Below are 57671 nucleotides of genomic sequence, written 5' to 3' on the forward strand. Positions count from 1 at the left end.
AACCCCTAATTTTGGACCTATAGGAATAGTAGATAATAATAGAGTAATGTTTTATAGGGATAATATAAGACATAAACCAATGAAAAATAATAAATTTTTAAAGTTTTTATTTCGATATAAAATAGCAATAATTATAGCGATAGTATTGAGCATAATAAGTTATTTTAATCCTGTAGATTATTCTGATAAATATGATATGGCAACTAATGAAATAAATACTTTAGCTAATAAAATAGATGAATTACAATCAAAACATGAAATAGATGATATAAGTTCTGAAATAACAAAATTAGAAGAAGTAAATGACAACTTAAATAATGGAATAGATGAAAAAAGTGTTGAATTAGAGAAGCTTAGTGAAGAAAGGGAGGCTAAACTTAAAGCAGAGAATGAGGCCAAGCTTAAAGAAGAACAAGAGGCTAAGATTAAGGCAGAAGAAGCTAAGATTAAAGCTAGTGAGGAAGCTAAGATTAAGGAAGAGGAAGAAGCTAAAGCAAAGGAAAAAGCTAAAGCTGAGGAAAAAAATAAATCAGAACAACAAGTTGAGGAAAATAGACAATCTAAATCTAATAACTCTTATAATGTAAACAATTATAGATATAATAATAAACAAAATAATGTTAACCACAATAATTATCAATCAACAACTGTGTATATTACTCCAACAGGACAAAAGTATCATAGAATACCTAAGTGTGGAAACACTAAATCTAGTACACCCATTTCAGTAGAAGAAGCTCAACAAAGAGGATATAATCCTTGCAAAAAATGTTTTTAACAATATTAATTATTAATAAAATTATATTTTAGAATTAGTATTTCTTTATTTTATATATATAATATTATTAAAAATTTTCCAATGTAAAATGGACAAGTTAAATTAATTTGTCCATTTTTTATTTAAATAAAATTAAGAAAATTAATCAATTTTAATATTTATAAATTTAGTTGAAAAAATTTAATCTCATAACATTTACCATGTGTGTCTTTCTTTTAAATTCCATATTAGTTTCTTTAATTTTTTTATATCCTAAGCTAGACCAAAATCCAAGTCCTTTATAATTTTCATCAATTACATCTATTCTAAAAGACTTTGCTCCCAAACTAATTGCCTATTTACTTAATGATCTATGTACAATTTTTCCTATTCCAATGCTTCTCTTATCTGGATCAATAAGCATTAATCCAAGCATCCATTCTCCTACTGCTGGAAAGTCCCTTATAAAGTCCACTATACCAATTAATTTATTATAAGATGTAAATACTCCTAAAAGTAATTTATCTTCATAACCTTTATTTGTAGGTAGAGCTTTAAATATTTCCCTTAGATTTTTTATAGCTGGTAATATTCCATAGTGAAGAATATAATAATCAGAATATTTTTCACATAACTTAAAAACAGTTTTTCAATCATTTATACAAAGAGACTTAATTTTATAACCATTTGTTAATTTAAAATTAATAGTTTTCATTAAAGATTTTAACCTCCCTAACTAATTTTTAAGTAAATTTATTATATATATAATATTAGTTAAAAAAACAATTATATAAACTAAATAGTAAATTGAGTAAATTATTAAGTTATATTATGTTTAAACATAAGTATTATTTTAAAAATAAAAAGTATAATAAAAATTAAAGTAAATTTATTATATTTAGTATTTTACATAGGTAAATATTAAAAATATAAAGTATTGATATTTATATATAATTATATTTTAAAATTACTATAATAATTTAATGTTAAAAGTTAAATTATATAATTAGTGTAGATTGATGTTAGTCTTTTTATTTATAAGTATTTATGATTTTGCAAGTAATTTGAAGGTCAAAGTATAGATATAAATTATTAGAGATTAATATTTACTATAAAAATAGAACTTTAAATTAATAAAGTTCTTAAAATATAACAAAATAGAATTTATATAATTTATTTTAATGTTATAAAAACTTAATAGTATGGTTTTTAACATATTAAATCAAATAATATTTAGGTATTTTATTTTTTATTTTAAGCTATAATAAATTTTTAATTATAAGATCAATAGCTTTTTTACAGTCTTTATCCTCATTATTCATAGCCCAAGCTATATTAAAATATCTTAAAGCTTTTTTATTATCATCTTTCATAGAATAGCAATAAGCCAAATTAAAAAAATATTTAGAATCTAAATTTAGTAATAAGGTATTTTCTATCATTTTTATAGCTTTATCATATTCTTTTAACTTTATATAACATACTGCAGAATTATATAAAGCATGAGGTTCATTTTCTTTATGCTCTATAGCCTTTTTATAGAAAGAAAGAGCTTTCTCATAATTTTTATTAATATATAAAGAATTACCTTCTAAAAAATAACTCATATTTACCTCCTAAAATAAATACAAATGATATATTGTAATTATTTCCAAAAGATATAATTATATTCAAATAATCTTAGATTCTATATAAATATATTCTTGACATATGTATTGTTGGTATTATAATATAAGATATATTTTAAATTAAAAAGGAAAATGCTAAGAAAAAGAGGAGTAAAAATATTAAAAGCTTTAAGAGAGGAAAATTCATAGGCTGTAAGATTTTCTATGTTTTGTATTTTGAAGGTAGCTTTGGAGCAGCTTTGCTGAAATATTAGTAGGTAAAGACGGCAAAATGTCGTTAATGTTTTTAAGAGTATATAAATTTAGTTATCTTAGCTATTTTATATAAAAAAAGGTGGTACCGCGAGTCTTCGTCCTTTATAGGATGAAGACCTTTTTTATTTTATAAAGATTTTTAATTTAAAATCAATAATATTTTAAGTGTAAAACTTATACATAAATTTTTATTAATATCTAAAATAATAAGAATTACATAAAGAGCCTTAATATGTTTATTATTATTTTATTTTAATAAGGAAACTTTTAAATAAGAAAATATAAAGGAGGATTTTTATATGATAGAAAATAAAAACATTTCTACAACTTATAGTCCGAAGGAATTTGAAGAAAGAATATATAAAACATGGGAAGAAAAAAAATATTTCACACCAGAAGTAGATAAAAGTAAAAAACCTTACACAATAATTATGCCACCTCCAAATATAACTGGAAAATTACATTTAGGTCATGCATTAGATAATACTTTACAAGATATGCTTATAAGATTTAAAAGAATGCAAGGATACTGTACTTTATGGGTACCTGGAGAAGACCATGCAAGTATTGCAACAGAGGTTAAGGTTGAAAATGAACTTTTAAAAGAAGGCTTAAAGAAAAAAGAAATGGGTAGAGAAGCTTTCCTTGAAAAAGTATGGGAATGGACAGATGAATATAGAGAAAGAATAAGAACTCAGCTTAAGAAAATGGGAGTTTCAGCAGACTTTACAAGAGAAAGATTTACAATGGATGAAAACTTAAATAAAGCTGTTAAACATGTTTTTGTTAAGTTATATAATGAGGGATTAATATACCAAGGAAATAGAATAACTAACTGGTGTCCTAAATGTCAAACTGCTTTATCAGATGCTGAAATAGAGTATGAAGAAAAAGAAGGAAACTTCTGGCATATAAAATATCCAGTTAAGGATTCAGATGAATTTTTAGAAATTGCAACAACTAGACCAGAAACATTACTTGGAGATACTGCAGTAGCTGTAAATCCTAATGATGGTAGATATAAACACTTAGTTGGAAAAACTTTAATATTACCTTTAGTAGGAAGAGAAATCCCAGTAGTTGCAGATGATTATGTTGATTTAGAGTTTGGTACAGGTGCTGTTAAAATAACACCAGCTCATGATCCTAATGACTATGAAGTAGGAAAGAGACATAATCTTCCTCAAATAAGAGTTATGGATGATAAGGGAATAATAAATGAACTAGGTGGAAAATACCAAGGCTTAGAAAGATATGAAGCTAGAAAAGCTATGGTTAAGGATTTAGAAGAGCAAGGACTACTTGTTAAAATAAAACCTCATGTTCATAATGTTGGAGTTCATGATAGATGCGGTACTGTAGTAGAGCCAATAATATCAAAGCAATGGTATGTAAAAATGGATTCTTTAGCAAAACCAGCTATTGAAGTAGTTAAGGAAAAGAAAACTAAATTTGTACCAGAAAGATTTGAAAAAACATATTTTAACTGGATGGAAAACATACAAGATTGGTGTATTTCAAGACAGTTATGGTGGGGACATAGAATACCAGTATGGTATTGTAAAGACTGTGGAGAAATAATAGTTAGGGAAGATGCACCTAGTTGCTGTCCTAAGTGTAATTCGGAAAGATTAGAGCAAGAAACTGATGTGTTAGATACATGGTTCTCATCAGCATTATGGCCTTTTTCAACTCTTGGATGGCCAGATAAAACAGAGGATTTAGAATACTTCTATCCAACAAGTACTTTAGTTACTGGATATGATATAATCTTCTTCTGGGTTGCAAGAATGATATTCTCAGGAATTCATAATATGGGAGAAACTCCATTTGAAAATGTATTAATACATGGAATTATAAGAGACTCTGAAGGAAGAAAAATGAGTAAGTCTTTAGGAAATGGTGTTGACCCACTTGAAGTTATAGATACTTATGGAGCAGATGCTTTAAGATTTATGTTAGTTACAGGTAATGCACCAGGAAATGATATAAGATATTATCCAGAAAGAGTTGAAGCAGCTAGAAACTTTGCAAATAAGATTTGGAATGCTTCAAGATTTGTTATGATGAATCTTGATAAAGATCTTATGGAAAAATATAAAGATAATAAAGATTATAGCTTAGCTGATAAATGGATACTATCAAAACTTAACACATTAGTTTTAGATGTTACAGAGAATATGGATAAATTTGAACTTGGAATAGCTCTTCAAAAAGTTTATGATTTTATGTGGACTGAATTCTGTGACTGGTATATTGAGCTTGTAAAACCAATTTTATATGGAGAAGACGAAAAGGCTAAAGGAGTAGTTTATAATGTATTATACACAGTATTAACTACAGGATTAAAGCTTCTTCATCCAGTAATGCCATTTATAACAGAAGAAATATACACTCATATTTCAGAAGAAACTGAATCAATAACAATTGCAAAATGGCCTGAATTTAACAAAGAATTATGTAGTGAATCAGCAGAAAAAGATATGGCATATATAATAGAAGGTATTAAATCTTTAAGAAATGTAAGAGCAGAGATGAATGTACCACCTTCAAGAAAGGCTAAAGTTATAGCTCTTATATCAGAAGAGGCTAAAAATGCTTTCAATGAAGGAGCAACTTACTTTGAAAAATTAGCATCAGCAAGTGATGTTGAATTTATAAATTCAAAAGATCAAGTTCCTGAAAATGCAGTTTCTGTAGTTTGCCAAGGTGGGGAGTTATTTATGCCACTTTTAGACCTTGTTGATAAGGAAAAAGAACTTGGAAGATTAGCTAAAGAAAAAGAAAAATTAGAAAAAGAAATAGATAGAGTAGAAAAGAAACTTTCAAATGAAAGATTCGTAAGTAAAGCTCCAAAGGACGTTGTTGATGGAGAGAAAGCTAAAGGCGAAAAGTATAAAGAAATGCTTAAAGCTGTTTTAGAAAGAATAGAAAAATTAAAGTAACTATATAAATTAGGCAAAAGACCACTTACTTTTTAAAGTAGGTGGTCTTTTATTTAATTTATTTTTATATTATTTAAGTAAAGCATATTATTAGGAGAGATACTTAGTGTTAGGTATTAAAGGATATGAAGCACAAGGAAGAAAAACAACTGAACTTTTTAGTGAATCAAGTTTAGATTTAAATAGTTTTGAAAGAATTTTTGATTCAACTACTAATAGTTATAAGATTTATTGGTTTTTAGGATTATTTAAAGAAATTACTTTAAAAAATAATATTATTTCATTTAGAAGAGTTATTCTAAGAATGGTTACAGAAGCTTGGTATTCTGTAACACAATATAACTTATTATTAGGCTTTTCTGATAATTTATATAATTTAGTAAAGCTTATACATAAAAAATATGATGTTGATGTAAATATGACGGAAACAAATTTAATTAATTTTTTAGAAAATATAAATGATATAGAAGTTGAAAAATATATTAAAGATTTAATGAAATATGTTCCATATAGACTTTTAACACCTTTTTATTTATTGGAGTTATCAAAAATAAAAAAAGATTATTTAATTAATAAAGCTGTTGTTGAATTAACACAAATAGATAATAGATCTATTTATAAAATAGATGATGAAAATAAAATAATAATTATAAATAAACAATGGTTTGATTTTATATATAATAATCAAAATTTAGTTTATGGGTGGATTAATTATAAACTTATATGTTATCTACAAAAAAGAAATCCTAATGTTCCAGCAATACCATTTAAAATTAAGGCACCTCTTAAAAGAAATCTCAATATTGCAAAAAAATTATGGAATTCTATAAAAAAAGAGATATTATTATTAGATATTTATACAGAAAAGGAGTTATGTGATTATAATTTTAAGTTATATGGTAATTTAAGTATAGATCATTTTATTCCTTGGAGTTTTGTTTTGCATGATGAATTATGGAATTTAGTACCTACATTTAGTAAATTTAATAGTTCGAAAAATAATAAGCTGCCAAACTTAACTTTATATTTAAATAAATTCTGTGATATTCAATTCAAATTTTTTAATGTTATGCAAAAAAACTATAAAAAGTATAAATCAAATTTAGAAGAATATACTTCTATAAATATATGTGTAAATAATAAAAATTTTATTACAAGGGATGAGTTTACTAATAAGTTAAAGGCAAATATTGAGCCACTATATCAAATTGCATATAATAAAGGTTATGATATATGGAGTAAGGAATAAAATGATATATTTAATTTTTTTATATAAGTTAGATTATTTAAAAAAATTAAATATGAATGGGATTTTTATATGAAAACTTATTATATAATTGTTTTATATTATAAATAAAATAAGAATTAATAAAGATAAATAAAAGGCTAAGTATATATAGTACTTAGCTTTTAGATTAAAAGGTCTTTTGTAAATATTTTAATTTAAAACTAAAATATATATTTAAGAATCACAAGAAAAAATTTTTAGTAGTTCTTTTTAAAGACTTTAAAATTGACAAACTTTAAATAAAAAATATAAAATATTTAGTATTACTTAATATAAATATTAAATTTTTAATTAGTAGGTGATTTATTTAAATGAATAAAAAAAATAATATAATGAGTTACGAAGAAACTATGAGATATATTACAGAAACAGCTAAGTTTGGCTCAAATTATGGTCTTCAAAGGACTGAAAAGATTTTAGAATTTTTAGGGAATCCTCATAAGAAGTTAAAATTAATACATATAGCAGGAACTAATGGTAAAGGTTCAACTACATCTTTAATAACATCTGTTTTAATGGATTGTGGATATAAAGTTGGAATGTATACATCTCCTTTTATAGAAGAATTTGAGGAAAGAATTCAGATTAATAGAAAAAATATTTCTAAAAAGAATTTATCAGAGACTTTAACTGAAGTTCGTAAGGCTGTAAATAAGGTAATAAAACTTGGATATGATAATCCAACAGAGTTTGAGATTATTACGTGTTTAATGTTTTTATATTTTTATAAGGAAAAAGTAGATTTGGGAGTTATAGAAGTAGGACTTGGTGGAAGATTAGATTCTACTAATGTTATAACACCTATCTTATCAGTTATAACTTCTATAAGCTATGATCATATTAATATACTTGGAAATTCTTTAGAGAAGATAGCTTATGAAAAAGGTGGGGTAATAAAAGAAAATATTCCTGTTGTAAGTTATAAGCAAGATAAAAAGGTAAGGGTAGTTATAGAAAAAATATGTAAAGAGAAAAATTCTATCCTTTATGAAGTAGATAATTCCATGATAAAACATATAAATCCTAGGGGTAAAAATTTTACTCAAGAATTAGAAATTAGAACAGAAAATGAAAAGTATAATTTAAATTTAAGTCTTTTAGGAAGTCATCAAACCTTAAATTGCCTTTTAGCAGTTAAAGCTTGTGAGATACTAAATAAAATAGGTGTTAATATAGGTAAAGATAATATAATAAATGGTATTAAACATGCTAAATGGATAGGGAGAATGGAAGTTTTAAAGGATAAACCCTTAGTAGTTATTGATGGAGCTCATAATATAGACGGAATAGAAAAGTTAACTAAATCTATAAAAGAATATTTTGCTTATAAAAAGATTAATCTTATAATAGGTGTTTTAGGAGATAAAGAAGTTCATAAAATGATAAATGAAGTTAGTAAGATTATAGATAAAGCAATAATTTTATCTCCTCATAGTGATAGAGCGGAGAAGAAAGAAATTATGGCTAAGTATTTTCATGAAAATAATATAAAATGTTTTTTATATGATGATTATAAAGAAGGATTTTTAAAGGCTTTAGATTTTTCAGATGAAGAGGATTTAGTTCTTGTTTGTGGTTCTTTGTATATGATAGGAGATATGAGAAAGATAATAAATAATTATATTAAAGAAAGAAAATAGTAGGATATTAAATGTAAAATTATATTAAGAAAATTTAATAAATGTATTTTACTTTAAATAAAAAGTATTATTAATATTCAAAGTATCTATATTTTTTATTTTATAAATTTAAATTAAATTCATTGTAATTATATTTCTATAGAATTAATTATGATATTAATAGACTTTATAAGAAGATAAATTAATAAAAAATACACTTAAAGATATTTATCTTTAAGTGTATTTTTTTTATTAATTGCTTTTTAAATATTCTTCAAGAGCCTTAGAAAGTTGATCTGGACAAGAACTTTCCTTATCTCCACAAGTAAGTCCTTTTAATCTGGTAATAGCCTCATCAATTTTCATTCCTTCTACTAAAGCACTAATTCCTTTAAGATTACCTGGACAACCACCTGTAAAAGAAACTTTAGAAACCTTACCATCTACAATATCAAAGTTAATTTCTTTTGAACATACACCGCTAGTTTTGTATGAATACATAAAATCTCCCCTTTTTACTTATATAATAATTATTATATCCTTATGTATTTTATAAATGTTATTTAAGCTTTATAAAAAATATAGCTCTTAAAATTACTATTTACTATATTTATTCGCTAATTAAAGCAGTAATAATTTTATTATAGATTTCAGAAGGGTTATCCTTCCATTTTGAGCATAATGCATTAGCTTGTTTTTTAGAGGCTACATTTACCTTTAAGTCCATAAGCAATGTTGAGCCTTCCACTACTTTAAGTTTTACTAAGAATGTATCATCATTATCAGGAACATAATCGGCAGTAGTAGTAAGCTCCTTTTTTATTTTATCTATTTTAGATTCTATATAATCATCTATTATCTTTATTTTTGCAGGAGAAATTCTGTCATAAAATAAAGATAATACCTTATCTCCTGTTTCAGTTAATTTTAAAAGCTTTTTATCATCTTCACCTTTTTCGTATTGTAAAAATCCAGAAGAAATTAGCTCGCCAATATACTGCTGTAAAGTAAAATAGTTTATAAAACTATTTTCTAAAACTATTTCTGTTAGTTGGGTATTAGAAATAGGGTATTTTACATCTTTTAATATATATAGTAATAATAATTTTAATTCAGCTAGTTCTAATGTATTTTCATACATTGACCCACCCTCCAAACTTATAAATATAGTTAATTATATCATAAATTATTAATTAATGCTTTAAAATTAGTATTTATTTAATTACTCTTGAATATGATTATTTAGAAGGGGGAAAAACTTTATGAAGAAAAATGGAAAGATTTTATATAGTTTTTTATTTGTTTTGCTTGGTTTTGTCTTTTATTTTAATAATTTTTTAAAAGATAATAATACTAATAATCCTATATTTTCTGTTAATAAAGAAGAAAAAGTATTATCTTTAACTTTTGACATAAATTGGGCAGAAACAGAATATCTTTATAACATATTAGATGTATTAGATAAATATAATGTTAAGGGAACTTTTTTTCTTATGGGGAGGTGGATAAACTATAGTGATGAAAACATAGAAAAATTAAAAGAAATAAAAAATAGAGGTCATGAATTAGGAAATCATAGTTATATACATCCTATGTTTACTAATATAAGTAAAGAAAGGATGATATCTGAAATAAAAAAAACAGAAGATGTTATTATGGAGCATACAGGAATAAAAACTAATTTATTTAGGTGTCCAAGTGGTGACTATAATGAAGAAGTAATAAAAACTGTAAATAGTATAGGATATTTTCCAATACAATGGGATGTGGATAGTTTAGACTGGAAACAATTAGGGCTTGATAAAGAATATAATAGGGTTATAAAAAATGTAAAGCCTGGATCTATAGTATTATTCCATAATAATGGTAAATTTACGCCTGAAAATTTAGACAAGATTATAAGTAATCTTAAAGAGCAAAATTATTCATTTTTGACAGTAGGAGAAATGATATATAAAGAAGACTATATAGTAGATAACAACGGTATACAGCATAAGAACAGCTTAAATAATTAAAATATGTATTAAAAAATTGGTATTAAATGTATTATAATGGAAATAAGTTATTTAACTTTTACATTATAATAAACATCTAATATACAAATATATAAATTAGTGTAAAATACAATGGGAGAGAGGGGTTAACATGGAGAATTTAATGTTAAACAATAAAATTTATCTTGAGGGAGTTGTAGCTTCTGATCTTGAATTTAGTCATGAAATGTATGGAGAAGGATTTTATACTTTTGGGTTAGAAGTAGTAAGACTTAGTGACTCAAAAGATATTCTAAATGTAACTGTTTCCGAGAGATTAATAACTAATATGAATTTAAAAATTGGGGATGAAATAATTGTTGATGGTCAATTAAGATCATATAATAAGTTTATAGATGGAGCAAATAAACTTATATTAACAGTATTTGCAAGAAATATTGAGTTTTGTACTGAGAGAAGCAAAAATCCAAATGAAATATTCTTAGACGGATATATATGTAAGTCTCCAGTATATAGAACAACACCTTTTGGAAGAGAAATTGCAGATGTGCTTTTAGCCGTTAATAGAGCCTATAATAAATCAGATTATATACCAACTATAGCTTGGGGAAGAAATTCAAGATTTTGTCAATCTTTAAAAGTTGGAGATAATATAAGAATTTGGGGTAGACTTCAAAGCAGGGAATATCAAAAGAAAATTTCTGAAAATGAAACTGTAAAGAAGGTAGCTTATGAGGTATCAATTTCTAAAATGGAATTGGTTGAAAAGGATTCCCTTGAAGAGGACAAAGAAAATATTGTAATTTAAAGGTATAATCTAATATAAAAACCTAGCAATTTTTGCTAGGTTTTTATTACTTATTTAGATGAAAATAATAAAAAGCTTATTTATTATTTTCTTAAATCATCTAAAAGTTGAGTCTTATCTTTTGTTTGATTATCTACATGTTTTATTATTTTTGCAGGTGTACCAGCAACAACAACTCCGGCAGGAACATCTTCTACAACAACAGAACCTGCAGCAACAACGGAACCTTTACCTATTTTTACTCCTTCTAGGATAACTGCATTAGCACCTATTAAAACATCATCTTCTATTGTACAAGGAGATTTTGAAGGTGGTTCTAAAACTCCAGCAACAACAGCACCAGCACCTAAGTGAACTCTCTTACCAAGTTTTCCACGAGCACCAACAACTGCATTCATATCTACCATAGTACCTTCACCTATTTCAGCACCGATGTTTATAACAGCTCCCATCATTATTACTGCATTTTTACCAATAGAAACTCTATCTCTTATTATAGCACCGGGCTCTATACGAGCTTCTATATCTAATAAGTTAAGCATTGGAATAGCAGAATTTCTTCTATCATTTTCTAATCTGTAATGATTTATTTTATTTTTATTTTCTTCAATTAATTTTAATATAGAGTCTTTTTCTCCTACTAAAATATAAAAATTACCATTACCATACCATTCAATATTAGTTTTATCTACCTCACATAAATCTCCATTTATGTATGCTTTAATTGGTGTTGATTTTTTAGATTCCTTTATAAATCTAGCAATTTCATAAGGATCTGTAAAATTGTAATCCATTTTATCATCCTTTCTTACTGTTTTTAAACTTTCATTACAAAATTTATTATAATCAAAATTTATCAAATATTAAAGGGTATTGTTAAATTTTATATTAGAATAGCCTTTATTTATTTTTATATTGGAGTAAAATAATATTAGAATTATAAGGTGAGGTGATTTTAGTTGGGTAAATTGAATAAAGGATATGTTCAGATATATACAGGAAATGGAAAGGGTAAAACTACTGCAGCGGTTGGATTAGCTTTTAGAGCTGTAGGAGATGGAATGAAAGTTTTTATGATTCAATTTTTAAAAACAGGAAAAACAGGAGAATTAGTTTCTGCTAAAAAGTTTTATCCAGACCTTCAAATTTTTAGATTTGAGAAAAAAAGAGGCTTTGTTTGGACTTTAAAGGATGAGGAAATAGAAGAGTTAAAAAAAGAAATAAAAATAGCCTATGAATTTGCTTTAAAGGTTTTAGAAGAAAATCAATGTGATATATTAATTTTAGATGAGATAATGGGGGTTTTAGGCAATAAATTTCTTACTATAGAAGATGTTATAAGATTAATAGAGTCAAAGCCAGAAAATATGGAGCTTATAATGACTGGAAGAAATGTACCTAAGGAAATAATAGATAAAGCAGATTTAGTTTCAGAAATGAAGGATATAAAACATTACTTTAATGAAGGAGTACCAGCTAGAGAGGGGATAGAATTTTAATGAATCACAATCTAAATGCAATAGAGATATCTGGTATTAGAAAATTCTATAATAAGGTAAGAGAAGTAAATGGAGCTATTTCCCTTACCTTAGGTCAACCGGATTGCCCAGTTCCTAAGGGAATAAAAGAAGAAATAGTAAGAGCTTTAGAAGAAAATAAAACTGTATATACGCCTAATGCTGGAATTGATTCTTTAAGGAGAGAAATATCATTATACTTAAAAGAAAGAGGTATAAAATATAAAGAAGAGGATATTTGTATAACTGTAGGTGGTAGTGAAGGATTATACTCAGTAATATCTGCTTTAATAAATCCTAAGGATAAAGTTTTAATTCCTAATCCTTCTTATCCAGCTTATGAAAATATAGTTAAAATTTTAGGTGGAGAAGTTATAAATTATTCCTTAAAAGAAAATTTCACTTTAGATATAAAGGAAATAGAAAAAGCTTTAGAGGAAAATAACATTAAGGTTTTAGTTTTATCTTTTCCAACTAATCCAACTGGTGCTATTTTATCTAAAAAAGATAGGGAAGATTTATTTAATCTTTTAAAGGATAAGGATATAGCTATTATTACAGATGAAATATATGAGGCATTGTGTTTTGAAGAATATTATTCAATAGCACAAAAAGAAGAAGTTTTGGATAAAGTTATATATGTAAGCGGATTTTCTAAGATGTTTTCAATGACTGGATTAAGAGTTGGATATTTTTGTGCTAAAGAACCATATATGAAAAATATTATGAAAGTACATCAATATAATGTATCTTGTGCACCATCTATAGCTCAATATGGAGTATTATATGGATTAAAGCATTGTAAAGAAGATGTGAAAATTATGAAAGAAGAATTTATAAGAAGAAAAGATTACGTAGTAAATAAGCTTAGAGAAATAGGAATAGAATCTGTTGATCCTAAAGGAGCTTTTTATATTTTTGCAGATATAAGAAAATTTAATCTTTCATCAGAAGATTTTTGTAGTAAACTCTTATATAAAGGAAAGGTTGCTTGTGTTCCTGGAACAGCTTTTGGAAGTCGTGGAGAGGGATTCATTAGAATATCTTATTGTTATAGTATTGAAGAGCTTAAAAAAGCGTTAAATAGAATAGAAATCTTTATAAATAGCTTTAAATAAATATTTATTAATTTTAGAATATAAATTTATCTTTAGTATAATAATATTATTAAAATAAAGTTAGAAATAAAAAAGACATGTAAAGTTTAAATTTTATATGTCTTTTCTTTTAACTTTGTTATTTTTTAAAAATTCATATTTACAAATAATAATTATTGTTTATAATATATGTATAAAGAGAAATAAATATTATTTAATATATAGAGAGGAGAATTTAATTATGAAGGTTAAATTTCAAGGAGCGCCAGTAACATTATTAGGAAATCAAGTTAAAGTAGGAGATACTTTAAAGGACTTTACTGTTATAGATAATGAACTTAAACCAAGATCATTAAAAGATACTAAAGGAGTAAGAATATTCTTATCAGTACCTTCTATAGATACTCCAGTTTGTGATATGGAAGTTAAAAAGTTTAATGAAGAAATAGAAAAATTAAAAGATATTAGTTGCTATACAATTTCTATGGATTTACCTTTTGCTCAAGCTAGATGGTGTGGTGCAGAAGGAGTTAAAAATGTAGAAACTTTTTCAGATTATAAAGATAGGGAATTTGGTAAGGTTACAGGAACATATATAGAGGAGCTAGGTTTATTAACTAGAGCATCTTTTATAGTAGATGAAAATAATAAGTTAATATTTGTTGAATATTTAGAAGAAATAACATCAGAACCAAGTTATGATGTTATATTAAAAGAAGCAAAAAATGCAATGAAATAAGACTATGCTTTATAGTGTTTATGTTGTATTAAATTAAAAAAGAGCAATTAATTGCTCTTTTTTAATTTTATGTAGAAATATTTTATTCACTTATGGTGTTTAATTTATAAGCCATAATGTTACTTACACCTATTAAAAGACCACATGATACAGAATATATTAATGGCTCTATATCAATTACATATATTCCTAAAATTCCTATAGCTAATAAGCTTATCATTGCAAAGCAAACACAAAAAAATCCTTGCCACCTTTGTTTAATGCTTAATTTTATTTTTATTTTCTTTGTAATTTGACATTTTTTATCAAGTAGTAGATAAATACTTTGACCTATTCCTAGTGCTAATATCATAGGTATTAATTGATATAATGTATTATTCACAGTATTTCTCCTTTTTTAGATAAATAAATTTATATTATGTAAATTATATATATTTCTAATACAAATTATAACATAATTTTTTTAAAAGTTTTGTAATTAAGATTATATTTTCTAGTATTTTATTAAGGTGTTATTGCCTATAGGAAAAATAATATTTACTTTAGTACCTATATTATATTTAGAGGTTAGGCTTAAACCTAATCCTAAATTTTCACAAAGTTTTTTGCATAAATAAAGACCAATACCAGTAGATTTACCATAAGTTCTTCCATTTTCACCGGTAAACCCTTTTAAAAATACTCTATTAACATCTTTATCTATAATACCTACTCCATTATCTTCAATAGTTAAGATAGTATTATTTTTATTTTCCTTAGAATATATTTTTATTATAGCATTTTCTGATTTAGAGTATTTTATGGAGTTCCCTATTATTTGATTTAATATAAATTCAATCCATTTTGAATCGCTATATACAAATCCATTTAGCTTATGAATATCAAGAATTATTTTTTTTCTTATAAAATCTCTAGAGTTTTTTTTCACCGTATTAGTAACTACGGTTTTTAATGAGAATTTCTTTACAATATAATCTTTATTAACTTCATTGCTCCTGGAATAATAAAGAACTTGATCAATAAATCCTTCTATTTTTTTTATTTCATATCCTATACTATTTGTTATGGAATTTTCATTATTTTCTATAATTAATCTAGTAGAGGCTATAGGAGTTTTAATTTCATGAACCCAGGTTTCTATATATTCTCTATAATCTTTTTGAATATCTCTATATTTATTTACATGTTCATGCATATTTTTATTAACATCTTTTAATACGTCATATATAATTTTCCCTTCAATAAAGTTCGGTTTTTTTATAACTTCTGGTAATAAATATTTTTTATCTAAGTTATTTAAAACTCCAGATATTTCATCATAATATATTTTATATTTAATCAATTCTATTAGAATATAGGAAAGAAGAGGTAAAAACCATATTAAAAAAATTAAAAATATAATTATTATTGACATATTTCCAATTATCATAATAATTGAAATAAATAAAAATAACATTAAATTTATAAATAAAAATAAAAATTTATCTTTAAAATAATCTAATATTCTCATGGCATTATGTATCCTAACCCTCTTCTAGTTTCAATAATATTCTTTAAACCTAGTTCTTCTAATTTTTTTCTAAGCCTTGTAATATTTACAGATAAGGTGTTATCATCTACAAATATGTCTGAATTCCATAAATAATCCATTAAATCTTCTCTGGATACTATATTACCTTTATTCTTTATTAAATATGAAATAATTCTAATTTCGTTTTTAGTTAAGTCTATAGAATTATTTTTATAATTTATAGTTCCATTAGATAAATTAAGATTTAAGCCTTTATAAGATAATATATGGGAGGTAAAATCTTTTCCATATATTCTTTTTAATATAGCAGAAATTCTAGCTAATAATATTTGTGTATTATAAGGTTTTGCTATAAAATCATCTGCACCTAAATTCATGCTCATAAGTTCATCTACATCATTATCTCTACTAGTAACTATAATTATAGGCACACTAGACTTTTTCCTCAATTCTTTGCATATATAATATCCATCGAATACAGGTAAATTTATATCTAAAAGTATTAAGTCTGGTTTTATACTTTCTATATAATTAAATATATTTTCAAAATTTGTAGGAGTAAAAACTTCATAACCATATTTAGTAAGATAAGTCTTTAATTCATTCCTTATTATTTCAGCATCTTCTATAATAGCTATTTTATACATTTTAACTATTCCTTTCATTATAAAGTTTTATATAAAATTTTATGTTTTTTTATATTTAATTTATTAATCTTAATATTAGTATAAATAAAAAATTGAATTATAACAATTTTACTATTATAAATTACAAGTAAATTTTTATGAATGAAGTTTTTTAAAAGTAAAAAATATGAATATAGTTTCATCTTTTGGTAATAATAACATGTATAGATTTTATTCAGAGGTGAAATGCGTTGAGAATACCTAAGCATATAGGAATAATTCCAGATGGAAATAGAAGATGGGCAAAGAATAATGGTATGGGAAAGGAAGAGGGATATGATAAGGGAATAGATCCAGGGCTAGAGCTTTTTAAGTTGTGTGAAAAAACAGGAATAAATGAGATAACCTATTATGGTTTTACAGTAGATAATACTAAAAGACCTAAAGAGCAAAGAATAGCCTTTACTAAAGCTTGTATTGATGCAGTTGAATTACTTTCAAAGGAAAATGCAGAGCTTTTAGTGATTGGAAATATAGAATCTAAAATGTTCCCTAAAGAATTACTTCCTTATACTAAAAGAAGAACTTTTGGAAAGGGGGGAATAAAAGTTAATTTTTTAGTTAATTATGGTTGGGAGTGGGACTTAAATAATCTAAAAAAATCAGATTCTTCAAAGAAAAACATAATAAATAATATAAATTCTAATGATATATCTAGAGTAGATTTAATAATAAGATGGGGCGGAAGAAGAAGATTAAGTGGATTTTTACCAGTTCAATCTATATATGCAGACTTTTATGTTATAGAAGACTTTTGGCCAGAATTTAAAACAGAGCATTTTTATAATGCTTTAAATTGGTATGATAAACAAGATATAACTTTAGGAGGATAATTTATTATATTCCTTTATATAAAATGTTAAGTTAATGAAAGTATTTTTAATTTATGTTAAGTTTTAATAGTTATATTTTAAAGTTAGAATATAAATATATTGAAAATAACCTTTAAAAATACTATAAAAGATAGTTCTTTTTTAAATAACTATAGAAAACACTTACTTTCGCATAAAAAAATGAGTTACTAAATATAAAAATTTAATTTTTATATTTAGTAACTCTTAAAATTTTAATTAGTAAATTAAATAATATTTTAAGTTTTAATATCTATTTAAAAATCTAGTCCTAAAACATCCTCCATATTATAAAGACCTGGAGTAGTTATAGGAGCCATAAATCTACAAGATTTTAAAGCACCAACTGCAAAAACATCTCTTGAAATAGCTTTATGAGATAATTCTATAACTTCACCTTCACCAGCAAAGATTATATCATGATCTCCAACTATACTACCACCTCTTATAGCATGAATACCAATTTCATTTTTTTCTCTTTTCATTATTCCTTCTCTACCAAATTTATAATGAGTTTCATCTTTTAAAGAATTCTTAATTGAGTCAGCTAATAAAAGAGCAGTTCCACTTGGAGCATCTACTTTTTGATTATGATGCTTTTCTATTATTTCAATATCAAAGTTTTCATAAAGAATAGGAGCTACCTTTCTTGCAATAATGTTTAAAAGATTAATACCAACACTCATATTAGCAGATTTAAATACAGGTATTACTTTAGATGTTTCATTAATTAAATTTAAATCTTCTGCTGAATAACCGGTGGTACATAATACTATTGGCTTATTTTTATCTTTACATAAGTCAACAAGACCTTTTAACGCTTCAGCTCTTGAAAAATCTAATAAGACATCAAAATCTATATTACAATCTTTTGGAGATGAAAAAATAGGATAATCTTTATTTGAAGAATTTTTATCAATTCCTCCAACTATTTTTAAATCTTCATATTTATTTATTAAATTAGAGATAACTGTACCCATTTTGCCACAGCAACCACTTAATAATATTTTAACCATAAAATCATTCCTTTATTTTATTAAATTATGTTTTTTCAATTGCTCTTTTACTTTATCCAAATTTTCTTCTTCCATATCACATAGAGGTAATCTTAAATTGCCAACTTCTTTTCCCATTAAGTTAAGAGCGCATTTAACTGGAATAGGATTAGTTTCAATAAATAAAGAATTAGCTAAATCTAAAGTATCAAGTTGTATTTTTAAAGCATCATTAACTTTTCCTTTTAAATAAAGATCACACATATCATGAGTTTCTTTTGGAATAACATTAGCTAAAACAGATATTACACCAATTCCACCAAGAGATAATATAGGGATTATTTGATCATCATTTCCTGAATAAATATCTATTTTATCTTTGCATAGAGCCTTTATTTTAGCCACTTGACTTATATCTCCACTAGCTTCTTTTACAGCTACTACATTTTTTAAATCTGAAAGTTTTAAAATTTCATTAGCTGTCATGTTCATTCCAGTTCTTCCAGGAACGTTATATAGTATTATTGGAGTATTTACCGCATTGTTTATAGCTTCAAAATGTTTAAATAATCCTTTTTTTGATGTTTTATTATAATAAGGAGTTATTACAAGTAAACCATCAACACCAATAGATTCAGCCCATTTACTCATTTCTATTGAATTTTTTGTGTTGTTTGAGCCTGTTCCTGCAATAACAGGAATTCTTTTATTTATAACTTTAACTGTAAACTCTATAGTATCTTTTCTTTCTTTTTCAGTCATAGTTGAAGCTTCACCGGTAGTTCCACAGATTATTATAGCATCAGTATTGTTTTCTACGTGCCATTCTAATAATTCTTTAAGTTTTTCAAAATCTACACCATCATTATTAAATGGAGTTACTAAAGCTACTCCTGAACCTTTGAATATTGCCATAAAGACACCTCCTAAAATATAATTTTATTAATTATTTTTTATTAATAATTCAGCTATTTGAATAGCGTTTAAAGCAGCACCTTTTCTTAAATTATCAGCAACAACCCAAAGGTTTAAACCATTATCTAAAGAAAAGTCTCTTCTTATTCTACCAACATAAACGTCATCTTTATCAGAACAATAAAGAGGTGTTGGATATTTTAGATTATTAATATCATCATAAAGAGTTATGCCTTTAAAATTATTATATAAATTAAATATATCCTTTATATCAAAATTTGATTTTAATTCTACATTTATACTTTCACTATGAGAGTTTAAAACTGGAACTCTTACAGTAGTTGCAGTAATTTTTAAAGAATCATCATGAAGAATTTTTTTTGTTTCTTCAATCATTTTCATTTCTTCTTTTGTATAGCCATTATCCATAAAAATATCTATATGAGCTAATACATTTCCTGCTATTGGGTAAGGAAATTTCTTAGGGGGTACTCCTTTTAATCCCTCTTCTAAATCAAGAATAGCTTGAAGTCCTGCGCCAGAAACAGCTTGATAAGTTGAATAAATAATTCTTTTTATTCCATACTTATCATATAAAGGCTTTAGAGCTACAACAGCTTGAATAGTAGAGCAGTTAGGGTTTGCTATAATCCCTTTATTCCATTTAACATCCTCAGGATTTACTTCAGGAACTACAAGAGGAACTTCCTTATTCATTCTCCAAGCACTACTATTATCTATAACTACAGCACCTATTTTAGAAAATTTAGGGGCGTAATCTAAGCTTATATTTCCACCAGCGGAAAATAATGCAAAATCTATATTTTTATTATTTATATTATCATCACACAATTCTTCAACTATAAAATCTTTACCTTTAAAAGTTAATTTTTTATTTGCAGATTTTTTTGAAGCAAATAAATATAATTCTCCTATAGGAAAGTTTCTCTCTTCTAGTATTTCAATAAATTTTCTACCTACGTTGCCTGTTGCACCTACGATTGCTACATTATACATTTTTATCCCTCCTAGGATTTTTAAATTAATCTACATAAATAACTATATTCAAATTATACAATATATTCAACAAAGATTTTAAATAAATAAGAATAAAAATTAAATTATTTTGTAAATAAACAAAAAACTATATAATGCAGAGGTTTTAAATGAATAATCTTATAAAATAAATTAATTTAAAAAATATTTACGGATATTTTATAAATTTTAGGGAAAAATAATTTAAAATTGGTTGAGAGGGGAATGTTAATGAGTAAAACACCTTTAAAAAAAATAATTAAGTCTAAATTAAAAGCTAATAGAGAGCTTACAGAAGTAGAAAAACTTAGAGAAAAAATAAAATATGAAATTGCAGATGAATTAGGTCTTAAAGATAAAGTAGACTCTCTAGGATGGGGAGGACTTACAGCAGAAGAAACTGGACGAATCGGAGGAATGATGACTAAAAGAAAAAAGGATTTAAAAATACCAACTAATGATGAAATTCTTGGTAGAAAATCAAAGGTATCAAAATCTTTAAAAGAAGATAAATAAATTTTAATATAGTTACTTTATTTTACGTTGACGAAAGCCTTATTTATTTATAATATATTTATTAGACTTAAATAGTGCATAATTAAATCCATTTATGGAGGAGAAAAAATGAGTAGCTATAAAAAATTTGCAAAGGTTTATGATGAACTAATATATGAAGATATTGATTATTGCAAAATAAGCCATAAAATAATGGAAGTATCTAAAAAATATAGATTGAAAAATGATTTTTATCTTGACTTAGCATGTGGTACTGGGAATGTAGCCTTAGAGGTTTCAAAGAATTTTAAAAATATTTTTTTAGTAGATTTATCAAATGATATGCTTATTGAAGCAGAATCAAAATTTAGAGAAAATAAAATAAAGGCTAAAATAGTATGCCAAGACATGACTGAATTTCAGCTAAATAGAAAATTTGATTTAATAACATCAGTTTTAGATTCTACTAATTATTTAACAGAGGATGGGGACTTATATAATTATCTTACTAAGGTATATGAGCACTTAAATGATGATGGTATATTTATATTTGATATAAATTCTTATTATAAATTAAGTGAAATATTAGGAAACAATATATATACATATAATAGTGAAGATTTATTTTACGTATGGGAAAATATTTTCGAAGATGGAATAGTTGAAATGAATCTAACTTTTTTTGTAAAAGAAGGAGATATGTATACAAGGTTCGAAGAGATCCATGAAGAAAGAGCATATAAAGAAGAAGAGATTGAAGAAGCTCTACATAAAATAGGTTTTGAAGTTTTAGAGAAAAATGATGGATATTCTAATAAATTTGTTTTAGAAGATACTGAAAGAATAGTTTATATAGTAAGGAAAAAATAAGGAGGAAAAGACAATGAGTGATAAAATATTAAGAGCTACTGCAAAAGGTGGCATGGTTAGAATAATAGCAGCAGATACAAGAGAGCTTGTAAATGAGGGAGTAAAATTACATAATTGTACTCCAACAGCAGCTGCTGCCCTTGGAAGAATGTTAACAGCAGGAACATTAATGAGTGCAATGGCAAAGGGAGAAAAAGAAACTTTAACTTTACAAATCAATGGTGGAGGAGAAGCTAAAGGAATAACTGTTACAGCTTATTCTAATAATACTGTAAAAGGATATATAGGAAATCCAGAAGTTGATCTTCCATTAAATCAAAAAGGAAAGCTAGATGTTTCTGGTGCTATAGGAAAAGAAGGAAGTTTAGTAGTTATAAAAGATTTAGGATTAAAAGATCCTTATGTTGGACAAGTACCTATTTATACAGGAGAAATTGCAGAAGATTTAGCTTATTATTTTACAGTATCAGAGCAAACACCTTCAGCAGTAGCTTTAGGAGTTTTAGTTGATAAAGACCTTTCAATAAAGTCAGCAGGTGGATTTATAATACAAATGATGCCCGGTGCAGATGAACTTTTAGCAGATCTTTTAATGTATAGATTACAAGAAGTTCCATCAGTAACTACAATGTTGTCAGAAGGAAAAACAATTAAGGATATTTTAGAAGTTATTTTTGAAGATATGGATTTAAAAATAAATGATGAATTAAATCCAAAGTATGAGTGTGACTGTTCAAAAGAAAAAGTGGAAAAGGCTTTAATTAGCATAGGATATAAAGATTTAAAAGAAATTTATGATGATAATAAAGACGAAGAGCTAAAATGTCATTTTTGTAATAAATCCTATAAATTTACTCATGAAGATATAGGAAATTTATTAAAAACTTTAGAAAAATAATAAAAAACAAATTAAGTATTGACAATGTAGAGAATAGTTCGTATAATAAAACATGTCGAGTTAATCTCTATGGCTCAGTAGCTCAGTTGGTTAGAGTGCCGGCCTGTCACGCCGGAGGTCGAGGGTTCGAGCCCCTTCTGAGTCGCCAATACTTGCGGAAGTGACTCAATGGTAGAGTGTCACCTTGCCAAGGTGAAAGTTGCGGGTTCGAGTCCCGTCTTCCGCTCCAATATGGCGCTATAGCCAAGTGGTAAGGCAGAGGTCTGCAAAACCTTTATCCCCAGTTCAAATCTGGGTGGCGCCTCCAAATAATCAATTTAATATTGATACAATGAAAAGCTCTTGATTTCAAGGGCTTTTAGTGTTTTTAAGAAAATATGAAATGAAGTTTAAGATTTTAAAATTAAACTTATAGGTTAGAATGGAATAAATACACGGCTCGGATATAAATTTTTAAAGAAATATGAATATAATATATTTAAGAATTTTCTAATGATTAGAATTTAAAAAATTGGATTTATTTAACTTAAAGTATTTTTTGGAAAAATATGAATGCAGTAGATCGAATTTTTAAAGAAATACTTCTAAAACGTTATGTATAAATAGATTAGAAGGGTTAATAAGTCTATTCTTAATATATTACTTAAGATTTACTGCAAAAGAATATTAAATATGGTACAATATCAACATAAGAAATGGCTTCTTTAAGCTGTTATTTAATATAGAATTTTAGGGTTTTATCTTAACTATAAGGAATGTAAATATATTAAGGTGTATAATATATATTCTAAATATATTAGGTTTTATCTTAACTATAAGGAATGTAAATTTTATTCATCCTTGTAATTCCTTTCCTTACACCTTCTGTTTTATCTTAACTATAAGGAATGTAAATCGTCTTTTTTAACAATATCTAATTGTTTTTGCATTTTGTTTTATCTTAACTATAAGGAATGTAAATTTATAAGCAGGGTCACAATATATTTTTAATATTTTAGTTTTATCTTAACTATAAGTAATGTAAATAAATTTGAGCTATCTCGAATTGTAGGAACAGTTTTAGGTTTTATCTTAACTATAAGGAATGTAAATCGTCTTTTTTAACAATATCTAATTGTTTTTGCATTTTGTTTTATCTTAACTATAAGGAATGTAAATCTTAATACTGTTAGATTAGCTTTAAAAACCTTTGTACGTTTTATCTTAACTATAAGGAATGTAAATAAATTAGTGAATTTTAATATAAGTTTACTTAAAAAGTATAAATGATAATATTTCCAATTTTACATTTATAACATATTAAGTCTAACTAAGTAAAATAATATTTAGTTAAGAAAGGATATATCTATTATGAGAAAGAATAGAAGATATGATAGTAGAATTATTTAAGTTAGGAATGAGCTTAGCAGAAATAAGAAAATTTAAGAAAATTAAGTATTATGTCAAAAAGTAGAAGTGCAATTACTGTAGAACACTATATATAAATATTATCTGGTGTTTTTTTTTGTATAAATTATTGGAGAAAAGGAGGAGTAATTACATTTATGAAGAATAATGTAATTATATAATGTGAGGTGTTTTTATGGAACTTGAAGAAATTTTAAATTTAATAAAGGAAGACTTCCCAGATAAATCAATTGATATTTCTGAAAGTCTTGCACTGTTAATGGATACTATTGATGATGTTATGAATAAAATAAATGACAAGATAGGTAAGGCTTATTCAAATAGAGATTTTTCAACTGTTGAAAAATATAATACTCTTGGGAAAGCTATTAATACTTATGAAACTAAAATTGATGAAATAATCAACTTTACCAGAATGGAAGAAAATGAAATTCTTGAAGATAGTACAGAGGAGTCTAGCGGTAAAAATTTACCCAATTATGAAGAATATATTGTAGACAATAAAATTGAACATACATTGTATGAAAATTTTACTCACATAAGGCCTTTTGGATTTAAATTTAATAGCGGTGAATTGATAGAGGTAAGAACATGGCAAGAAGTTTTAATAAAAACTTGTGAAAAATTATTTTCTGTTGATGAAGAAAAATTTTTTTCTTTTGAAAATAAGAAAAGTATGAATGGAAAGAAAAACAAGTATTTTTCAACAAAAACTGATAATATTAGGAAACCTGAAATTATAGGAAATAAGTTATATATTGAAACCAATATGAGTGGAAATGGCATAAGGAATTTAATAATAAAAATTCTCAAGGAGTTTGATATAAAAATAGTTGATTACAAGGTATATTTTAGAGCCGATTATACAAATGTAAATAAAGAAAAATGTTAATTTAGAAGGTGAAAGTTGTGTCTATAAAGGAATTTGAATATTATCATGGGGCAGTCTTAGCGAAAATTTTGAGGAAGGATATTCCTACATCCTTGAAGTTGGTAGAAACTAACAAAGACTCGTGGTGTGTATATATAATTAATGATGATGTAGCATTATATATAAGGTATAGATCGCCAAGAAAAGCTAATAATCACTTAAGTTGGAATTTTTCTTTTGACAAAAAGCAACTAACAGAGATAAGAGAATATTTAGATAAGAGTTTAGATTTAAAAATTACTTTGATATGTATTAATGGTGAATATAAAGAATATAAATCAGAAATATGTTTGTTAAATAAAGAACAATTTTTGTCTATAATTGATATCCACTCTATAACTAATCAAAGAATTAATGTATATTTAGAAAACCGTAAAAGTTTTAGAGTATGTGGTACAAAATCTAAAAATTCAGAAAAGATTATAGTTAATAGATGTGAAATTGATAAAATTAAAATTCATGGCTAGATTTTTATATTTATATAAAAATGTATTATTTAAAATTAAATAATAAAGATTTTTATAATACAGAACATTAGATATAGCTTTACCTAGTGTTTTATTTTGCCTAAATATATTCGTAAGACTATTTTTAGAAGTAAAAAGCAAGTCCTTATAGTAATAATTTAGCAGGTGGTGAGAGTATAGAAATCATTATATTAGGTAAACATTTAAAAAGGATGTGATACACTTAAAGTTTTAGATTAGTATCAACTTATTTTCTTTTGCATATACATATATTAATAGATGAGGAATATTTCATATAAAAAATAAGGATGTTAGTAAATGTTATAAAAATTTTTTTCATAAGCTTAAAAAACAATAAGATTAAAGCTAAGAAAAAAGTCTATTATATAAATAAGAAAACAAATAGTAACTTATAATTTTCCAGAGAGAGAGACTGATGTAATTGATAAAACTAAAGTAATTAATGTATATCATAGAGCTGTTGTTTTACATCAGAGAGAAACACCTTATAATACAGTTCTTATAGCAGCTATAACTAAAGCAGAGGCTTTGAAAATTATGGGTAAAGTACCATCAAACTATGTAAATATTTTCAAAGAAAATTATTCATTTGTTTTAGAAGAGGATAGCTATATTAATCTTGATATGATAATGGTAGTAGATAATATAGAAATTGAATCATTCCACCGATTTGGAAAATCCATAGTATCTGTTTTAAATGAGGGTGATTGTAAAGATTTAGACTATAAGATGGTATTGACATATGAGTTAAATAAATATATTAAAACTATAGTAGACGAAGAAATAAATAGAGAATTTAGAAATGTAGTTTTTTATATAGATCAAGATATAAGAGAAAGGATTGAGCATGCACTTAGAAAAATAAATAATGTTGAAATTATTAAAGAAATAACAGAAATTATTGATATGCTAATAAATGATTTGAAGGAAAACTATTTTTTAAAAAGGGATTAATAAATGTAAATAAGTATATATTTTAAAATAATAATTAATTGTTATACTAATGTCTAAAATATTTCTCACTATCTAGGATAAAATAGTTTGTAAAAATATTATCTTATTTAGAATTTAACAAGTTACTTGGTGAGATGGATATAGAGTTACTATTGTTTATTATTTTTCTAAATACTTTTTTTGTAAGATTAGAAGAATTTATAGGAAGTAAAATATATATTAAAAAATAAAGAGTTGATTGAAACTTTTCAGTTGCCTAAAGAACATGGTAAAAGCTTCAATGAACTCTTTTTTTATTATATAAATAATCATTTCTTCATAAAAAATTAACTGATCAAATAGATTTTATCTACCTTTTTATACAATGTTTACCTAATGGTGTGGATCTCACTTTAGTATGACTTCTTTTTTCTTTTAGAAACAATTAATATAAACATTTTTTAAATATTAGCGTAATATATAATATATTTTATAATTAAAAATTATTTTATACATTATTAGTAAACTAAAATGCTTCCTCTATCTATTAAATGACCATCACTTAGATAAATAGGTTCTAAATCATATTTATTTAAAAAATTTAGAACTTCTTTTCCATAAAGGTATTTTTCTAGGGAACCGAAAAAGGCAATCTTATTGTTAGGAAGTAAGCCACAACATCCTCCGATAAAACCGTAATTTAAGCCAGGAAGCGAGATATCTCCAGGAGGTAATAAAAGCACATCTGAATTTTTTTCTGTTAATTTATTATATATCCCCTTATCTGAAGTTATAACAATATTATTTCCCAAAAAGGCACAAGAACATTTAGTGTATCCTTGTTTTATATTTATTAATGTTTTGTGATTTTCACTTTCTAATAGTTCTTTAGAGGTGAACTTTAAATTATGTATAAAAAAATTTTTAGTTGATAGCCCATTTAACATTATATTATTAGGATATTTATTTTCTAAAGATTTAGAAGTTAAAATATAATCTAAGTTTCTTTTTTCTAGCTCCTTTAAAAAGGATTTTTCAATATCCTTTTGAATAATAATTTTTTTGTCATAGGTTATATGAATTTGTATATCAGGATGACCATCAATTGATGAATAAACTTTGGAACATTTGGGAACTTTAATAACATCTAAATTAAGTTTTTTCAAATTATTTATTTCGCATTCTGTACTTTTGTAATCTACAAAGCAAATAGTCATAATAAACACTCCTTAAAATATTAAATATTTTTAATATTAGTATAAGTTTAAATTAAAGAAGTGTTTTTTTCAATGTGAATAAATAATATTTTTTAAGCCATAAATTTAACACATATTATGTTAATAGAAGGGAGTGAGAAAATGCTATTGACGAAGCTTACTTATGAAGGAGAAAGGCAGTTTATAGAAAAAATACAAAATATACCGAACAAGTTAAAAGAAAAAGATGTAAAATTAGGTATTTCTGAAAGCATTGAAGGAAAAACTCACTTTATCAAAATATTTTGCAACGATGAATGCTATGATAAAAAAATAAAATCAATAGTTAATTTATATATAAGTAAAATATTATACGAAATAATTATAGATATGTTTAATAAAAAAGAATTATTTGAATATCTAACTGATAGTTATTTTTTCTTAAAACAAGAAGAAATGTTAGAAGTAGAAGAAAAAATAATGAATATACTTTATGGAAGAGAGAAAATAAATGATGAAACTAATATATATTGTATAAATAGAATAAACGAAATAACGGAAAAAATAAAAGAATGTGTTGAGGAAAATGAAAATATAAATATAGATGGATTTTTAAGGTTTAGAAGTAAGGATATTGCAACAGATATAGAAAAGATTATAGATAAAGTAATAGAACAATATATGGTAGAAAAAGAATATAAAGAGTTTATAAATCTTCTTAAATACTTTGTGGATATTCAAGAAAGTAAAATAGAAGAAGTAAATATTATTATAGAGGACGAAGGTCAATATAAAATAACAGATAAATTAGGAAACAATATATTTTATAAATTTATAAGTGAATTATCAGAATGTAATATGGGAAAAGGAATAAATGTAGAAGATATAATAATAAGTGGTCTTATTACAAACTCTCCTGAGAATATAATAATTCATCATTGTGATAGATGCTTAAATAAAGAATTTATAGACACAATAAAAAATGTATTTGGAGAAAGAGTAAGATATTGTGAAAAATGCAGTATATGTACTATTCCAAAAATAAAATTATAAAAACAGTTGACAGCTTAAAAAGAAAAAGATATAATACTAATTGTGTCAAGAAGAAACAGCCGTTTCTCACCTTGCAGCGAGAGCTAGTAGGGTTTTTTATTACTGGATATTAGGATTAGTGGTAATATAGAGCGGCTTTTCAAGCCGCTCTTTTATTATTTATATATAAAAGGTGTTCTAATTCTATCGGAGGTGAACGATATTAATAAAAATTTTGCAGTAAATGAAGAGATAAGGGAAAAAGAGGTTAGATTAATCTCAGCTACTGGAGAAATGCTTGGTGTTAAACAAACAAAAGAAGCTTTAAAGCTTGCAGAAGAAGCAGAGCTTGATTTAGTTATGATATCACCTAATGCGGTTCCACCAGTTTGCAAAATAATGGATCTTGGAAAGTTCATATATGAACAATCTAAGAAAGAAAAAGAAGCAAGAAAAAAACAAAAAGTTATTAGCGTAAAAGAAATTAGAGTTAGTCCAACTATCGAAGAACACGATATTGGGATTAAAGCAAATAATGCTAGAAAATTTTTAGTTGATGGAGACAAAGTTAAGATAACAGTAAGATTTAGAGGTAGAGAAGCTGACTATTCATATATAGGTCACAGAATTTTAGAGAACTTTATATCAAAGCTTGAAGAAGTATCTGTAGTGGAAAAACCTGCTAAATTAGAAGGAAGAAATATGATACTTATTTTGGCTCCAAAAAAAGCATAACTTGAGAGGAGGATTTTATCATGCCAAAAATGAAAACTCATAGAGGTGCGGCAAAGAGATTTAAAAAGACAGGAACAGGAAAGTTAAAAAGAGCTAAGGCTTTCAAAAGCCATATCTTAACAAAGAAGAGTGCTAAGAGAAAGAGAAATCTTAGAAAGACTGCTTATGTTTCAGTTACACAAGAAAAAACTATAAAGAAAATGTTACCATATCTATAATACATTACACGGAGTAGGAGGTTTGCAAAATGGCAAGAGTTAAGAGAGCTAAAAACGCTCGTAAGAATCACAAGAAGGTTTTAAAACTTGCAAAGGGCTACTATGGAGCAAAAAGCAAGTTATTTAAAACTGCTAATGAGTCAGTTATAAGAGCATTAAGAAATGCTTACGTAGGAAGAAGATTAAAGAAGAGAGATTATAGAAGACTATGGATAGCAAGAATAAATGCTGCTACAAGAATGAATGGTCTTTCATACTCAAGATTCATGAATGGAATAAAATTAGCTGGTGTTGATATAAACAGAAAAATGTTATCAGAGATCGCTATAAATGATCCTAAAGCATTTGCTGAATTAGTAGAATTAGCTAAGAAACAAATAAATGCATAGAAAATAAATGCATAAAATGCGACTTTATGTCGCATTTTTTCTATATACAGAAAAATTTTAAATAAATAAATAACAGTTTAAAAAAAATTAATAAATATCTATGTTTTTATACAAAATAAATAATAATAAGGCTCAATTCACTTTTGAATAGAGGTGGCGTTATGCGTATAAATATTACAAAGAAAATAAAATTAAATGCTGTTCAGGTACTAGCTTTAGGGTTTTTTATAGTAATTCTTATAGGCGGCATATTATTAACTTTACCAATATCCTCAAAAAGTGGGGAAAGCACTAATTTTTTAGATAGTTTATTTACAGCAACAACTTCAGTTTGTGTTACAGGTCTTATAACAGTAGATACTGGAACTCACTGGAGTTATTTTGGTCAAGTAATTATTATGCTTTTAATTGAAGTAGGAGGATTAGGTTTTATGTCCTTTGCCACTTTAATTGCAATCCTAATAGGAAAAAAAATAACACTAAAAGAAAGATTACTTATGCAAGAAGCTCTTAATACCTTTAATATTCAGGGTATGGTAAGAATGGTTAGATATGTTTTAGTATTTACTTTTTCTGTACAAATTTTAGGTGCATTACTTTATTCTACTCAGTTTATTCCTATGTTTGGACTTGGAAAAGGTATATATTATAGTATATTTCACTCCATATCTGCTTTTAATAATGCTGGTATAGATCTTTTTGGACATTTTCAAAGTCTTACCCATTACTCAGGTAATTTTGTTATAATACTAACAACATCAGCACTTATTATAATAGGTGGATTGGGATTTACAGTATGGGCTGAGGTTTATAATTTTAAAGGGTTTAGAAAGTTTTCTCTACATTCTAAACTAGTAATTATGATGACATCAATATTATTAGTAGGAGGAACTATATTATTTTTCTTATTTGAATATAAAAATCCTAGTACTTTAGGACCTATGGATTTCAAAGATAAATTATTAAATGCTTTTTTTGCATCAGTTACTCCAAGAACTGCAGGATTTAATTCAATTCCTACAGATGGAATGACTATGGCAGGTAGATTTTTAACTATTTTATTTATGTTCATTGGTGGTTCACCTGGATCTACAGCTGGTGGTCTTAAAACAGTAACTTTTGGTATATTAATACTTACTTTTATAAGTATTATAAAAGGAAGAGAGGATACAGAGGTTTTTTATAAAAGAATACCCAGAGGAGTTGTAAGAAGATCTATGGCTCTATTTATAATAGCTGTAGGATTAATAATTATGGTAGCTATGATACTTTCAATAACAGAAGTTGGAGCAACCTTTGAAGAAATAATTTATGAAGTTGTTTCTGCCTTTGGAACAGTAGGGTTAACTTTAGGTCTTACAACAAAATTAACTTCAATAGGTAAGATATTAATAATTTTAACTATGTATTGTGGTAGAGTGGGACCTTTAACAATAGCATTAGCCTTAACTAATAAGAAAAATAATAATGGTATTAAGTATCCAGAAGGAAAGATACTAGTGGGATAGGAGTGAAAAGTTATGTCTAGAAAACAATATGTGGTAATTGGATTAGGTAGATTTGGTGCATCTGTAGCTAAGACTCTTTATGGATTAGGTCATGATGTTTTAGTAATTGATATGAATGAAGATGTTATACAAGAGATATCAGATAGTGTAACTCATGCAGTACAAATGGATGCCACCGATGAAAATGCTTTAAGAACCTTAGGATTAAGAAATTTTGATGTAGGAGTAGTTACTATAGGATCTAATATTCAAGCTAGCGTTATGGTTACACTACTTGTTAAAGAATTAGGAGTAAAATATATAATTGCTAAGGGAAATAGCGACTTACATGCAAAAGTTCTTGAAAAAATTGGAGCTGATAGAGTTATTTTACCTGAAAAGGATATGGGAGTAAGAGTTGCTCATAACTTAGTATCTTCAAGTATATTAGATTACATAGAATTATCTCCAGATTATAGTATAATAGAAATAGAAACACCAAAGGATTGGCATGGTGAAAGCTTAAAATCTTTACAATTAAGAAGTAAATATGGAATAAACGTTATGGCAATAAAAAGAAATAATGATATAAATGTTTCACCTATAGCTGATGATATAATAGAACCGGAAGATATTATAGTTGCTATAGGCTCTTCAGAGGATTTAAGTAAACTTGAAAGTACTATATCTAAATTATAATTATAAGGGTGAACTTTTGTGAAAAGAATAGAGAGTAAAGATAATAACTACTTTAAAGAAATAAAAAAGCTAAAAGAAAGAAAACACAGAAAAAAAGAAAAAAAGTATATAGTAGAGGGTATAAGATTTGTTGAAGAAGCTATAAAAAGTTCTTCAAATATTGAAAGTATTGTTATTTCATCTTCTGCTGAAGAAAAAGTTTTAGAATATTTTAATGAAGACTTAAAAAAACAAAATTGTTATATATTAAACGACGTTCTTTTTAATCAATTAGCAGATACAGAAAGTCCACAAGGGATTTTGGCTATTGTTAAAATGAAGGAATTTAATAGTAATCTTAATGGAAAGTTTTTTGTATTAGCAGATAGAGTTCAAGATCCTGGGAATATGGGGACAATAATAAGAACTTCCCATGCAGCGGGAGTAGATGGAATTATAATAACTAAGGGAACAGTAGATGTTTATAATGACAAGACTTTAAGAAGTACTATGGGATCAATTTTTTATATAGATATTATAGAAGATAATGATTTAACTTTGATTGAAAAGTTAAAAAAAGAAGACTTTAAGCTAGTTGTAAGTTCACTTCAAGGACAAAAGAATTTTTTTGAAGAGAATCTTAAGGGAAAAATAATAATTGCTGTAGGAAATGAAGGTAATGGAATATCTAATGAAGTGGAAAGTTTAGCGGATATTTTAGTTAAAATTCCTATGCCAGGAAATGCAGAATCATTAAATGTTTCTGTGGCATCTTCTATAATGATTTATGAAAAAGTTAGGCAAAACATAATAAATTCTGTTGAATAACTTGAGTATTATATGTATAATATGATATTGAATAATATATCTGTTATAGGTATAATATCTAATATAACTTTATAATGAAATAAACGAGGAATGAGAGAGTAAATAGAAATTGCTGATTTACAGGGAAAAAGATCATAGACTGAAAGTCTTTTAATAAAGCGCTATTGAAGTTCACTCAGGAGTTCTAACTGTGAATTTATAGTAGTAGTTAGCGGCAAAGCCGTTATTTATATTAAGCGAACACTAAGTTAATTAGGGTGGTACCGCGGTTTACCCCGTCCCTTCATTTTGGGATGGGTTTTTTTATATTTAAAGATAATTGAAAGGAGAAAATAAGATGAAAGACCAATTAATGTCTATAAAAGAAGCTGCACTTGAAAAAGTGAAAAGTGTTAAAAATAGTACAGATATTGAAAGCATAAGAGTTAAATTTTTAGGAAAAAAAGGTGAACTTACAACAATTTTAAGAGGAATGGGTTCTCTTTCAAAGGAAGAAAGACCTGTTATAGGTAAGCTTGCAAATGAAGTAAGGGAAATTATAGAAAATGAAGTAGAGAAAATAGCTAATGAAATTAAGAGAAAAGAAAAAGCTGAAAAGCTTGCAAATGAAGTTATAGATATTTCAATGCCAGGAAGAAAAAATACAATAGGTAAAAGACATCCTTTAGATTTAACATTAGATAGCATGAAAGATATATTCATATCAATGGGATTTACTATAGAGGAAGGACCAGAGGTAGAATTAGATCGCTATAATTTTGAAGCTTTAAATATACCTAAAAATCATCCAGCTAGAAGTGAACAAGATACCTTCTACATAAATGATAATTTAGTATTAAGAACTCAAACATCTCCAGTACAAATAAGAGTTATGGAGAAACAAAATCCACCAATAAAAATGATATCACCAGGTAAGGTTTTTAGGTCTGATGCAGTAGATGCAACTCATTCACCAATATTCTATCAAATGGAAGGTTTGGTAATAGATAAGGGTATTACTTTTGCAGATTTAAAAGGAACTTTAGAATTGTTTGCAAAGAAAATGTTTGGGGATAAGGTTCAAACTAAATTTAGACCTCACCATTTCCCATTTACAGAGCCATCAGCAGAAATGGATGCAACTTGCTTTGTTTGTGGAGGAAAAGGTTGTAGAGTATGTAAAGGTAGCGGTTGGATAGAACTTTTAGGCTGTGGAATGGTTCACCCAGAAGTTTTAAAGAATTGTGGAATAGATCCAGAAGTATATAGCGGTTTTGCTTTTGGATTTGGTGTAGACAGAATGGTTATGTTAAAGTATGGAATAGATGATATAAGATTATTATATGAAAGTGATATGAGATTTTTAAATCAATTCTAGGAGGAATAAAGATGAAAGTACCATATAATTGGCTAAAAGACTATGTTAATATAGATATAGATGCAAAAGAATTAGGAGATAAGTTAACTTTATCAGGTTCAAAGGTTGAAGAAGTTATAATGGCAGGAGATGAAATACAAAATATAGTAACCTGCAAAATAGAAAAAATAGAACAACATCCAGATGCAGATAAGCTAAAAATTTGTGAAGTAAATATAGGAAAAGAAGAACCTATACAAATAGTGACAGCAGCAACTAATATGAAAGAGCAAGATAAGGTGCCAGTAGCTTTACATGGAGCTGTTCTTGCTGATGGAAGTAAAATAAAAAAAGGTAAGCTTAGAGGAGTAGTATCAAATGGTATGTTCTGTTCTGAGGAAGAACTAGGTATTGCAGGAGATGAACCTGTTCATGGACTTATGATATTACCAGAGGATATGGAAATTGGAATAGACATAAAAAAAGCTTTAGGTTTAAATAAAGCTATAATAGATTTCGAAATAACATCAAACAGACCAGATTGTTTAAGTGTTTTAGGAATTGCAAGAGAAACAGCAGCTACTTTAGGAACTGAATATAAAAAACCTAATATGAAATATACATCAAAAAATTCTTCAAATATAAGTGAAGAGTTAAGAGTAGAAATAAAAGATTCTTTATGCAAAAGATATATGGCAAGAGGAGTTAAAAATGTTAAAATAGCTCCATCACCTCAATGGATGCAAGAAAGATTACTAGATGCTGGAGTTAGACCTATAAATAACATAGTAGATATAACTAACTTTGTTATGTTAGAGCTTGGTCAGCCAATGCATGCTTTTGATAAGAGAGAAATAACTACAGGAACTATAGTAGTTGAAAGAGCAAAAAATGGTGAGAAATTTATAACTTTAGATGAAGAAGAGAGAGAATTAAATGAGGATGTTTTAGCAATTAAAGACGGAGAAAAAACTATTGCTTTAGCAGGAATAATGGGTGGCTTAAATTCAGAAGTTAAAGATGATACAAAAGAGATAATTTTTGAATCAGCGAACTTTGATGGAACAAATATAAGAGTTAACTCTAAAAACTTAGGTTTAAGAACTGAAAGCTCATCAAGATTTGAAAAAGATATAGATCCAAATCTTGCAGAGGAGGCTTTAAATAGAGCTTGTGCTTTAATAGAAGAGCTTAATTGTGGAGATGTAATGGAAGGTACTATAGATATATATAATGAAAAGAAAGAAGAGAAAATATTAGAAGTATCTTCAACTTGGATTAATGGTTTCCTAGGAACAAATCTTTCAAAGGAAGAAATGAAAGAGTTTTTAGATAGATTAGATTTAAAAACTGAAATTTCAGGAGAAGCTTTAAAAATAAAAGTACCAACTTTTAGAATCGATATAAATATAAAAGAAGATATTGCAGAAGAAGTTGCAAGAATTTATGGATATGATAAAATACCAACAACTATTATTAAAACTACTACAGAAAGAGAACCTAAAGATAAAAAACAACAATTAGATGATAAAGTAATAGATACTATGATATCTTCTGGCCTTAACCAATCAATAAGTTATTCTTTTGTAAGTCCTAAAGTTTTTGATATGATAGCTTTGGAAGGGGATAGCATTCTTAGAAAAGTAGTTAAAATTAAGAATCCATTAGGAGAAGATTATAGTATAATGAGAACTACTACTATACCTTCAATGATGGAATCATTGGCAAGAAACTATTCAAGAAATAATGAAGTAGCTAGATTATTTGAAATAGGAAAGATTTATATTCCAAATGAAGATCAAACTAAATTACCAGAAGAAAAGAATATCTTAACAATTGGATTATATGGAGATTGTGATTATTTAGATCTTAAAGGTATTTTAGAAAACTTAATTGATGCTTTAGGACTTACAAAATGTACTTTTGTAAGGGAAAAAGAAAATGTAAGTTATCATCCTGGAAAAACTGCTAATCTTTTAATAGGAAAAGAAAAGGCAGCTACTTTAGGAGAAATTCATCCAGATGTTACTGAAAACTATGGTATTGATACACCAGTATATATGGCAGAAATAAACTTAGATGTTCTTTATAAATATGCAAATATTATTAAAGAATATAAACCACTACCAAAGTTCCCAGCAGTAACTAGAGATATAGCTTTACTAGTAGATGACGAGGTTTTAGTTCAAGAAATAGAGGATTCTATAAGAAAAGCTGGTGGAAGCTTAGTAGAAAATGTTAAGTTATTTGATGTTTATAAAGGTAAACAAATACCAGAAGGTAAAAAGAGTATTGCTTATGCAATTGTATATAGAGATGAAAATAAAACTTTAACAGATAAAGAAGTAAATAAAGTTCATGATAAAATATTACGTGCTTTAGAATATAAGTTAGGAGCACAACTAAGATAATAGTCATTTTAAGCTTTGGATATATATGTTAAAATAATTATATAACTATTTAAATTGATTATTAAGAGGTGTTGAGCAGATGACTACTGTAACAGTTACTATAAGTGGAGTTGATTATAACTTAAAAGGACAAAAACAAGAGACTTATTTAAAGGAAGTTGCAAGCTATGTTGACGAGAAAGTAAAAGAAGTTCTTGCTAAAAATAATAAGCTGAGTATTTCATCTGCGGCTGTTTTAGCTGCTATCAATATTGTAGATGAACTTTTTAAAGGAAATAAAGAATATAATGAATTATTAGATCATTACAATGATTTAAAGAATATGAATTCTACCTATAAAAAAAATATTGAGCAGATGGAAGAAGAAAATAAATCTTCAAAAGAACAGTTTGAATCATTAGAACAAGAAAAAGAGGATATAAAAAAACATTTAGAAGCCTTTAAAAATGAAAGTTTAAATCTTAAAGAAACCTTAAAGAATCTTCAACTTGAAAAGTCAAATTTAATCAAAGAAAATATGTCCTTAAAAGAAAATATAAGTATAATAGAAAGAGAAAAAAATAATCTTAAAGTGGAAGTTCAAAATTATAAAAAGGAAAAAGAAACTCTTAAATCTAATTTTGATAAAGAAAAAAAAGAAAGAGAAAATCTTCAAATAGAAAATAAAACTTTAATTGAAAAAATTAAAGATTTAGAAAATGGTAAAAAAATTCTTAAAGAAGAAATTCAAAAGTTAAAATTAGAGAGAGAAAATTTAAAATTAGAAAGACAAAATTTAAATGGTACAATTAAAAAAGAAAAATTGGAAAAAGAAAATACCATAAAAGAAAATCAATCTTTAACTAACAAAATAAAAGAATTAGATAAAAATAATAATATTATTAAAACTGAAGTTAAAGATCTTAAATTAGAGAGAGAAAATTTAAATGTTAATCTTAAAAAAGTAATTTCTGAAAAAGATAATATATTTAATGAAAATAAGAATCTAATTAAAGATATTAATAATTTAAAGTTAAATAATAATACTATAAAAGGTCAATTAGAGAAGTTAAAGAGTGAAAATGAAAGGTTTAAAAATCAAATAACTGCAGTAGAAAAAGAAAAAAATAACTTATTATCAAAGGTTTCAACTTTAAAAGTTAATATAAATAATTTTGAAGATAGAAATAATGTTCTTCAAAATGAAAATAAAAATCTTGTTGAGTTAGAGGCTCAGTATAAAGATAAAATAGATAATTTAAAAGAGGAGCTAGATAACTTAAAAGTCCAATTAAAAGCTGCAGAAGATATGTATAAAAATCAAATAGACGAGGTTAAAAGTCTAAAGGATAAAAATACTAAACTTTTAGAAAGAAGTAAAAATATAAACTTTGAACTTCAATCACTTAGATATAAACTTATAGATATGCAAAAGAAGTTTGTAGATTCTCAAATAGAGCTTGCAGTTGAAAAGAAAAGGACTAATCCTTTATTAAAAAATAATAAGGCCATATAAATTTTAAACTCTAGAGGTTTTAAAACCTCTAGAGTTTTTTGAATTTTAATAAAAGGTAATTTATAATAATCTATGTTGTGTAAATTATGTATAAAATAACGTAGAATATTTTAAGAGCATATATGTTATAATTAAAGATATAAATTTTAGGAGAGATGAATTTTATGGAAAGAATTGAATTACTTGCTCCAGCAGGAAGTATGGAGAGTTTAATAGCAGCTATTAATAAGGGCGCTGATGCAATATATTTAGGAGGAAGTAAATTTTCTGCAAGAGCTTATGCATCAAATTTTGATGAAGAAGAATTAGAAAAAGCAGTGGATTATGCTCATCTTTATGGTGTCAAAGTTTATATAACATTAAATACTTTAATAAAAGAAAAGGAATTTAAAGAAGCACAAAAATACATAGGTTTTTTATATAGAATAGGAGTAGATGCTTTAATTGTTCAAGATTTAGGGATTTTTAAATATATAAAAGATAATTATAATGATTTTGAGGTACATGGCTCAACTCAAATGACTATACATAATGGAGAAGCTGCTCTTTATTTTAAAGAAAGAGGATTCCATAGAATAGTTCTCTCAAGAGAGCTTACTTTAAAGGAAATAGAATATATATCAAAAAAACTTAAAGTAGAAACTGAAATATTTATACATGGAGCTTTATGTATATCATATTCAGGACAATGCTTAATGAGTAGTTCTATAGGTGGAAGAAGCGGAAATAGAGGAAGGTGCGCTCAAAGCTGTAGATTACCATATACTTTAATAAATGAAGAGGATAATAAAAAAATATCTGGATATTTATTAAGTCCAAAGGATATTTGTACCGTTGATAATATTAAGGACATAATAAATACGGGAGCTTATTCATTAAAAATAGAAGGAAGAATGAAAAGGCCAGAATATGTTGCAGGAGTTGTGGAAAGTTATAGAGATGCAATAGATAGTGCTATAAAAAATAAAAAAGAAACTATAAAAAATAAAAAAGATTTATTACTTCAACTTTTTAATAGAGAAGGCTTTTCTAAAGCATTTTTATATAAAAATGAAGGTAAGGATATGATGGCTTATAATATGCCTAAAAATACAGGAGTGTTTTTAGGAAGTATTTTAAGTAATGGAGAAATAATTTTAGAAAAAGATATAAATTTAAAAGATGGTATAAGAAATGGTGAAGGTGGATTTACTATATCTAAAATAATAAAGAAAAATAAGGAAGTAGATTTTGCATTAAAAGGTGAAACAGTAAGACTATTTCCAAAGGATTATAAAAAAGGAGATAAACTTTATAAAACTTCAGATGTTAAACTTTTAGAAGGATATAAAACATCTTACTTGAATAAATTTCAAAAGAAGATTCCTCTTTCAATAGATGTAGATTTTAAAATAGATAATAATATAGAAATTTCTTGTAGTTATAATGGAGAAAATTTTAAAGTTTTAGGTGAATTAGTTCAAAAACCTTTAAAAAGACCAATTGATAAAAATAAATTAGAAGAAAATCTAAAAAAATCTGGAGAAACTCCTTTTAAGGTAGATAAAATAAATTTTATAAATTTTGAAGAAGGATTTATTCCAGTATCTTCTATAAATGATGTAAGAAGAAAACTAATAGAAGAAATAGAAAATAATATAATAAAAGCTTTTAAAAGAAATAATAGAGTTCAAGGTAAATCTTTAGAAATAAAAGAAAGAAGTGTACCAGATTTTCAGTATATATATGAAATAAGGGAAAAGGAACAGCTAAAAGCTTTAAAAAATTTAAATATAGAAAATATTATAATCAATCCTTGGGGCAAAAATAAAGAAGATATATCGTTAGAAGATTTAAAGGATATTTCTAAGTTTTATTTAAAGGTTCCAACTATTGTAAAAGAAGAATTTAATTATATTTGTCAGATAGTTAATGAATTTAAAGAAAAGATAGAAGGTATAGTTACTTCTAATGTAGGTATAATTTCAAAATTTAAAGATGATTTTATTATAATAGGAGATTATAAATTAAATATATTTAATAAAAATACAGCAATGTTTTATAGTGAAGATATAAATTTATTACCTTTAAGTGTAGAACTTAACAGAAAAGAAATAGGAGACTTATTAAAGTCTAGTAAAAATAATTTTTATATAAATATATATGGAAAAGTAGAAAATATGGTAATGGAATATTGCCCGATAGGAAGTAACTTTGGAGGTAAAAGTTCTAAAAAAATATGTAGTGAACCTTGTAAAACTAATAATTTCTTATTAAAGGATAGAATGAATGAATTTTTTAAAGTAAAAACTGATAGATTCTGTAGAGCTCATTTATATAATTCAGTTCCTACAAATCTAATTGGAGAAAAAGAAGATCTCATTTCCTTAGGGATAAATAAATTTAAAGTAGAATTTGTAGATGAAAATTATGAAGATACTATAAAAGTAATTAATATGATAAAAGGAAAAGAAGAAATAGATAGTAGAGAATTTACTAAAGGACATTATAAAAGAGGAGTTCAATAAGGGAGATGAAAAGAATGAATGAAAAGTCTTTAAGAGTTTTAGAATTTAATAAACTTAAAGAAAAGATAAAATTTTATGCTAAAACTGCAGCTTGTAAAGATTCTATAGATGAATTAGTTCCATATAATAATATATTTGAAGTTAGAGAACATCTAGAAGAGACAGAGGAAGCTTTAGATATTATGATGAGAAAAGGAAATCCTCCATTTGAAGGACTTTATGATGTAAGAGAAGCTGTTTATAGAGCAGGAAAAGGTGGAGTATTAAATGCAGGTCAGCTTTTAAAGATTGCTCAAATGGTAAGATGTGCAAGAAGATTTGATGATTATATAAAAAGAAAAGAAGGAGAAAGAGAATATTATAGATTAGAAAATATTTGTACTGGACTTTTTCCTTTAAAAAAATTAGAAGATGATGTATTTAATGCAATTATAAGTGAAGAAGAAATATCAGATAAAGCTAGTACAACTTTATTTAATATAAGAAAATCATTAAAGGATAAAAACTCATCAATAAGAGATAAGGTTAATGCAATAATAAGGAGTAATTCAAAGTATCTTCAAGAAAATCTTTATACAATGAGAGGAGAAAGATACGTAATTCCAGTTAAAGCTGAATATAAAGGAATGGTTCAAGGGTTAGTTCATGATCAAAGTTCTACTGGAGCAACTTTATTTATTGAACCTATAAGCCTTGTAAATTTGAATAATGAAATAAAAGAATTAGTACTTAAAGAAAAGGCTGAAATAGATAGAATATTAAATGAATTAACTTTAAAAGTTTCAGATAATATAACAGCAATAAAAAATAATATGAATATTGTAAATGAATTAGATTTTATATTTGCAAAAGCTAAATATGGTAGTGAAATAAATGGGATTTGCCCAAAAATTTCAGAGGATAGAACCTTTGATATTATAGAAGGAAGACATCCTTTAATAAATAAAGAAGTGGTAGTTCCCTCCGACATATATATGGAAAAGGATTTTTCAAGTCTTATAGTAACAGGACCTAATACTGGTGGTAAAACTGTTACTTTAAAAACTGTAGGATTACTTCATACAATGGCTCTAAGTGGACTTTTAATTCCAGCTAAAGAAAATTCTAAAATAGGATTTTTTAAAGAAATATTTGCAGATATAGGAGATGAACAAAGTATAGAACAAAGTCTTTCTACTTTCTCATCTCACATGACAAATATTGTTAATATAATGGAGAAGGCAGATGAAAATTCTTTAGTTTTATTTGATGAATTAGGAGCAGGAACAGATCCAACAGAAGGTGCAGCCTTAGCTATGGCTATATTAGAAAGTTTAAGGGAGAGAGGTTGTAGATTAGTTGCAACAACTCACTATAGCGAACTTAAAGCATATGCACTAAGAACTTTAGGAGTTGAAAATGCATCTGTGGAATTTGATGTAGAGACTTTAAGGCCTACTTATAAATTATTAATTGGAATTCCAGGTAAATCTAATGCCTTTGAAATATCAAGAAGATTAGGATTAAATAATGAAACAATTGATAGAGCTAAGAATTTAATACCAAATGATAATCTCCAATTTGAGGATTTAATTCAAAGTCTTCAAGAAAAGACTATGAAGGCTGAAGGAGATGCAAAGAGAGCAGAACTTAATAAAATAGAAGCATTAAATCTTAAGGAAAAATATGAAGCTAAGCTTCAAGGATTAGAAAATATGAGAGAAAATGCTTATATGGATGCAAGAAGAGAAGCTAAGCAAATTCTAAGAGATGCAAAAGAAGAAGCTGATAAGATACTAAAGAATATGAGAGAACTTGAAAGAATGGGAATCTCATCAGATCAAAGAAGAAAACTTGAAGAAGAGAGAGGAAAGCTTAAAGATAAATTATCTAATGCAGAGGAAAGTTTAAATAAAAAAGTAGTAGATAATGGAGAAGCTATAAAGGAGGTTACTCTTGGAATGGATGCTTTTCTACCTTCTTTAAATCAAAATGTAGTTATAATTTCTATGCCAGATAATAAAGGTGAAGTTCAGGTTGAAGCTGGTATTATGAAAGTTAATGTAAAACTTAAGGATTTAAGAAAAGTTAAATCTAATAAAAAAGAAATAAAGAAAAAGAAAAAAGAAGAGGTAAATTTAAGGCTTAAATCTATATCATCTTCTGTAGATTTAAGAGGAATGGATTCAGAAGAAGCTTGTTATACTGTAGATAAATATTTAGATGAAGCATATCTTTCTGGTCTTTCAGAAGTTACAATAATTCATGGAAAAGGAACAGGAATTTTAAGAAAAGCAATAAATGATATGTTAAAAAGGCATCCTCATGTAAAATCTTATAGATTAGGAGAATATGGTGAAGGAGGAAGCGGAGTTACTGTAGCTCAGCTGAATTAGTTATGGAAAAAATAATTATTAGTGCTTGTTTATGTGGAGTTAATTGCAAATATAATGGTGGAAATAATCTAAATGAAGAGATAAAAAAAATATATGATGAAGGAAAGGGCATACTTATATGCCCTGAGTCCTTCGGAAAATTAGAGATTCCAAGAGCTCCGAGAGAAATAGTAAAAGGTACTGGAGAAGATGTACTTAAAGGACTTTCTAAGGTTTTATCAAAGGATGGAAAAGATAGTACAAAAGAGTTTATAATAGGAGCAGAAAAAGCTTTAGAAATTGCAAAAAAAAATAAAATAACTAAGGCAATTTTAAAATCTAAAAGCCCATCCTGTGGCTTAGGAAAAATATACGATGGAACTTTTAGTGGAAATCTAATTGAGGGAAATGGAGTTACTGCAGATTTATTTTTGAAAAATAATATAAAAGTTTATGATGAAAATAATTTTTATGAGGTGAATATAGATGAACTATAAAGAAATACTAAAAAACGCAAGAGAAAATCTAAATGGTAGTTGTAGAGTTTGTCCTGTCTGCAACGGTAATGCTTGTTCAGGGGAAGTACCAGGAATGGGAGGAAAAGGTACAGGAGATGGCTTTAAAGATAATGTAACTTCTTTAGAAAATGTAAAGCTAAACATGAGAGTTATACATAATGCTAAAAATCCAGATACTTCAATAAAAATATTTGGTAAAGAAATGGATATACCAGTTTTTGCAGCTCCAATATCAGGAACTACTTTAAATATGGGTGGAAAATTTACAGAAGAAGAATATATAGAATGGGTAATTTCTGGATGTAGACAAGGTGGAATTTACCCAATGGTAGGAGATACTGCAGTAGATTCATTCTTAATTACGAATTTAAAAAAATTAAAAGAATATAATGGTGAAGGAATTGCATTTATAAAACCTTGGGAAAATTCTAATGTAATTAAAAAAATAAAAATGGCAGAAGAGGCTGGAGCTTTTGCAGTGGGAATGGATATTGATGCAGCAGGTCTTATAACATTAGCTCTTCATGGAAAGCCAGTAGGTCCTAAAACTGTAGAAGAAATTAAAGAAATAGTTAAAAGTAGTAATGTGCCATTTATTTTAAAAGGTATAATGACTGTAGAAGATGCAGAACTTGCAGTGGAAGCTGGAGTAGATGCTATAGTAGTTTCAAATCATGGTGGTAGAGTTTTAGATCAAACTCCTGGAGTTTCTGAGGTTTTACCTAAAATTGCAGAAAAAGTAAAAGGAAAAGTTAAAATATTAGCAGATGGTGGAGTTAGAACAGGAGTAGATGTTTTGAAAATGATTGCATTAGGAGCTGATGCTGTGCTTATTGGAAGACCTTTTGTAATTACATCATTTGGAGGACAAGCTGAGGGAGTTAAAGAATATATAAATAAGGTAAAAGGTGAATTAAAATCAGCAATGGTATTAACAGGATGTAATAGTATCTCTGATATAGATAGCAGAATAATATACAAAAAGTAGAATTTTAAATTTTAATTATAAAGATAAAAAGCAAAATATATAAAAAGAGATACCTTCAATAAAGTATAGGTATCTCTTTTTATTAAATTTATTATATAGAATTAATATTCTATATAATATTATTTTACTTAGAAAGTATTTTTATATTTTCAACCTTTGGATCTTCAGTTCCTTGAACATATAATCCAACTTCTTTTAGGTTATTTATATATTTAATAATTTCTTCTGTAATAATTTCTCCAGGACAAAGAACTGGAATTCCTGGTGGATAAGCAAGTAAAAATTCTCCACTTATTTTACCAATACTATCTTCTAATTTTACAGAAATCTTATTTCCATTGAAAGCTTCTCTTGGAGTTAATGCTCTAGAAGGTATATTTGGTATATCTAAAAAGTCTGGTTTAACTTTTCCTTTAGATATATATTCCTTAGAAATTTCTCTTAAAGCAGATAAAAGTGCTTCAATAGATTCTTTAGTGTCACCAAAAGAACCTACAGCTAAAACATTATAAAGATCTGATAATTCCATTTGTATGTGATATTTATTAGATAATATCATATCAAGTTCATAACCAGTTATACCTAAATCTCTACAAGTAATTGTAAGCTTTGTAGGATCTAAAGAGTAAACACCAGGTTCATTTAATATTTCTTGTCCAAAGCAATAAAAACCAGGTATTTTATTTATTTCTTCTCTTGCATAATTACATAAATCAATGGATTTATCTAAAAGTTCTTTTCCATATAAAGCTATTTGTCTTCTAGCACAATCTAAACTAGCCATTAGAATATAGGATGGAGAAGTTGTTTGTAATAAATTTAAAATTTGTTGAACTCTAGATTTATCTACAAATTTGCTTTTAACATGTAATAAAGAACATTGAGTTAAAGCTCCTATTATCTTATGAGTACTTTGAGCACATATATCTGCTCCAGCATCCATAGCTGATATAGGTAATTTTGAATTAAATCCTAAATGAGGACCATGAGCTTCATCTACAATTAAAGGAATATTATAGCTATGAACAATATTTGAAATCTTTTTAATATCTGTTGCAACTCCGTAATAAGTTGGATTTATTATTAGTACGGCTTTTGCATCTGGATTTTCTTTTAATGTTCTTTCTACAGTTTCTGGAGTAACTCCATGAGCTATTCCTATTTTCTTATCTAGTTCTGGTTGCATGTAAACAGGTACAGCACCACTTAAAATAATTCCAGCAGTTACTGATTTATGAACATTACGAGGAATTATTATTTTATCTCCGTCTGAAACTACTGACATAATCATAGCCTGTATTGCTCCGGATGTTCCATGAATTGAGAAGAATGCAGCATCAGAGCCATAAGCATCAGCAGCTAACTCTTGAGCTTTTTTAATTGGTCCAGTAGGATGATGTAAACTATCTACAAGTTTAAAAACTGTTACATCTATCTTGAAAGGATTTTCTCCTATAAAATTTTTAAATTCTTCATCTATTCCTACTCCTTTTTTATGACCAGGAACATGAAAAGGTACAGTTTCTCTATTAACATACTCCATAAGAGCATTATATAGAGGAGTTTCGTTTTGATTTAATCTGTACATTTAATACTACACCTTCTTTCAAAATAAATAATACATATAATTTAAAATACTCCTATGACATTATAAGTTATACATATTCTTAATGCAATAAAATTTATATGAATAAATGTGGTTTATTTTGCTAAGAATATATGAAAGGAGGGATAAAGATGGAAAATTTAAAAATAACTAAAAGGGAAAAAAATTCTAATCATTCAGCAAAAAAAACTAGAAGAAAGGGAAATGTACCAGGAGTAATTTATGGAAAAAGATTTAAAAACTTTTTATTTGAAATTGGAGAGATAGAGTTAAACAAATCTATATCTCATACTGGAGAACATAGTATCTTTAATGTAGAGTTAGATGGAGAGAATAAAGATGTATTAATAAAGGAATTACAAAGAGATCCTGTAAGCAATAGAATAATTCATATAGATTTAGAAGAAATAGAGCAAAATAAAAATATTATATCTAATGTACCTATAAAGTTCATAGGAGAAGACAGAGTAAAGAAGGTTGGAGCTGTAGTACAAAAAGAAAAAGAAACAGTAAAGGTTAATTGTCCTTTAGATAAATTACCAAAATATTTAGAGCTAAATTTAAAGAAAGGTTCTATAGGATCTGTATATAGATTAGAAGACCTAGAAATAGGAGATGAAATATCTATTGTAGAGGATTTAGAAGGGGTAATAGCTTCCATAAGCTATCAAAATAAAATAACAGAAGCTATAGACTAAAATAAATATTTTTATTACAAAGATATTTTTTTACACTCATATAAAAAATAAAATCAAAATTCTATAGTTTATAATAATATTTGTTAAATATATAAGTTTTTAAGGGAAGTCATTATTGACTTCCCTTAATTTAAAATTATAAGTATTTTTTAAATTAAGGGTATGTATTATTTGCTTTTTTAAGATTTGTTATTATTTTTATAATAGGTTATTGTTAAGCTTATTTAGCTAATGGCTAAAATTGTAAAGATAAAACCTAGTAAATAATTTTTACAAATTAGACTTATTGTACCTGCAAATAAAAAGCAAATGCTTGAAAATGATAGTAGTTTCCATGATTTTATGTTCAAAATTATCTCCATCCTTTTTGTAAAGCTTTATGAATATATAGATTTTTATATATAAATAAAAATCTATATAATGATTGTAAAAATTATACCATTAACTTCTATATAATTAAATATATATTATTTTTAAAATAACTTAACTAACAAATAAAAGATAAAGATTTTATTTTAAATTAAAGAATATTATATTTTACCTATATTAAAAAATAATTATACTTTATTTAATGAATTATAATTTAAATTTTAAGTTTATAAGAAATTTATTTAGTTAGAAATTTTTTACTAAAAATACAAATAACTATTGAAATATTTGTGATTTCTAATAAACTTTGAAAATTTGTAATATTTTTAAAAAATAACTAGTAAAAAAGTATTAATATATATGTATAGGTTAATGTTTAATAATAAAAATCAAAGTTTTTTAATAATTTTATACAATGGTAAAAAGAATTCCCAAAAATATATAAATAGTGTATAATATTTTTGGTAAATTCATAGGAGGTATGGAGATGTTATATAAAGAAAAATATGAAAAATGGCTTAATTCAGATTTAATAGATAAAAACTTAAGGGAAGAATTAAGACAAATAAATGATGAAAAAGAAATAGAAGATAGATTCTATAAAGAATTAGACTTTGGTACTGGTGGATTAAGAGGAATTATAGGTGCTGGAACAAACAGAATGAATATCCATACTGTAGGAAAGGCAACTCAAGGTTTAGCAGATTATCTTAATGAAAATTATAAAAATGAAGAAATATCTGTTGCTATAGCATATGATTCAAGAAATATGTCAAAAGAATTTGCAAAAGCGGCAGCCTTAACTTTAAATGGAAATGGAATCAAAGTATATATATTTGATAGTTTAAGACCAACTCCAATGTTATCCTTTACTGTTAGATATTTAGGATGTAAAGCAGGTATAGTGGTAACGGCTTCACATAATCCAAAACAATATAATGGATATAAGGTATATGGAGAAGATGGAGCTCAAGTTACAGATGTTCCTGCTAAAAAGATAATTGATTTTGTAAACAATGTAAATGATTATAGTATGATAAAAACAATGGATGAAAACAATGCTATTAAGGAAGGACTTTTAAATTATATAGGAGAAGATATAGATAAAGAATATATAGAAAAAGTAAAGTCTTTATCTATAAGAAGGGATTTAGTTAAAGAAAAGGCTAAAGACTTAAATATAATATATACTCCAATCCACGGTTCTGGAAATAAACCTGTTAGAAGAGTTTTAAAAGAACTTGGATATAGTAACCTTAAAGTAGTAAAGGAGCAAGAAGAACCTAATGGAGATTTTCCAACAGCTCCATATCCAAACCCAGAAGATCCAAAGGTATTTAAAATTGCATTAGATATGGCTATGGAAAATAAACCAGATTTAATCTTTGGTACTGATCCAGATTGTGATAGAATAGGAGTTGTAGTACAGGATAAAAAAGGTGAATTTAAAGTTTTAACTGGAAATCAAACAGGAATGTTATTAACCCATTATATTTTAAGTTCATTAAAGGAAGAAAATAAGCTTCCTAAAAATGGAGCAGTAATAAAAACTATAGTAACTACTGAAGCTGTTAAAAAAATATGTGAAGAATATAATGTGGAGCTTCTTAACGTTTTAACTGGATTTAAATATATAGGAGAGAAAATTAGAGAATTCTTACAAAGTGGAAGCAATACTTATATATTCGGATTTGAAGAAAGTTATGGATATTTAGCAGGAGATTTTGTAAGAGATAAAGATGCAGTTATAGCATCAATGTTAATTGCAGAGATGTGTCTTTTCTATAAATCTCAAGGTAAGACTTTATATGAAGCATTAATAGATCTTTATAATAAGTATGGTTTCTATAAAGAAACATTGGTTTCTTTTGAGCTTCAAGGAAAAGAAGGACAAGAAAAAATAGCATCTTGTATAGATAAATTAAGAAAAGAGCCTGTTAAAGAGGTAAATGGAATTTTAGTTGTTAAAAGCTTTGATTATAAGTTAAGTAAAGAGGTTGATTTAAACGGTAAAGAAAGTATAATAGAATTACCAAAATCAAATGTACTTAAGTATATTTTTGAAGATGGTTCTTGGTTTGTAGTTAGGCCATCAGGTACAGAGCCTAAAATGAAATTATACCTTTCAGTAGTAGGTAATTCATTAGAAGATGCTGAAAATAGAATTAATAGTTTAAAAGAAAATATTACTGATCTAATTAATTCTAAGTTAAATTAAAATTAAGGTGCTATCTATAATAGATAGCACCATAAAAAATTATACGAGGTGAAATATTTGGATTATAGAGTTGTATTTAAAGAAAAACTTTCAAAGATGATATTTTTAGAGATTGATAAGAATGGATTTAAAGATACAGTATGCAATGGAGCAAAAATAAACTTTAAAAATAAGGAGTTATATTTACCAATAGATATAGATTACATATCAAATAATATAAAAGATAATTCTAAGCTTTCTAATATACCAGTTTATAAATTTATAGAAGGAATGTTTTATGCCTTAGGATGTGATAAAGACTTTAAATATAATGATGATTATAAAAGTCTTATAAATAATATAGATAATTCTAAAGATATTATAAAAAGAATCATTGCAGATAAAATTAAAGAAAGTAAATATGATGATGCTTTTGTATTGTTAAAGGGATTAGCTGAAGTAGAAAAAGAAATTGAATATTATGAAAAGATATTAATGATTGGGGAATATATAAGGGAAAAAGACAGTAGCTTTAAAGAAATTCAAAAAGAAGTTATTGAGGAATGTAAAAAAGAATTCCCAAATTATCCAATGCCTTATTTTTATAATGCTATTATTTTAAGGGAAGAAGATGAGATTTATAAAGCTTTTATTGAAATGAATGAATATTTAAATAAAGGTGGAGAGAAAACAGATAATTTTATCTCAATTTATGAGGAACTTAAAGATGGAGTTGATTATGAAAAAGGTAAAGAAGCCTTAGAAGAAGATAAACCAAAAGAAGCTTTAGAAAAATTACTTCCTTTAATGGATAAGTACGGAGATAATCCTTTACTATATCTACACATTGCTGTTGCATATAGAAAGTTAAATAATAGTGAGAAGGCTATATATTATTTAAATGAAAGTTTAGCTTTAGATAGTGCTTATGTTGAAACTGTAAATGAATTAGCTTTAAATCTTGCAATGCTTGGTAATTATGAAGAAGCTATAAAATATTTTAAAAAGGCTTTTGAAGCTACTAAAAGTGTTGAAATATGCACAAATTTAATAATGTGTTATATAAACTTAAATAAAATAGAAGATGCTAAAAAACACTTAAAAATTGCAGAAAAATTAGATAGTAAAGATGAAGTTGTAATAAAGCTTAAAGAAATTTTAGGATAATCACAAAATAATATTCATCTCTTAATAAAGACAAAAAAATTTTCTTTTTTGTCTTTATTAATTTTTCAGTGATTTAACACCTATTTTATAATTTGACTAATTAATATATAGAGTGTAAAATAAATTAGTATTAATATGTAGGAAATTTGAGGTGTATATATGAAAAAAGATAACTTAGTCACAGAGACGTTTAAATTTGGCACCTATGTTGTAGATGCAGTGCTAGTTATTTTTGCAGTTTACTTATCTTTTTTATTAGTTTTTCAATTTGATCCACCAAGCTATAATATTAAGCCTTTTATAAATATAATACCTTATATAGTAGTGGCTTATTGGATTTTTATGTATGTTTTTGGGTTAAATGATTTGCTAAAAAAGAGCATACATGAAACCGTATATTCTATATTTTTAACTGTAGGTTCATTATTTATAACTACAGCTTTCATAACCTTCTTTGCAAGAGGGTTTGCTTATCCAAGAAGTGTTTTAATAATAAGTGCTTTTATGCAATTTATAATACTTTCAGTTTGGAGGGTATTAGTTTGGAAGCTTTATAGAGATTCTCATGGAGTAAAGAGATCCTTAATTATAGGAGACAAAAATATAGAAGATATTGCAAAGAAAATACTAATAAAGCAAAAGGATCTTTATAAAGTAGAGTGTATATGCTCTAGCAAAAGTAACTATTTATTAGATTATCTTAATAAAGTAGAGGTTGTTTTTGTAGCAGATAGTACAGAGCTTTCTATAAAGAAAAAAATAGTAGATTATTGTTTAATAAATAGAAAAAGTGTATATATAATACCAGATATTTATGAAATTGCACTTTTAAATTCAAAGCTTAATAGAGCTGATGATATTCCAATGTTTAAGGTGAGAAAATTAGGTCTTACTATAGAGCAAAAGGCTATAAAAAGAATACTAGATATAATAGTATCTCTTGTAGGAATTATTTTAACATCACCGATAATGATAATTGTTGCTATTGCAATTAAGTTAAAAGATGGAGGAAATATCTTCTACAGACAAGAGAGAGTTACAGAGGGAGAAAGAACTTTTGATGTATTAAAGTTTAGAACTATGGTTATGAATGCTGAAAAGCTAACAGGACCAGTACTTGCTGGAGAAGAAGATCCTAGAATAACAAAAATAGGTAAAATATTAAGAGCTACAAGATTAGATGAACTTCCACAATTTTTTAATATCCTAAAAGGGGATATGAGTGTTGTAGGGCCAAGACCAGAAAGACCTTTTTTTGTAGAGCAGTTTAAAAAAGAAATACCAGATTATAAATATAGGACTTTAGTTAAAGCTGGACTTACAGGACTTGCTCAAGTTTTAGGAAAATATTCAACAACTCCAGAAGATAAGGTTAAATATGACCTTTTATATATTAAAAATTATTCAATATTTTTAGATTTAAAGTTAATTCTTCAAACAGTAAAGATAATGTTTATGAAGGAAAGCTCAGAAGGTGTAAAGGAAGATATACCTTTAAGAAAGCTTATAAAACCAGAGGATGAAATTACAATAGATATTGATGAAAAGTAGATGGAAAATCTAGTATTGTGCTATAATTACTTAGTAAGTATAGCCTATGCTAGATTTTATTTTATATAAATATATAAAAACTAAGAGAGGAAAGAACTTTTATGGGAAAAAAAGTTGCACAAGTAATAACATTATCAGAAATGGGTGGAGCTCAAAAACATGTTTATTTATTATCTAAGGCTTTAAAGGAAAAAGGTTTTAGTGTAGATGTTATAGCTTCAAAGGGAGGAGATCTTCAAAATAAAGTGGAAGATTTAGATATTAATTTTATAGATGCTCCTTATATGGTAAGAGAAATAAGTCCCCTAAAGGATTTAAAAAATATATTATATTTAAGAAATTTATTTAAAGAAAATAATTATGATATAGTACATTGTCATAGTTCAAAAGCAGGATTAGTAGCTAGAATAGCAGCAAGACTTGCAAAGGTTCCTACAATAGTTTACACTGCTCATGGATTTGTTTTTAATGAGCCTATGAGTAATTTTAAAAAGAATATATACATAGCTATTGAATATATAGGAAGTAAATTTGGTAAAAAGATAATAGCAGTTTCAGAAAAAGATTATAACTGTGCAAAAAAATATAATTTAGGAACTGAAAAAGATCTTTATTGTATAGGAAATGCCATAGAAGAGGTAGATTTTAATTTATTAAAAGATAAAAAGGAAATGAAAAGAGAATTAGGTATAGATGATGATACTTTTGTTTTAGGAATGGTATCTAACTTTTATGAAACAAAGGGACATAGGTTTTTAATAGAAGGATTAAAAAAATTGTATGATGAAGGTTATAATTTTTATACAGTATTTGCAGGAGAAGGTCTTTTATTTGATGAAATGAAAGAAAAAGCAAAGGGATATGAAAAAATTAAGTTCTTAGGATATAGAAAAGATAACTTAAATGTAATAAATACCTTTGATGCTTTTATACTTTCATCAGTTAAAGAGGGAATGCCTTATGTTATTTTAGAGGCTATGTCTTTAAAGAAACCTGTTATTGCAACTAAGGTAGGAGCATTACCTAAGATGATAAAGAATAAGGAAAATGGACTTTTAATAGATGAAGGAGATTCATCTAAAATATATACTGTATTAAAGGATGTTTTAGACAATAAGTATAACCTTAAAGAAATAGGAGAAAATGGTAAAAAGTATGTAGATGAAAATTTTTCTTTTGAAAGCTTTATTGATAAAATATTAAAGGTTTATAAGGAGTAAAAATAATAATATGTATGTTAAAATTCTTGATTATAATGTGTTTAATGGTAGTAAGAAAGAACTTTTAGAGGTTATAGATAATAAAGATAAGGTCAATATAATATCTGGTAACCCTGAAATTTTATATACAAGTCTTAATAATGATACTTTACTTAAAAGTTTTAAAGATGACACTGCTTTAATAATTCCAGATGGAGTAGGAACAATAGTGGCATCAAAAATTATTGGGAGTCCTATAAAGGAAAAAATACCTGGAATTGAAATTATGGATAAATTATTAAAAAAGTTTAATAAAGATGGAAGGAAAGTTTATCTTTTAGGTGCTAAGGAAGAAACTTTAAAAAAGTGTATAGAAACCTTAAGGGATATCTATCCAAACCTTAATATTGTAGGATCCCATAATGGATATTTTGATTTAAATAATTGTGAAAATATTGTAGAAGATATTAAAAATTCTAAAGCAGAAGCTATTTTTATAGCTATGGGATGTCCAAGACAAGAAATATTTATAAATAAATATATATATGAATTGCCTTGCAAAATATTTATGGGAGTTGGAGGAAGTTTTGATGTTATAGCAGGGAACGTAGGTAGAGCCCCTAAAATAATGATATCATTAGGCCTAGAATGGTTATATAGGGTAGCTAAAGAACCTTCTAGAATTAAAAGACTAGGAAGTATACCTAAGTTTTTATTTATAGTGCTAAAATCTAAAAATAAAAGGAGAAACTAATGAATATTTTATTTATTGCATGTTATTCCCCTTTAATAAATAATTCAGCATCAATAGAAACTTTAATGTACTTAAATAATTTAGCTTCTATTAAAGATGTAAAAGTAACTTTACTAACAGTAGATTTTCCAAAAACATCTATTTATTATGATGAAGAAATTCTAAAAATGCTAAATAAAGATGTAGAAATACATAAATTATCTGGGGGAAAACTTTTTAATAAAATAATGCCTAAAAAATCAATAGAGCCATTAGAGGTTAAGATAGATTCTAATACTAAAGGAAATAAAAAAAATAATATTCAACTTCTAAGAAAAATAAAAAATAAAATTATATTTCCTGATATGTATTATAATTGGAGTAAAAAAGCTTCAGAGTATGGAATAAATTTAGTTAGAGAGAAAAATATAGATATAATATTTTCTATGCATGAGCCTCCTTCTAGTCATCTTTGTGCTCTTAAGATAAAAAAGCAGTTTAAAAATATTCCGTGGATTACTTATTGGAGTGATCCTTGGATGAAAGATTCTACAAGAGAAGATATTGGATTTTTAAGAAAGTCTATTGAAGGAAATATGGAAAGAAAGGTTGTAGACAACTCTGATAAATTTATCTTTGTAACAAGAGAAAACGCTGAGGACTTTAAAAGAACTTATAATATTGATGATAAAAGAGTGTTTTTGATTAATAGAGGGTATGACGAAGATACTTATATAGATTTATTAAAAGAAGACATTCCATCAAAAATTAAAAATGATAAAATAAATATTGTTTATGCAGGAGAAATATTTAAAAAGCTAAGAGATATAAATCCTTTTGTAGACTCTATATATTGGCTTAAAGAAAATGAAAGGGAGATTTACAATAACCTTAATATACTTTTTTTTGGGAATATTGATGATGAGGAAGCTAAAGAAAAATTAAGTTCTTTAGAAAATGTAGAAGTTAGTGGAAGAATACCTTTTAAAGAAGCCTTGAAGTATATGCTAAATAGTGAAATTTTATTAATTTTTGGAAATAAAAATTCAAAACAAATACCTGCTAAAATCTATGATTATTTTGGTACTGATGGATTTATAGAAGTAATATTAGGCGATGAAAAAGATCCCCTAAGGATAATAACAGAAGGAAAAGAAAAATGTGAAGTTACAATAAATAAAAAACAGTATATAGTTAAATCTCTTAAAATTTTAATAGATAAGGTTTTAAAAGGAGAGAAAAGCAAGAGACTAGAAGAATATGAGTGGAAAAATGTAAGTAAAAAACTATATTCTATTTTAAAAGGAGAGTAATTATAATGCATGTACTTATATTACCTTCATGGTATAAAACTAAGAGAAATAGGTTACATGGAAGTTTTTTTAAAGAGCAAGCCTTAGCATTACAAAAGCAAGGAATAAAGGTAACTATAGCTTTTAATGAAGTTTGGCCTATAACCTTAATTGGAAAAGTTAATGAAAAAAGAGGAATTACTGTTGAAGATGATGATGGACTTAAGGTTTACAGATATAAAGATTTTAATTTCTTTCCTAAAAACCCTTTGATGTTTAGAAGTTTTAATAAAAGATTTGATAAACTATTTAAAAGGGTAGAAAAAGAACAGGGAAAGATAGATATTATTCATGGTCATTCTTCCTTTTGGGCAGGAATTGGTGGAGCTTATCTTAAAAGAAAATATGATATTCCTTTAGTAATAACAGAACATTCTTCCTTAAAACATAGTAGATATGTAAAGGATAGTTACATTAAGTATATTGTTGATTCATATAAAAAAGCAGATAGATTAATTTCTGTAGGAGAAAATTTAAAAAAGGAACTTTATGATTTAAGTGGGAGAGAAGATATAAAGGTTATAAATAATATAGTAGACCTAAGTAAATTTTCTTTAAATAATGATGATAATAAATCAAAGGATACAGTATTTTTTAGTTGTGGATTTTTAGATATGGGAAAGGGATATGATGTACTTATAAAATCCTTCACAAAAGAATTTAAGGGAAAAAATGCTATTTTAAAAATTGGTGGAGAAGGAGAAGAAAGATTAAATCTAGAAAGTTTAATTAAAGACTTAGATGTTAAAGATCAAGTTATCCTTTTAGGAGAATTAAAAAGAGAAGAAGTAGCAGAAGAAATGAAAAATTGTGATATATTTGTTTTAGCATCAAGACATGAAACCTTTGGAGTGGTTTATATAGAGGCTCTTGCTAGTGGAAAACCAATTATAGGGACTAAAAATGGTGGTGCTGAAGAAATAATAAAGGATTATAATGGATTATTAGTACAAATTGATAATATAGAAGAACTTTCTAAAGCTATGCAATACTTAAAAGAAAATAAAGAAAAATATAATAAGTTTAAAATAAGAGAAAAATGTATAGAAAAATATTCAGAAGAGAATATAATACCTAAAATTATTAAAGTGTATAAGGAGTTATTATGAATAGTATAAAGAACTTTTTTCAGGATAATTTTTATTTTAAAATATGCTATTTAATTACAAGTTTAATTTTTGTAACTATAATAGGTGAAGTTCATGTAATATCTTCTCTATTAAGTAAAATAATGCTACTTTGGTCAGCTGCTTCTATAATATATATAATATATAAAGGAAAAGAAAATCTTAAAAGTACAGTAAACTATTTAATATTTATTTTATTAATACTACAAGGAATTTCTTTAGTAGTTACAGGAATAAGTAAAAGTGGGATAATAGCTTTATTTATAAATATAACAATATTTTTTGTTATATTTGATATTAATCTAAAGAAAAATATCATATTAAAAAGAATGAATAACTTTATAGATTTAACTACAATAATATTATCAACATTATCTATAGCATCAATAATATTATTTTTCTTAAAAAACAATATAAAAATAGGAGATAATATATATGGTTATTTAAGTGAAAAATATTTTGTGGGAATATTTGCAAATGAAAATGCTTTAGGAATTTCAGCTGCAATATGTGCCATCTTAACTTTATATATAATTATAAGAAATAAAAATAAATATATTAATATTTTAGGAATTATTAATATATTTATTCAAGGTATAATCATATTAAATTGTAATTGTAGTAATGGACAATTAATATTATTAGTTTTTCTTTGGGCAATAATATTTGTATATTTTAGAAATTGGATTTTTAGAGTAATATATTTAATAGCTTCTTTTGGAGGATTAGGATTTATAATACATAAAATAATCTCTTCCGGTAAGGTAGAAAGCTTTTTAAATGGAAGATATGCACTTTGGACTACTGCATCTAAAGTA

At 25.9% G+C, this 57671-nt stretch carries 52 protein-coding genes, 3 tRNA genes, 1 CRISPR repeat array and 3 other annotated features (1 of these 59 running past the window's edge); of the genes, 42 read left to right on the forward strand and 13 right to left on the reverse strand.

Features of this window, described 5'->3' with window-relative positions; translation table 11 throughout:
* A partial coding sequence (locus BUA70_RS13055; protein ID WP_072895844.1) for a coiled-coil domain-containing protein occupies positions 1-778 on the forward strand: 778 nt, incomplete at its 5' end.
* 166 nt (positions 779-944) lie between these two features.
* Here the strand turns inward: BUA70_RS13055 and BUA70_RS13210 are convergent.
* Both BUA70_RS13210 and BUA70_RS07655 read right to left on the reverse strand, forming a co-directional pair.
* Positions 945-1103 (reverse strand): hypothetical protein, encoded by a 159-nt coding sequence (locus BUA70_RS13210; protein WP_242977315.1) that lies wholly within the window; start codon positions 1101-1103, stop codon positions 945-947.
* A 913-nt stretch (positions 1104-2016) separates the two neighbouring features.
* The gene (locus tag BUA70_RS07655; RefSeq protein ID WP_072895847.1) at positions 2017-2364 is read right to left on the reverse strand and encodes a tetratricopeptide repeat protein; all 348 of its coding nucleotides are present in this window, start codon (positions 2362-2364) and stop codon (positions 2017-2019) included.
* A gap of 149 nt (positions 2365-2513) precedes the next feature.
* Positions 2514-2746: a binding site (T-box leader), on the forward strand.
* A gap of 196 nt (positions 2747-2942) precedes the next feature.
* Here BUA70_RS07655 and BUA70_RS07660 point away from each other — a divergent pair.
* The 3 genes from BUA70_RS07660 (at position 2943) to BUA70_RS07670 (ending at position 8513) form a co-directional block, all read left to right on the forward strand.
* On the forward strand, positions 2943-5585 hold the full coding sequence (locus tag BUA70_RS07660; RefSeq protein WP_172607492.1) for a valine--tRNA ligase: 2643 nt from the start codon (positions 2943-2945) through the stop codon (positions 5583-5585).
* Between the two features lie 106 nt (positions 5586-5691).
* Positions 5692-6834, forward strand: a complete 1143-nt coding sequence (locus BUA70_RS07665; RefSeq protein WP_072895853.1) for an HNH endonuclease domain-containing protein — start codon at positions 5692-5694, stop codon at positions 6832-6834.
* A gap of 371 nt (positions 6835-7205) precedes the next feature.
* On the forward strand, positions 7206-8513 hold the full coding sequence (locus BUA70_RS07670) for a bifunctional folylpolyglutamate synthase/dihydrofolate synthase (protein ID WP_072896033.1): 1308 nt from the start codon (positions 7206-7208) through the stop codon (positions 8511-8513).
* Positions 8514-8744: 231 nt separating this feature from the next.
* Here BUA70_RS07670 and BUA70_RS07675 read toward each other — a convergent pair whose 3' ends face one another.
* Together BUA70_RS07675 and BUA70_RS07680 are read right to left on the reverse strand one after the other, a co-directional pair.
* Positions 8745-8993, reverse strand: a complete 249-nt coding sequence (locus BUA70_RS07675) for a TIGR03905 family TSCPD domain-containing protein (RefSeq protein ID WP_072895856.1) — start codon at positions 8991-8993, stop codon at positions 8745-8747.
* A 109-nt stretch (positions 8994-9102) separates the two neighbouring features.
* Positions 9103-9633: a DUF4364 family protein gene (locus tag BUA70_RS07680; protein ID WP_072895860.1), complete on the reverse strand. Its 531-nt coding sequence runs from the start codon at positions 9631-9633 to the stop codon at positions 9103-9105.
* Between the two features lie 121 nt (positions 9634-9754).
* Between BUA70_RS07680 and BUA70_RS07685 the strand changes: the two genes are divergently transcribed.
* A complete protein-coding gene (locus BUA70_RS07685; RefSeq protein ID WP_072895864.1) occupies positions 9755-10507 on the forward strand; it encodes a polysaccharide deacetylase family protein in 753 nt (250 codons plus the stop codon).
* A gap of 130 nt (positions 10508-10637) precedes the next feature.
* Positions 10638-11294, forward strand: coding sequence for a single-stranded DNA-binding protein (locus tag BUA70_RS07690; RefSeq protein ID WP_072895867.1), 657 nt, complete (start codon positions 10638-10640; stop codon positions 11292-11294).
* A gap of 83 nt (positions 11295-11377) precedes the next feature.
* Here BUA70_RS07690 and dapD read toward each other — a convergent pair whose 3' ends face one another.
* A complete protein-coding gene (gene dapD / locus BUA70_RS07695) occupies positions 11378-12088 on the reverse strand; it encodes a 2,3,4,5-tetrahydropyridine-2,6-dicarboxylate N-acetyltransferase (RefSeq protein WP_072895869.1) in 711 nt (236 codons plus the stop codon).
* Between the two features lie 165 nt (positions 12089-12253).
* Here dapD and BUA70_RS07700 point away from each other — a divergent pair, with 165 nt between their 5' ends.
* The 3 genes from BUA70_RS07700 (at position 12254) to tpx (ending at position 14647) form a co-directional block, all read left to right on the forward strand.
* The gene (locus tag BUA70_RS07700) at positions 12254-12793 is read left to right on the forward strand and encodes a cob(I)yrinic acid a,c-diamide adenosyltransferase (protein WP_072895872.1); all 540 of its coding nucleotides are present in this window, start codon (positions 12254-12256) and stop codon (positions 12791-12793) included.
* The gene (locus BUA70_RS07705; RefSeq protein ID WP_072895876.1) at positions 12793-13929 is read left to right on the forward strand and encodes a pyridoxal phosphate-dependent aminotransferase; all 1137 of its coding nucleotides are present in this window, start codon (positions 12793-12795) and stop codon (positions 13927-13929) included. The genes BUA70_RS07700 and BUA70_RS07705 overlap by 1 nt, the downstream gene beginning before the upstream one ends.
* 220 nt (positions 13930-14149) lie before the next feature.
* Positions 14150-14647 carry a thiol peroxidase gene (gene tpx, locus BUA70_RS07710; RefSeq protein ID WP_072895879.1) on the forward strand — a complete coding sequence of 166 codons (498 nt, stop codon included), beginning with the start codon at positions 14150-14152 and terminating at the stop codon, positions 14645-14647.
* An 82-nt stretch (positions 14648-14729) separates the two neighbouring features.
* Here the strand turns inward: tpx and BUA70_RS07715 are convergent, their stop codons facing one another.
* The 3 genes from BUA70_RS07715 to BUA70_RS07725 all read right to left on the reverse strand — a co-directional run bounded on the left by BUA70_RS07715 (position 14730) and on the right by BUA70_RS07725 (position 16825).
* Positions 14730-15029, reverse strand: coding sequence for a hypothetical protein (locus tag BUA70_RS07715; RefSeq protein WP_072895883.1), 300 nt, complete (start codon positions 15027-15029; stop codon positions 14730-14732).
* Positions 15030-15140: 111 nt separating this feature from the next.
* Complete coding sequence (locus BUA70_RS07720; RefSeq protein WP_072895886.1) at positions 15141-16157, reverse strand: ATP-binding protein; 1017 nt, start codon at positions 16155-16157, stop codon at positions 15141-15143.
* Entirely contained in the window at positions 16154-16825 is a 672-nt protein-coding gene (locus BUA70_RS07725) for a response regulator transcription factor (RefSeq protein ID WP_072895889.1), read from the reverse strand. The genes BUA70_RS07720 and BUA70_RS07725 overlap by 4 nt, the downstream gene beginning before the upstream one ends.
* Positions 16826-17055: 230 nt before the next feature.
* Here BUA70_RS07725 and uppS point away from each other — a divergent pair, with 230 nt between their 5' ends.
* A complete protein-coding gene (gene uppS / locus BUA70_RS07730) occupies positions 17056-17697 on the forward strand; it encodes a polyprenyl diphosphate synthase (protein WP_072895893.1) in 642 nt (213 codons plus the stop codon).
* Between the two features lie 275 nt (positions 17698-17972).
* Here the strand turns inward: uppS and dapB are convergent, their stop codons facing one another.
* Genes dapB through BUA70_RS07745 form a run of 3 tightly spaced genes read right to left on the reverse strand, consistent with a single transcriptional unit; the run spans position 17973 to position 20642 of the window.
* On the reverse strand, positions 17973-18731 hold the full coding sequence (gene dapB, locus BUA70_RS07735; RefSeq protein WP_072895897.1) for a 4-hydroxy-tetrahydrodipicolinate reductase: 759 nt from the start codon (positions 18729-18731) through the stop codon (positions 17973-17975).
* Positions 18732-18743: 12 nt separating this feature from the next.
* The gene (gene dapA / locus BUA70_RS07740) at positions 18744-19625 is read right to left on the reverse strand and encodes a 4-hydroxy-tetrahydrodipicolinate synthase (RefSeq protein ID WP_072895900.1); all 882 of its coding nucleotides are present in this window, start codon (positions 19623-19625) and stop codon (positions 18744-18746) included.
* A gap of 27 nt (positions 19626-19652) precedes the next feature.
* The gene (locus BUA70_RS07745; RefSeq protein ID WP_072895902.1) at positions 19653-20642 is read right to left on the reverse strand and encodes an aspartate-semialdehyde dehydrogenase; all 990 of its coding nucleotides are present in this window, start codon (positions 20640-20642) and stop codon (positions 19653-19655) included.
* A 249-nt stretch (positions 20643-20891) separates the two neighbouring features.
* On the opposite strand from BUA70_RS07745, the gene BUA70_RS07750 reads away from it, so the two are divergent.
* The 9 genes from BUA70_RS07750 (at position 20892) to BUA70_RS07790 (ending at position 26703) form a co-directional block, all read left to right on the forward strand.
* A complete protein-coding gene (locus tag BUA70_RS07750) occupies positions 20892-21176 on the forward strand; it encodes an alpha/beta-type small acid-soluble spore protein (RefSeq protein WP_072895906.1) in 285 nt (94 codons plus the stop codon).
* A gap of 108 nt (positions 21177-21284) precedes the next feature.
* Positions 21285-22025 (forward strand): class I SAM-dependent DNA methyltransferase, encoded by a 741-nt coding sequence (locus BUA70_RS07755; protein ID WP_072895909.1) that lies wholly within the window; start codon positions 21285-21287, stop codon positions 22023-22025.
* 13 nt (positions 22026-22038) lie between these two features.
* Positions 22039-22923 carry an Hsp33 family molecular chaperone HslO gene (gene hslO / locus BUA70_RS07760; RefSeq protein WP_072895913.1) on the forward strand — a complete coding sequence of 295 codons (885 nt, stop codon included), beginning with the start codon at positions 22039-22041 and terminating at the stop codon, positions 22921-22923.
* A 71-nt stretch (positions 22924-22994) separates the two neighbouring features.
* Positions 22995-23071, forward strand: a tRNA-Asp gene (locus BUA70_RS07765).
* Between the two features lie 6 nt (positions 23072-23077).
* A tRNA-Gly gene (locus BUA70_RS07770) sits at positions 23078-23152 on the forward strand.
* 4 nt (positions 23153-23156) lie between these two features.
* Positions 23157-23230: transfer RNA gene (locus BUA70_RS07775), tRNA-Cys, on the forward strand.
* 427 nt (positions 23231-23657) lie between these two features.
* Positions 23658-24147: a CRISPR direct-repeat array (repeat unit 29 nt; unit sequence GTTTTATCTTAACTATAAGGAATGTAAAT).
* Positions 24148-24505: 358 nt separating this feature from the next.
* Positions 24506-25222: a hypothetical protein gene (locus tag BUA70_RS07780; RefSeq protein ID WP_072895917.1), complete on the forward strand. Its 717-nt coding sequence runs from the start codon at positions 24506-24508 to the stop codon at positions 25220-25222.
* Positions 25223-25239: 17 nt separating this feature from the next.
* Positions 25240-25728 (forward strand): hypothetical protein, encoded by a 489-nt coding sequence (locus BUA70_RS07785; protein ID WP_072895919.1) that lies wholly within the window; start codon positions 25240-25242, stop codon positions 25726-25728.
* A gap of 558 nt (positions 25729-26286) precedes the next feature.
* Complete coding sequence (locus BUA70_RS07790) at positions 26287-26703, forward strand: hypothetical protein (protein WP_242977316.1); 417 nt, start codon at positions 26287-26289, stop codon at positions 26701-26703.
* A gap of 497 nt (positions 26704-27200) precedes the next feature.
* On the opposite strand, the gene BUA70_RS07795 is transcribed toward BUA70_RS07790, so the two are convergent.
* Positions 27201-27899, reverse strand: coding sequence for a DUF6873 family GME fold protein (locus BUA70_RS07795; RefSeq protein WP_072895926.1), 699 nt, complete (start codon positions 27897-27899; stop codon positions 27201-27203).
* 141 nt (positions 27900-28040) lie between these two features.
* Here BUA70_RS07795 and ytxC point away from each other — a divergent pair, with 141 nt between their 5' ends.
* The 14 genes from ytxC (at position 28041) to BUA70_RS07865 (ending at position 44854) form a co-directional block, all read left to right on the forward strand.
* Complete coding sequence (ytxC, locus tag BUA70_RS07800; protein ID WP_072895929.1) at positions 28041-28931, forward strand: putative sporulation protein YtxC; 891 nt, start codon at positions 28041-28043, stop codon at positions 28929-28931.
* 41 nt (positions 28932-28972) lie between these two features.
* Positions 28973-29093 (forward strand) — a sequence feature (ribosomal protein L20 leader region).
* A 30-nt stretch (positions 29094-29123) separates the two neighbouring features.
* The gene (infC, locus tag BUA70_RS07805) at positions 29124-29645 is read left to right on the forward strand and encodes a translation initiation factor IF-3 (protein ID WP_072895933.1); all 522 of its coding nucleotides are present in this window, start codon (positions 29124-29126) and stop codon (positions 29643-29645) included.
* Positions 29646-29665: 20 nt separating this feature from the next.
* Positions 29666-29863, forward strand: a complete 198-nt coding sequence (rpmI, locus tag BUA70_RS07810; protein WP_072895937.1) for a 50S ribosomal protein L35 — start codon at positions 29666-29668, stop codon at positions 29861-29863.
* Positions 29864-29892: 29 nt separating this feature from the next.
* Positions 29893-30252: a 50S ribosomal protein L20 gene (gene rplT / locus BUA70_RS07815; protein WP_072895940.1), complete on the forward strand. Its 360-nt coding sequence runs from the start codon at positions 29893-29895 to the stop codon at positions 30250-30252.
* A gap of 161 nt (positions 30253-30413) precedes the next feature.
* Complete coding sequence (locus BUA70_RS07820) at positions 30414-31760, forward strand: TrkH family potassium uptake protein (protein ID WP_072895942.1); 1347 nt, start codon at positions 30414-30416, stop codon at positions 31758-31760.
* A 12-nt stretch (positions 31761-31772) separates the two neighbouring features.
* Positions 31773-32438, forward strand: a complete 666-nt coding sequence (locus tag BUA70_RS07825; protein WP_072895945.1) for a potassium channel family protein — start codon at positions 31773-31775, stop codon at positions 32436-32438.
* 18 nt (positions 32439-32456) lie between these two features.
* Positions 32457-33245: a TrmH family RNA methyltransferase gene (locus BUA70_RS07830; RefSeq protein WP_072895948.1), complete on the forward strand. Its 789-nt coding sequence runs from the start codon at positions 32457-32459 to the stop codon at positions 33243-33245.
* A gap of 77 nt (positions 33246-33322) precedes the next feature.
* Positions 33323-33531: a binding site (T-box leader), on the forward strand.
* Positions 33532-33582: 51 nt separating this feature from the next.
* Positions 33583-34602 carry a phenylalanine--tRNA ligase subunit alpha gene (gene pheS / locus BUA70_RS07835; RefSeq protein ID WP_072895951.1) on the forward strand — a complete coding sequence of 340 codons (1020 nt, stop codon included), beginning with the start codon at positions 33583-33585 and terminating at the stop codon, positions 34600-34602.
* Between the two features lie 11 nt (positions 34603-34613).
* Positions 34614-36992 carry a phenylalanine--tRNA ligase subunit beta gene (gene pheT / locus BUA70_RS07840; protein WP_072895955.1) on the forward strand — a complete coding sequence of 793 codons (2379 nt, stop codon included), beginning with the start codon at positions 34614-34616 and terminating at the stop codon, positions 36990-36992.
* 79 nt (positions 36993-37071) lie between these two features.
* Positions 37072-38487 (forward strand): cell division protein ZapA, encoded by a 1416-nt coding sequence (gene zapA / locus BUA70_RS07845; protein WP_072895959.1) that lies wholly within the window; start codon positions 37072-37074, stop codon positions 38485-38487.
* A 164-nt stretch (positions 38488-38651) separates the two neighbouring features.
* A complete protein-coding gene (locus BUA70_RS07850) occupies positions 38652-40994 on the forward strand; it encodes a U32 family peptidase (protein ID WP_072895962.1) in 2343 nt (780 codons plus the stop codon).
* A 14-nt stretch (positions 40995-41008) separates the two neighbouring features.
* Positions 41009-43369: an endonuclease MutS2 gene (locus BUA70_RS07855; protein ID WP_072895966.1), complete on the forward strand. Its 2361-nt coding sequence runs from the start codon at positions 41009-41011 to the stop codon at positions 43367-43369.
* 2 nt (positions 43370-43371) lie between these two features.
* Complete coding sequence (locus tag BUA70_RS07860; RefSeq protein ID WP_072895969.1) at positions 43372-43845, forward strand: 2-thiouracil desulfurase family protein; 474 nt, start codon at positions 43372-43374, stop codon at positions 43843-43845.
* Positions 43835-44854 carry an alpha-hydroxy-acid oxidizing protein gene (locus tag BUA70_RS07865; protein ID WP_072895972.1) on the forward strand — a complete coding sequence of 340 codons (1020 nt, stop codon included), beginning with the start codon at positions 43835-43837 and terminating at the stop codon, positions 44852-44854. The genes BUA70_RS07860 and BUA70_RS07865 overlap by 11 nt, the downstream gene beginning before the upstream one ends.
* Before the next feature lie 124 nt (positions 44855-44978).
* Here BUA70_RS07865 and BUA70_RS07870 read toward each other — a convergent pair whose 3' ends face one another.
* Positions 44979-46442 carry an aminotransferase class I/II-fold pyridoxal phosphate-dependent enzyme gene (locus BUA70_RS07870; RefSeq protein WP_072895975.1) on the reverse strand — a complete coding sequence of 488 codons (1464 nt, stop codon included), beginning with the start codon at positions 46440-46442 and terminating at the stop codon, positions 44979-44981.
* A 149-nt stretch (positions 46443-46591) separates the two neighbouring features.
* Here BUA70_RS07870 and BUA70_RS07875 point away from each other — a divergent pair, with 149 nt between their 5' ends.
* From BUA70_RS07875 to BUA70_RS07915, 9 genes are all read left to right on the forward strand, one after another.
* Positions 46592-47158 carry a 50S ribosomal protein L25 gene (locus BUA70_RS07875; RefSeq protein WP_072895980.1) on the forward strand — a complete coding sequence of 189 codons (567 nt, stop codon included), beginning with the start codon at positions 46592-46594 and terminating at the stop codon, positions 47156-47158.
* 856 nt (positions 47159-48014) lie between these two features.
* A complete protein-coding gene (locus BUA70_RS07880; protein WP_072895983.1) occupies positions 48015-49745 on the forward strand; it encodes a phospho-sugar mutase in 1731 nt (576 codons plus the stop codon).
* 57 nt (positions 49746-49802) lie between these two features.
* Positions 49803-50891 (forward strand): tetratricopeptide repeat protein, encoded by a 1089-nt coding sequence (locus tag BUA70_RS07885; protein WP_083573491.1) that lies wholly within the window; start codon positions 49803-49805, stop codon positions 50889-50891.
* A gap of 159 nt (positions 50892-51050) precedes the next feature.
* Positions 51051-52442, forward strand: coding sequence for a sugar transferase (locus BUA70_RS07890; RefSeq protein WP_072895988.1), 1392 nt, complete (start codon positions 51051-51053; stop codon positions 52440-52442).
* Between the two features lie 101 nt (positions 52443-52543).
* Complete coding sequence (locus BUA70_RS07895) at positions 52544-53662, forward strand: glycosyltransferase family 4 protein (RefSeq protein ID WP_072895992.1); 1119 nt, start codon at positions 52544-52546, stop codon at positions 53660-53662.
* 10 nt (positions 53663-53672) lie between these two features.
* A complete protein-coding gene (locus tag BUA70_RS07900) occupies positions 53673-54395 on the forward strand; it encodes a WecB/TagA/CpsF family glycosyltransferase (protein WP_072895994.1) in 723 nt (240 codons plus the stop codon).
* On the forward strand, positions 54395-55687 hold the full coding sequence (locus tag BUA70_RS07905; protein WP_072895997.1) for a glycosyltransferase: 1293 nt from the start codon (positions 54395-54397) through the stop codon (positions 55685-55687). The genes BUA70_RS07900 and BUA70_RS07905 overlap by 1 nt, the downstream gene beginning before the upstream one ends.
* 5 nt (positions 55688-55692) lie before the next feature.
* Complete coding sequence (locus BUA70_RS07910; protein ID WP_072896000.1) at positions 55693-56835, forward strand: glycosyltransferase; 1143 nt, start codon at positions 55693-55695, stop codon at positions 56833-56835.
* Positions 56832-57671: the 5' portion of an O-antigen ligase family protein gene (locus BUA70_RS07915; RefSeq protein ID WP_072896002.1), read on the forward strand. Its footprint extends 372 nt past the window's final position; 840 of the gene's 1212 nt are visible here — the first part of the coding sequence; it begins with the start codon at positions 56832-56834; its stop codon lies beyond the right edge, outside the window. Before BUA70_RS07910 ends, BUA70_RS07915 begins: the two co-directional genes overlap by 4 nt.

It is taken from the genome of Clostridium fallax, assembly GCF_900129365.1.
GTDB lineage: Bacteria > Bacillota > Clostridia > Clostridiales > Clostridiaceae > Clostridium_AH > Clostridium_AH fallax.

Excerpts from the sequence above, each read along its gene's own strand:
- BUA70_RS07655 (WP_072895847.1), bottom strand. The coding sequence starts at position 2,364 with ATGAGTTATTTTTTAGAAGGTAATTCTTTATATATTAATAAAAATTAT.
- BUA70_RS07670 (WP_072896033.1), top strand. The coding sequence starts at position 7,206 with ATGAGTTACGAAGAAACTATGAGATATATTACAGAAACAGCTAAGTTT.
- BUA70_RS07675 (WP_072895856.1), bottom strand. The coding sequence starts at position 8,993 with ATGTATTCATACAAAACTAGCGGTGTATGTTCAAAAGAAATTAACTTT.
- BUA70_RS07680 (WP_072895860.1), bottom strand. The coding sequence starts at position 9,633 with ATGTATGAAAATACATTAGAACTAGCTGAATTAAAATTATTATTACTA.
- BUA70_RS07685 (WP_072895864.1), top strand. The coding sequence starts at position 9,755 with ATGAAGAAAAATGGAAAGATTTTATATAGTTTTTTATTTGTTTTGCTT.
- BUA70_RS07690 (WP_072895867.1), top strand. The coding sequence starts at position 10,638 with ATGGAGAATTTAATGTTAAACAATAAAATTTATCTTGAGGGAGTTGTA.
- dapD (WP_072895869.1), bottom strand. The coding sequence starts at position 12,088 with ATGGATTACAATTTTACAGATCCTTATGAAATTGCTAGATTTATAAAG.
- BUA70_RS07705 (WP_072895876.1), top strand. The coding sequence starts at position 12,793 with ATGAATCACAATCTAAATGCAATAGAGATATCTGGTATTAGAAAATTC.
- tpx (WP_072895879.1), top strand. The coding sequence starts at position 14,150 with ATGAAGGTTAAATTTCAAGGAGCGCCAGTAACATTATTAGGAAATCAA.
- BUA70_RS07720 (WP_072895886.1), bottom strand. The coding sequence starts at position 16,157 with ATGAGAATATTAGATTATTTTAAAGATAAATTTTTATTTTTATTTATA.
- BUA70_RS07725 (WP_072895889.1), bottom strand. The coding sequence starts at position 16,825 with ATGTATAAAATAGCTATTATAGAAGATGCTGAAATAATAAGGAATGAA.
- dapB (WP_072895897.1), bottom strand. The coding sequence starts at position 18,731 with ATGGTTAAAATATTATTAAGTGGTTGCTGTGGCAAAATGGGTACAGTT.
- dapA (WP_072895900.1), bottom strand. The coding sequence starts at position 19,625 with ATGGCAATATTCAAAGGTTCAGGAGTAGCTTTAGTAACTCCATTTAAT.
- BUA70_RS07745 (WP_072895902.1), bottom strand. The coding sequence starts at position 20,642 with ATGTATAATGTAGCAATCGTAGGTGCAACAGGCAACGTAGGTAGAAAA.
- BUA70_RS07750 (WP_072895906.1), top strand. The coding sequence starts at position 20,892 with ATGAGTAAAACACCTTTAAAAAAAATAATTAAGTCTAAATTAAAAGCT.
- BUA70_RS07755 (WP_072895909.1), top strand. The coding sequence starts at position 21,285 with ATGAGTAGCTATAAAAAATTTGCAAAGGTTTATGATGAACTAATATAT.
- hslO (WP_072895913.1), top strand. The coding sequence starts at position 22,039 with ATGAGTGATAAAATATTAAGAGCTACTGCAAAAGGTGGCATGGTTAGA.
- BUA70_RS07780 (WP_072895917.1), top strand. The coding sequence starts at position 24,506 with ATGGAACTTGAAGAAATTTTAAATTTAATAAAGGAAGACTTCCCAGAT.
- BUA70_RS07790 (WP_242977316.1), top strand. The coding sequence starts at position 26,287 with ATGGGTAAAGTACCATCAAACTATGTAAATATTTTCAAAGAAAATTAT.
- BUA70_RS07795 (WP_072895926.1), bottom strand. The coding sequence starts at position 27,899 with ATGACTATTTGCTTTGTAGATTACAAAAGTACAGAATGCGAAATAAAT.
- ytxC (WP_072895929.1), top strand. The coding sequence starts at position 28,041 with ATGCTATTGACGAAGCTTACTTATGAAGGAGAAAGGCAGTTTATAGAA.
- rpmI (WP_072895937.1), top strand. The coding sequence starts at position 29,666 with ATGCCAAAAATGAAAACTCATAGAGGTGCGGCAAAGAGATTTAAAAAG.
- rplT (WP_072895940.1), top strand. The coding sequence starts at position 29,893 with ATGGCAAGAGTTAAGAGAGCTAAAAACGCTCGTAAGAATCACAAGAAG.
- BUA70_RS07820 (WP_072895942.1), top strand. The coding sequence starts at position 30,414 with ATGCGTATAAATATTACAAAGAAAATAAAATTAAATGCTGTTCAGGTA.
- BUA70_RS07825 (WP_072895945.1), top strand. The coding sequence starts at position 31,773 with ATGTCTAGAAAACAATATGTGGTAATTGGATTAGGTAGATTTGGTGCA.
- pheS (WP_072895951.1), top strand. The coding sequence starts at position 33,583 with ATGAAAGACCAATTAATGTCTATAAAAGAAGCTGCACTTGAAAAAGTG.
- pheT (WP_072895955.1), top strand. The coding sequence starts at position 34,614 with ATGAAAGTACCATATAATTGGCTAAAAGACTATGTTAATATAGATATA.
- zapA (WP_072895959.1), top strand. The coding sequence starts at position 37,072 with ATGACTACTGTAACAGTTACTATAAGTGGAGTTGATTATAACTTAAAA.
- BUA70_RS07850 (WP_072895962.1), top strand. The coding sequence starts at position 38,652 with ATGGAAAGAATTGAATTACTTGCTCCAGCAGGAAGTATGGAGAGTTTA.
- BUA70_RS07855 (WP_072895966.1), top strand. The coding sequence starts at position 41,009 with ATGAATGAAAAGTCTTTAAGAGTTTTAGAATTTAATAAACTTAAAGAA.
- BUA70_RS07860 (WP_072895969.1), top strand. The coding sequence starts at position 43,372 with ATGGAAAAAATAATTATTAGTGCTTGTTTATGTGGAGTTAATTGCAAA.
- BUA70_RS07865 (WP_072895972.1), top strand. The coding sequence starts at position 43,835 with ATGAACTATAAAGAAATACTAAAAAACGCAAGAGAAAATCTAAATGGT.
- BUA70_RS07870 (WP_072895975.1), bottom strand. The coding sequence starts at position 46,442 with ATGTACAGATTAAATCAAAACGAAACTCCTCTATATAATGCTCTTATG.
- BUA70_RS07875 (WP_072895980.1), top strand. The coding sequence starts at position 46,592 with ATGGAAAATTTAAAAATAACTAAAAGGGAAAAAAATTCTAATCATTCA.
- BUA70_RS07880 (WP_072895983.1), top strand. The coding sequence starts at position 48,015 with ATGTTATATAAAGAAAAATATGAAAAATGGCTTAATTCAGATTTAATA.
- BUA70_RS07890 (WP_072895988.1), top strand. The coding sequence starts at position 51,051 with ATGAAAAAAGATAACTTAGTCACAGAGACGTTTAAATTTGGCACCTAT.
- BUA70_RS07895 (WP_072895992.1), top strand. The coding sequence starts at position 52,544 with ATGGGAAAAAAAGTTGCACAAGTAATAACATTATCAGAAATGGGTGGA.
- BUA70_RS07900 (WP_072895994.1), top strand. The coding sequence starts at position 53,673 with ATGTATGTTAAAATTCTTGATTATAATGTGTTTAATGGTAGTAAGAAA.
- BUA70_RS07905 (WP_072895997.1), top strand. The coding sequence starts at position 54,395 with ATGAATATTTTATTTATTGCATGTTATTCCCCTTTAATAAATAATTCA.
- BUA70_RS07910 (WP_072896000.1), top strand. The coding sequence starts at position 55,693 with ATGCATGTACTTATATTACCTTCATGGTATAAAACTAAGAGAAATAGG.